Annotated in this window: 35 protein-coding genes and 1 tRNA gene; 20 read left to right on the forward strand and 16 right to left on the reverse strand. The window is 70.4% G+C overall.

What is annotated here, in order from left to right; all coding sequences use genetic code 11:
- Nucleotides 1-184: 184 nt before the first annotated feature.
- The 5 genes from ACYU7G_RS08400 to dhaK all read right to left on the reverse strand — a co-directional run bounded on the left by ACYU7G_RS08400 (nucleotide 185) and on the right by dhaK (nucleotide 9,182).
- On the reverse strand, nucleotides 185-4,084 hold the full coding sequence (locus ACYU7G_RS08400; protein WP_461106704.1) for a metallophosphoesterase: 3,900 nt from the start codon (nucleotides 4,082-4,084) through the stop codon (nucleotides 185-187).
- Between the two features lie 126 nt (nucleotides 4,085-4,210).
- Nucleotides 4,211-5,113 (reverse strand): patatin-like phospholipase family protein, encoded by a 903-nt coding sequence (locus ACYU7G_RS08405; RefSeq protein ID WP_461106706.1) that lies wholly within the window; start codon nucleotides 5,111-5,113, stop codon nucleotides 4,211-4,213.
- Nucleotides 5,094-7,541: a phosphoenolpyruvate--protein phosphotransferase gene (ptsP, locus tag ACYU7G_RS08410; RefSeq protein ID WP_461106708.1), complete on the reverse strand. Its 2,448-nt coding sequence runs from the start codon at nucleotides 7,539-7,541 to the stop codon at nucleotides 5,094-5,096. Before ptsP ends, ACYU7G_RS08405 begins: the two co-directional genes overlap by 20 nt.
- Before the next feature lies 1 nt (nucleotide 7,542).
- The gene (dhaL, locus tag ACYU7G_RS08415; RefSeq protein ID WP_461107275.1) at nucleotides 7,543-8,184 is read right to left on the reverse strand and encodes a dihydroxyacetone kinase subunit DhaL; all 642 of its coding nucleotides are present in this window, start codon (nucleotides 8,182-8,184) and stop codon (nucleotides 7,543-7,545) included.
- A gap of 2 nt (nucleotides 8,185-8,186) precedes the next feature.
- A complete protein-coding gene (gene dhaK / locus ACYU7G_RS08420; RefSeq protein ID WP_461106710.1) occupies nucleotides 8,187-9,182 on the reverse strand; it encodes a dihydroxyacetone kinase subunit DhaK in 996 nt (331 codons plus the stop codon).
- Nucleotides 9,183-9,438: 256 nt separating this feature from the next.
- Between dhaK and ACYU7G_RS08425 the strand changes: the two genes are divergently transcribed.
- The 6 genes from ACYU7G_RS08425 (at nucleotide 9,439) to ACYU7G_RS08450 (ending at nucleotide 31,499) form a co-directional block, all read left to right on the forward strand.
- Nucleotides 9,439-10,722, forward strand: coding sequence for an adenylosuccinate synthase (locus ACYU7G_RS08425; RefSeq protein ID WP_461106712.1), 1,284 nt, complete (start codon nucleotides 9,439-9,441; stop codon nucleotides 10,720-10,722).
- 4 nt (nucleotides 10,723-10,726) lie between these two features.
- Complete coding sequence (locus ACYU7G_RS08430) at nucleotides 10,727-10,954, forward strand: hypothetical protein (RefSeq protein WP_461106714.1); 228 nt, start codon at nucleotides 10,727-10,729, stop codon at nucleotides 10,952-10,954.
- A 281-nt stretch (nucleotides 10,955-11,235) separates the two neighbouring features.
- Nucleotides 11,236-16,665: an immunoglobulin-like domain-containing protein gene (locus ACYU7G_RS08435; protein WP_461106715.1), complete on the forward strand. Its 5,430-nt coding sequence runs from the start codon at nucleotides 11,236-11,238 to the stop codon at nucleotides 16,663-16,665.
- A 97-nt stretch (nucleotides 16,666-16,762) separates the two neighbouring features.
- The gene (locus ACYU7G_RS08440) at nucleotides 16,763-21,097 is read left to right on the forward strand and encodes a beta-L-arabinofuranosidase domain-containing protein (protein ID WP_461106717.1); all 4,335 of its coding nucleotides are present in this window, start codon (nucleotides 16,763-16,765) and stop codon (nucleotides 21,095-21,097) included.
- A gap of 20 nt (nucleotides 21,098-21,117) precedes the next feature.
- The gene (locus ACYU7G_RS08445; RefSeq protein ID WP_461106719.1) at nucleotides 21,118-24,519 is read left to right on the forward strand and encodes a family 43 glycosylhydrolase; all 3,402 of its coding nucleotides are present in this window, start codon (nucleotides 21,118-21,120) and stop codon (nucleotides 24,517-24,519) included.
- A gap of 11 nt (nucleotides 24,520-24,530) precedes the next feature.
- Nucleotides 24,531-31,499 carry a family 43 glycosylhydrolase gene (locus ACYU7G_RS08450; protein WP_461106721.1) on the forward strand — a complete coding sequence of 2,323 codons (6,969 nt, stop codon included), beginning with the start codon at nucleotides 24,531-24,533 and terminating at the stop codon, nucleotides 31,497-31,499.
- Between the two features lie 89 nt (nucleotides 31,500-31,588).
- Here ACYU7G_RS08450 and ACYU7G_RS08455 read toward each other — a convergent pair whose 3' ends face one another.
- Nucleotides 31,589-32,572, reverse strand: coding sequence for a ribokinase (locus ACYU7G_RS08455; protein WP_461106723.1), 984 nt, complete (start codon nucleotides 32,570-32,572; stop codon nucleotides 31,589-31,591).
- 319 nt (nucleotides 32,573-32,891) lie between these two features.
- Here ACYU7G_RS08455 and ACYU7G_RS08460 point away from each other — a divergent pair, with 319 nt between their 5' ends.
- The 5 genes from ACYU7G_RS08460 to ACYU7G_RS08480 are packed head-to-tail and all read left to right on the forward strand — an operon-like array spanning nucleotide 32,892 to nucleotide 37,994.
- Nucleotides 32,892-33,344 (forward strand): DUF2871 domain-containing protein, encoded by a 453-nt coding sequence (locus ACYU7G_RS08460; RefSeq protein WP_461106725.1) that lies wholly within the window; start codon nucleotides 32,892-32,894, stop codon nucleotides 33,342-33,344.
- On the forward strand, nucleotides 33,341-35,395 hold the full coding sequence (locus ACYU7G_RS08465) for an MMPL family transporter (RefSeq protein ID WP_461106727.1): 2,055 nt from the start codon (nucleotides 33,341-33,343) through the stop codon (nucleotides 35,393-35,395). The genes ACYU7G_RS08460 and ACYU7G_RS08465 overlap by 4 nt, the downstream gene beginning before the upstream one ends.
- A 10-nt stretch (nucleotides 35,396-35,405) precedes the next feature.
- A complete protein-coding gene (locus tag ACYU7G_RS08470) occupies nucleotides 35,406-36,587 on the forward strand; it encodes a sensor histidine kinase (RefSeq protein WP_461106729.1) in 1,182 nt (393 codons plus the stop codon).
- Nucleotides 36,584-37,204: a response regulator gene (locus ACYU7G_RS08475; RefSeq protein ID WP_461106731.1), complete on the forward strand. Its 621-nt coding sequence runs from the start codon at nucleotides 36,584-36,586 to the stop codon at nucleotides 37,202-37,204. Before ACYU7G_RS08470 ends, ACYU7G_RS08475 begins: the two co-directional genes overlap by 4 nt.
- A 52-nt stretch (nucleotides 37,205-37,256) precedes the next feature.
- Entirely contained in the window at nucleotides 37,257-37,994 is a 738-nt protein-coding gene (locus ACYU7G_RS08480) for an SDR family oxidoreductase (RefSeq protein WP_461106733.1), read from the forward strand.
- Nucleotides 37,995-38,128: 134 nt separating this feature from the next.
- Here ACYU7G_RS08480 and ACYU7G_RS08485 read toward each other — a convergent pair whose 3' ends face one another.
- Both ACYU7G_RS08485 and ACYU7G_RS08490 read right to left on the reverse strand, forming a co-directional pair.
- Entirely contained in the window at nucleotides 38,129-38,617 is a 489-nt protein-coding gene (locus tag ACYU7G_RS08485; RefSeq protein WP_461106735.1) for a flavin reductase family protein, read from the reverse strand.
- Between the two features lie 29 nt (nucleotides 38,618-38,646).
- A complete protein-coding gene (locus ACYU7G_RS08490) occupies nucleotides 38,647-40,095 on the reverse strand; it encodes a uracil-xanthine permease family protein (protein WP_461106737.1) in 1,449 nt (482 codons plus the stop codon).
- Nucleotides 40,096-40,194: 99 nt separating this feature from the next.
- Between ACYU7G_RS08490 and ACYU7G_RS08495 the strand changes: the two genes are divergently transcribed.
- The 3 genes from ACYU7G_RS08495 to ACYU7G_RS08505 are packed head-to-tail and all read left to right on the forward strand — an operon-like array spanning nucleotide 40,195 to nucleotide 42,989.
- The gene (locus ACYU7G_RS08495) at nucleotides 40,195-41,310 is read left to right on the forward strand and encodes an FAD-dependent oxidoreductase (RefSeq protein WP_461106739.1); all 1,116 of its coding nucleotides are present in this window, start codon (nucleotides 40,195-40,197) and stop codon (nucleotides 41,308-41,310) included.
- A 36-nt stretch (nucleotides 41,311-41,346) separates the two neighbouring features.
- Nucleotides 41,347-42,117, forward strand: coding sequence for a hypothetical protein (locus ACYU7G_RS08500; protein ID WP_461106741.1), 771 nt, complete (start codon nucleotides 41,347-41,349; stop codon nucleotides 42,115-42,117).
- Nucleotides 42,114-42,989 (forward strand): hypothetical protein, encoded by an 876-nt coding sequence (locus tag ACYU7G_RS08505; RefSeq protein WP_461106743.1) that lies wholly within the window; start codon nucleotides 42,114-42,116, stop codon nucleotides 42,987-42,989. The genes ACYU7G_RS08500 and ACYU7G_RS08505 overlap by 4 nt, the downstream gene beginning before the upstream one ends.
- 13 nt (nucleotides 42,990-43,002) lie before the next feature.
- Here the strand turns inward: ACYU7G_RS08505 and ACYU7G_RS08510 are convergent, their stop codons facing one another.
- The 3 genes from ACYU7G_RS08510 to ACYU7G_RS08520 form a co-directional block, all read right to left on the reverse strand.
- Entirely contained in the window at nucleotides 43,003-43,542 is a 540-nt protein-coding gene (locus ACYU7G_RS08510; protein WP_461106745.1) for a hypothetical protein, read from the reverse strand.
- Between the two features lie 81 nt (nucleotides 43,543-43,623).
- The gene (locus tag ACYU7G_RS08515) at nucleotides 43,624-47,421 is read right to left on the reverse strand and encodes a glycosyl hydrolase family 95 catalytic domain-containing protein (RefSeq protein WP_461106747.1); all 3,798 of its coding nucleotides are present in this window, start codon (nucleotides 47,419-47,421) and stop codon (nucleotides 43,624-43,626) included.
- 173 nt (nucleotides 47,422-47,594) lie between these two features.
- A complete protein-coding gene (locus ACYU7G_RS08520) occupies nucleotides 47,595-49,157 on the reverse strand; it encodes a dolichyl-phosphate-mannose--protein mannosyltransferase (RefSeq protein WP_461107277.1) in 1,563 nt (520 codons plus the stop codon).
- A gap of 63 nt (nucleotides 49,158-49,220) precedes the next feature.
- Here ACYU7G_RS08520 and rsmI point away from each other — a divergent pair, with 63 nt between their 5' ends.
- The 5 genes from rsmI to ACYU7G_RS08545 are packed head-to-tail and all read left to right on the forward strand — an operon-like array spanning nucleotide 49,221 to nucleotide 53,230.
- Complete coding sequence (gene rsmI / locus ACYU7G_RS08525; RefSeq protein WP_461106749.1) at nucleotides 49,221-50,087, forward strand: 16S rRNA (cytidine(1402)-2'-O)-methyltransferase; 867 nt, start codon at nucleotides 49,221-49,223, stop codon at nucleotides 50,085-50,087.
- Nucleotides 50,084-50,956 (forward strand): TatD family hydrolase, encoded by an 873-nt coding sequence (locus ACYU7G_RS08530; protein WP_461106751.1) that lies wholly within the window; start codon nucleotides 50,084-50,086, stop codon nucleotides 50,954-50,956. The genes rsmI and ACYU7G_RS08530 overlap by 4 nt, the downstream gene beginning before the upstream one ends.
- The gene (gene rsmA, locus ACYU7G_RS08535) at nucleotides 50,949-51,815 is read left to right on the forward strand and encodes a 16S rRNA (adenine(1518)-N(6)/adenine(1519)-N(6))-dimethyltransferase RsmA (protein WP_461106753.1); all 867 of its coding nucleotides are present in this window, start codon (nucleotides 50,949-50,951) and stop codon (nucleotides 51,813-51,815) included. The genes ACYU7G_RS08530 and rsmA overlap by 8 nt, the downstream gene beginning before the upstream one ends.
- A gap of 10 nt (nucleotides 51,816-51,825) precedes the next feature.
- Nucleotides 51,826-52,728 (forward strand): 4-(cytidine 5'-diphospho)-2-C-methyl-D-erythritol kinase, encoded by a 903-nt coding sequence (locus ACYU7G_RS08540; protein WP_461106755.1) that lies wholly within the window; start codon nucleotides 51,826-51,828, stop codon nucleotides 52,726-52,728.
- Between the two features lies 1 nt (nucleotide 52,729).
- Nucleotides 52,730-53,230: a MarR family winged helix-turn-helix transcriptional regulator gene (locus ACYU7G_RS08545; RefSeq protein WP_461106757.1), complete on the forward strand. Its 501-nt coding sequence runs from the start codon at nucleotides 52,730-52,732 to the stop codon at nucleotides 53,228-53,230.
- Here the strand turns inward: ACYU7G_RS08545 and ACYU7G_RS08550 are convergent.
- From ACYU7G_RS08550 to ACYU7G_RS08565, 4 genes are all read right to left on the reverse strand, one after another.
- Nucleotides 53,192-53,845, reverse strand: a complete 654-nt coding sequence (locus ACYU7G_RS08550) for a TetR/AcrR family transcriptional regulator (RefSeq protein ID WP_461107279.1) — start codon at nucleotides 53,843-53,845, stop codon at nucleotides 53,192-53,194. The two genes, ACYU7G_RS08545 and ACYU7G_RS08550, sit on opposite strands and share 39 nt — an antisense overlap.
- 75 nt (nucleotides 53,846-53,920) lie before the next feature.
- Entirely contained in the window at nucleotides 53,921-55,174 is a 1,254-nt protein-coding gene (locus tag ACYU7G_RS08555) for a hypothetical protein (RefSeq protein WP_461106759.1), read from the reverse strand.
- A 26-nt stretch (nucleotides 55,175-55,200) separates the two neighbouring features.
- Nucleotides 55,201-55,764, reverse strand: a complete 564-nt coding sequence (locus ACYU7G_RS08560; RefSeq protein WP_461106761.1) for a DNA-3-methyladenine glycosylase I — start codon at nucleotides 55,762-55,764, stop codon at nucleotides 55,201-55,203.
- Nucleotides 55,765-56,053: 289 nt separating this feature from the next.
- Complete coding sequence (locus ACYU7G_RS08565; protein WP_461106763.1) at nucleotides 56,054-56,986, reverse strand: DUF559 domain-containing protein; 933 nt, start codon at nucleotides 56,984-56,986, stop codon at nucleotides 56,054-56,056.
- A gap of 279 nt (nucleotides 56,987-57,265) precedes the next feature.
- Here ACYU7G_RS08565 and ACYU7G_RS08570 point away from each other — a divergent pair.
- Nucleotides 57,266-57,344 (forward strand) — tRNA-Gln (locus tag ACYU7G_RS08570).
- Nucleotides 57,345-57,413: 69 nt separating this feature from the next.
- On the opposite strand, the gene ACYU7G_RS08575 is transcribed toward ACYU7G_RS08570, so the two are convergent.
- Nucleotides 57,414-57,611: a DNA-binding protein gene (locus ACYU7G_RS08575; RefSeq protein ID WP_461106765.1), complete on the reverse strand. Its 198-nt coding sequence runs from the start codon at nucleotides 57,609-57,611 to the stop codon at nucleotides 57,414-57,416.
- Nucleotides 57,612-57,671: the final 60 nt, after the last annotated feature.

Raw genomic sequence — 57,671 nt, forward strand, 5'->3', positions numbered from 1 at the left:
TGACCACAGTCCGCACGAAAGCGATTTCGAGGCTCTGGAGAGCCTGAACACGGCGTGTCGCGGAGCCCTGTCACACCCGTGGTGATGGCCTACGCCATCAGCTACCGCTGAGCCCCGGACGCCAACGGCGGGACCCGCCACCGAACCTGCTCGGTGACCGGCCCCGCCGCATGCGGTGGGTTCGTCAGCGGAAGCGGACGATGTTGTTCAGCACCCATTCCTTGGCCTGGCGGTAGCTCCAGGCGCCGTCGGCGCCCTGGGTGGCCTTCACCACGTCCGCCTGCGCCCAGGAGCGGCAGCCGCCCCGGCCGGTCTCGGCGGTGTCGCACTCGGTGCGCCACTGCCTGCCGTCGGCAGCCGTCCACTCGCCCGGGTTCGCGAGGGGGTTGGTGCCCCAGGCGGCGCGGGTCATGTGCGGCAGGTAGGTCAGGTTGTTGAAGACCCAGCCGTTGCTGGAGCTGAAGGCCCCATTGGCGTAGACGGTGCTGGTGGCCCAGATGTCGGTGGTGCACCGGATGGTCTGGGAGTACGGCTCGCACTCGGTGTACCACCAGCGCCCGTTCACGTTGTGGAAGCCCGGCGTGGAGTACACGTCGGTCACCGCTGGGGTGGTCGGCGCCTTCGTCGGCTCCTCGGAAGGCTCGGTGCCGGGATCCTCCGAGGGGTCGGGTGTCGGCTCCGGGGAGGGCTCCGGGTCGGCCGGTTCCCCGGCGCCGAAGATGCCTGCCGGTGCCGGGACGAGCCCGGAGACCAGGTGGCCGCCGGTGCGGGTCTCGGCCTCGACGTACCAGCCCTGCAGCTGCTCGAGGTCCACCGTCGTGACCAGGCGCTCGCCCGCGGCCGCCGTCGCGGTGCCGAGCACCTCGTCGGTGGGCACGAGCACCATCATGGCGTCGGTCTGGATGGAGGTGGTGCGCGAGTTCAGCTCGATGGGGATGACCATGTCGTCCTCGGTGCCGTCGTAGCGCTGCTCCAGGTCGTACTCCGTCGCGTTGAAGTTGTCGAGGAACGGGGAGTAGGTGTCCACGATCAGCTCAGAGCGGTCCACGTCGAACTGCAGCAGGCGCAGGAAACTGGCGCCGAAGCGTAGCGTGTCCTCGGGGGAGTAGCCGCCGATCTCGCTCAGGCCCAGTTCCTCGACGCCGATCTCGTAGAACTGGTAGTCGGCCAGCAGTTCGACGACGTGGTTGCCGTCCTGGGTGACATTGGTCAGGATGTTGGTGCCCACGCCGTGGTGGTGGCCGCTCAGCGTCAGGAACACGTTCGGGTTCTTCGCGACGATGTTGCGGAACTGGTAGAGGCCACCCGCGTTCGAGTAGGGGGCGTTTCTGCCGTCCGGCTCCGAACTGGTGGTCAGGTACGCGTGCGAGAGCAGGATGGCGTTGCGCTCGGGGTAGCGGCCGAGCACCTCGTCCGCCCACTCCGCGTCGGCCTTGTCCACGCCGTAGGACAGGTGGACGGCGATGAAGTCCAGGCCGCCGGCGCTGAACAGGTCGTAGTGGTTCTGGTTGTCGGTCTCGGTGAAGCTGCCGCCGTAGCTGGCGTTCTCCCAGCCCTCGGACAGCTCCCGGTACTTCTCGGGGCCGAAGTACTCGTTGTACAGCTCGTGGTTGGCGCCGGTCCAGTTGTCGTGGTTGCCGGCCAGGACGCCGTGCGGGATGCCGGCGTCCTCGAGGATCTTCTGGGCGCGCGCGGCCGCTGCCCACTCGGCGTGGGCGTTGGCCTCGTCCTTGGAGGAGTTGGTCCAGTTCTCGATGATGTCGCCGGTGTGGGCGGCGTAGGCGATCTTGCGCTCCTCGGCGTTGTCGACGATCCACTGGGTGGCGTCGGTGTAGGCCTTCTCCCAGACGGCGCGCTCCTCGGCCGTCTCCTGTTCCACGGCACCCTCGGACAGGTACTGGGTGTCCGTGTGGTGGGCGATGGCGAAGTCGTAGTCGGCCGGGTCCGCAAACGCGTCGTCGACGGGCTTCGGGATGTCGTCGGCGAACGGGTCACTGCCCGCCACCAGGGCATGGACGACGTTGCCGTCGACGTGAGCGGTGCCGATCGGGGAGGACAGCACGGTGGCGGCGTCGGAGGCGCCGCGGCTGGAGGCCACCTCGTCCCACTGCGAGGACTCGGAGTTCCACAGGTGCAGCGTCGCGGTGCGCTGCGGGTCCACGAAGCCGCGCCACTGGGCGCGGGCGTCGGCGGTGGAGACGTCGGTGACGTCGACGTCGAAGCGCTGGTAGCTCACCCCGGACCCGGCCGGGCTGGTGAGCAACTCGTCGTCGTCGGCCAGCAGCCCCTCGACGGGGATCTCCTCGCCCTCGAAGTCCAGGGCGGCGGGCACGGATGCACCCTCACCCTGGCGGGCAGCGGTGGGCAGGGCCGCGTCGGCCCGGTAGAACGTGCCCACGACGGAGCCGTCGACGAGCTCCACACCCGCGGAGAGTTCGATGCCGCCGTCGACGGGACGGGCCTGCGGGTCGGTGATGCCGGAGGGGATCTCCGAGGAGCTGAACTCGATGGTGGTGGTGCCGGTGTTGCCGATGGCGTCGGTGGCGGTGATCGCGAGCTCGTGGTGGCCCAGGCGCAGTTCCGGCCCGACGAGGGAGCCGTTGGAGACCGGGGCGCCGTCGATGGTGATGGCGATCTCGGTGACGCCGTGGGCGTCGGTGGCGGAGACCTCCAGGACGGTGGCCTCGGCCAGGTGCTGCCCGGCCACGATGGAGCTGGTGACCTCGGGGGCCGTGTTGTCGACGTCGAAGCTGCGCACCGAGACCGCTCCGGCAGCCGTGGTGGCGGAGAGCTGGTGGGTGCCGTCGGACAGGGCGGTGGTGTCCAGCTGCGCCTTCAGGCCGGTGGCCTCACCCGCGACCTCGAAGACCATGTTGGCCTCGAGCACCTTGGAGGTGTTGCTGCCGCAGTTGCCGTCTCCGATGTTGTACCGGGCCTCGGCCTCGACGGCGACGGCGGGGACGCCGTCGACGAGCAGGCTCGGGTCCGTGAGGACGAAGTCGTCGCGGTTGGTACCGCAGGAGGTCTCCCGGACGCCGGCGACCACGTCGACGGTGTTGGTCCCCGGGACCAGCAGGGCGACGGGGATGGGGAGGTCGTAGGTTTCGGAGACGATGGTGTCCTCGAGCACGATCGTGGTGCCGTTGACCACCACGTAGTTGCCGTAGGAGGTGTCGGCGGAGTTGGAGCCGATGGTGAAGCGGAGGGCGGCCTCGGCGGCCCCGAGGCCCGGGTACGAGTCCAGCACGGTGCCGTCGAGGGCGAGTTCCGTCACGGGGTCGGCGCCGCGGGGAGCCGCGGCCACCTCGATGGACCCGGACAGGACCTGGCCGTCGGCGACGTTGATGTCCGCGCCGTCGGCGGGGTCGTTGTTCACGAGAACGGTCTGGGTGGTGGTGCCCCCGGAGGCCGACGTGGCGGCCAGGGTGTGCTCGCCGTTGGCGAGGGTGGTGGTGTCCAGTTCGGCGGTGAGGCCGGCGGTGGCCGCCGGGTCGTCGCCCAGCTCGAACGGGATCTGGAACTCGCTCATCTTCACCGCGCCGCAGGAGCCGTCGCCGACGGAGTAGGCGAAGGCCTCGTCGTCCATCGTGACCGGGCCGCCGGTGACGACGGCGATGTCGGAGACCACGTAGTCGTCGTAGTGGGTGCCGCAGCCGCCCGCGTACTGGCCGACCCGCCAGTCCAGGAGGTTCTCCCCGGCGTTGAGCCACTCGGCCGGGAACTCGAGGACCACGCGCTCGGAGACGAAGTGCCGCTCCACGAGGTGGACTGGGTTGTCGTTGATCAGCACGTAGGAGGCGAAGTTCGGGTCGATGGAGTTGCCGCCGACGTCGAACTGCAGTTCCGCGGTTCCCAGGGCGGTGGTGGTCTCGAGGGCCTCGCCGTCGACGGAGAGTGCGGTGACGGAGTCGCCACGCTGGCCGGGGAGGGCCGTGACGCTCTGGGTGCCCGAGACCCAGGTGCCGTCGGTGGGAGTGATGGTGGGGGAGACCGGTTCCGCGGCCGCCGGCGTGGCGGCGATCAGCGAGCCGGTCAGTGCGAGCGTCGCGAACAGCGCGCCCGTACGTCTGGTGGTGGATGACACCTGCGAACTCCTTGGGGAGGTGGGATGAACAGATTCATCCGATCCGATCCGGAGTTGCCGCGGCAAGCTGGTGAGCAGGTGTTAACCGAGAGTTAAACTCCTAGTCACGAGCCAGTTGCCGGCCGGTCATCCAACGTTGGGGAGCCCCGCGAAGTCCCTGATCGCGGGCAGCTCGCGGCGCCCCTGGGCCAGGCCCCGTTCGTACATCGCGTGCAGCTTGCCGAGGTTGCGCTCGCCGTTGCCGATGGGCATCTCGTCGGGGAACACGAGGTGGGCCCGGCCCTGCCGCTCCAGCTCGTGGAGCTCGTCGAGGGTGCGGTTGTAGTTGCGCGGCCGGTCGATCAGGCCGCGCGCCACTGCCGGGAACCGGCGCAGGAGCGTGCGCATCGTCCGTTCGGAGCGCACCGAGGACTTGCGGTAGCCCCGTTGCCGGGTGAGCACCACCACGAAGCGTTCGTGGCCGGCCTCCTTGGCGGCGTCGAGGGCGAACCCGCCGGTCGGCCCGAGGGCGCCGTCGCAGTACGGCACGCCGTCGATCTCCGTCCACGGCATCAGCAGCGGCATCGTCGACGACGCCCGGACGCGCTTCATCAGCGCCTGCCGCGTTGCCAGCTCGTCGCGGCCCCAGTAGACCATCTCGCCGTCGGTGCACCGGATGGCGCCGATGGCGCAGTCGGCCGGGTTGGCGGCGAAGGTGTCGAAGTCGTAGGGGAGCGCCTCCTCCGGGCCGGAGGTCTGCTCGTAGATCCACTCCGCGTGGAACATGCCCTTGCCCCGCACCCAGGTGCCGAGACCGCCGAAGTTGGGCTCGCCGGCGAAGTCCGTGAAGGAGTGGCGGGCGCGGTGCTGGTCCCGGGCGAGGTAGTTGGCGGTGCAGCTGGACCCGGCCGAGATGCCGCCCACCCAGCCGAAGTGGATGCCGGCCTCCAGCAGCGCGTTGAGCACGCCGGAGGAGTAACTGGCCCGCATGCCGCCACCCTCGAAGACGAGGGCGACGTCGTCGACGTTGCTACGCAGCAGCGCGCCCACCCCCGAGGATCTCGGAGACGGCCAGCCGTGCCGCGTCGGCGGTTGCTGCGGCACAGGCGGCCTCCGCGGCGCTGCGGCACTGGGCCAGGGTGGTGGCCGCCAGCAGTTCGCCCACCGGCTGCAGGGCGCGCGGCCCCATGGACAGGCTGGTGATCCCCAGCCCCACCAGGACGGCGGCCAGCTGCGGGTCCGAGGCGGCCTCGCCGCAGACGCCGGCGGACTTGCCGGACGTGGTCGCCGCGCGTCCCACCTCCCGCAGCAGCCGCAGCACGCCGGGCTGCCAGGGGTCCTGCAACGCCCCGAGCGAGGTGGCCTGCCGGTCGGCGGCCAGCGTGTACTGGGTGAGGTCGTTGGTGCCCACGCTGACGAAGTCGACGTGCCCCAGGAGGTCCGCCGTCTGCAGCGCGGCCGACGGCGTCTCCACCATCACGCCCACCTTGCCGACGCCCGCCGCGCGCGCGAGCCGGGCGAACTCGGCAGCCTCGTCGACGGTGGCGATCATCGGCGCCATCACCCAAACCTCAGCCTCCGAGCCCTCGGAGGCGGTCACGATGGCCGAGAGCTGCCGCGCGAGCACGTCGGGGTTGTCCACGACGGTGCGGTAGCCACGGATGCCCAGGGCCGGGTTGGGTTCGCCGGGGATGGTCAGGAACGGCATCGGCTTGTCGCTGCCGGCGTCCAGGGTGCGGATGACCACCCGTCGCCCCGGGAACGCGTCGAACACGGCACGGTACTGCTCCACCTGCTCCTGCTCCGAAGGCTCGTCGGCCCGGTCCAGGAAGGCGAACTCGGTGCGGAACAGCCCGATGCCCTCGGCGGCGGCCGCAGCGGCCCCGCGGGCGTCCTTGCCGGAGCCCACGTTGGCCAGCAGGGGCACCGCGACCCCGTCGGAGGTGCGGCCGGGAGCGGCCAGCGGGACCAGTTCCGCGGGTGCGGTGCGGGCGCCGAGGAACTGCTCGTCGGCGGGGGCGCGCAGCACCTCGCCGGTGCTGCCGTCCACCAGGACGCGGGTGTCGTCGGGGATCTCCAGCGCGTCGGTCAGGCCGGCCACCGCCGGGATGCCCATGCTGCGGGCCAGGATGGCGGTGTGTGACGTGGGCCCGCCCTCGACGGTGACGATGCCCAGGCAGGTTGCCGGGTTGAGCGACGACGTGTCCGAGGGGGCCAGGTCCCGCGCGAGCAGGATGAACGGGTGACCCGGGTCGGGTACGCCCGGCATCGGCACGTCGAGGAGGTGGGAGACCACGCGGTCCCGGATGTCGCCGACGTCGGTGGCCCGCTCGGCCAGCAGCCCGCCGGCGGCGCGCATGGTTGCGGCCACCTCGTCGGCTGCGCGCCAGAAGGCGTTGGGGGCGGCGAGCCGCTGTTCCTCCACCAGTTTGCGAGCGGCCGCGAGCAGCGTGGCGTCCTCGGCCAGGCCAGCGGTTGCGGCCAGGATCTCGGCGGCCTCGTCCTCCGCGGCCGCCGCGCGTTCGCGGTACTGCGCCACGATGTGGGCCGTTGCCTCCGCCAGACGAGTGGTCTCGGCGTCCACCCGGTCCGCGGCCACGGTCTCGACGGCCGGCTCGCCGGTGAGGGCGGGCAGCATCCTGCGGCTCGGTCCCACCACCCGGCCCGGGCTGACCCCGATCGGGGCGCGGGGACCCGCGGGGGCGGTTGCGGTGGCCGTCGGCTGCGGGGCGGCGCCGTCCGGGCCGGGTTCGCCGAAACCGTCGCGGACCATCCCGAGCAGCGCTGCCACGGCCTCGGCGGCCTGCGGTCCGCGGGCCTCCACCCGCAGGGTCTCGCCGAACTTGGCGGCGAGGGTCGCCAGCGCGAGGGGGCTGCGGGCGGCCACGGTGCCGCGCTCGTGGACCACCCGCACCTCGGCGTCGAAGCCGGCGGCGGTGGTGGCGAACAGCGAGGCGGGCCTGGCGTGCAGTCCCATCGCGTTGGGGAGGGCGGCCTCGTCGGCGGCGGCCGCGCCCCAGTCCTCCCCCTCGGGCTGGGCGGGGGTGGGTGTCTGTTCGGGCTCGTCGGTTCCGGGGAGGGCCTGGAGTTTCGGGCCGAGGGCGGCGGCCGCCTCCCTGGCCACCTCGTCGAGGCCCGCGCCGCCGGCGGCCAGCACGGCCGCCGCGAGCAGTCCCTCCACGAACGGCGCGGGCACGATCCGCACGTCGGCGGCCTCTTCGTCCAGGAACTCGAGCGCCATCTCGGCGCTCATGACCGCGGAGCCGAGGTCCACGAGCACCACCACACCGGCGCCGGCGGAGGCCTCCTGCACGGCGGCCATCACCTCCATGGCGTCGGTGCCCAGCCCGCCGTCCGGCATGCCGGCGGCGATCCGGATGGGCGGCTGCTCGCCGTGGACCATCTGGAGGGCCAGTTCGACGGCGGCTTCCGCCAGCCGTCGCGAGTGGGAGACGACGACGAGGCCGACCAATGCCATGTCAGACCTTGTCCACCGACGCGGCCAGCGCCTCGAACAGGTAGGCGGTGGACGTGGCCCCCGGGTCCTGGTGGCCCACGGAACGCTCCCCGAGGTAGCTGGCGCGGCCCTTGCGGGCGAGCATCTCGATGGTGGCCTCGCGGCCCTGCCGGGCGGCCTCGGCCGCCGCGGCGGTGCCTGCGGCGAGCGACTCGCCCTCGGCGAAGGCCTTCTCCATGGCCTCCACCGCGGGGACCATGGCGTCCACCATGGTCTTGTCGCCCAGTTCCGCCTTGCCGCGCGCGAGCACCCCGTCGAGCCCGGCGCGCAGCGCCGCGGCGAGCTGCTCCGGGGTCAGCTGGTCGGCGGCACCGGTGGAGGTGCCGAACTTCATGAAGAACGTCCCGTACAGCGGCCCGCTCGCGCCACCGACGCTGCTGACGAGCGTCATGCCGGCCTTCTTGAAGAGGGCGCCCACGCCGTCGGCGCCGTCGGCGTCCACGAGGTTGAGCACCGAGGTCATGCCGCGCGCCATGTTGGCGCCGTGGTCGGCGTCGCCGATCGCCGAGTCGAGCTCGGTCAGGTAGGACTTGTTCTGGTTCACCAGGGTGCCGAACTCGTGCAACCAGGCGACCAACTGCTTGAAGGAGACGTTGTCTGTCATGCTCACAGTCCCCAACGTAGCCCTGCCGTCTTCACCGGCGCATCCCAGAGTCCGAGAATCTCCTCGTCGGCCTTCAGCAACGTCACCGAGCAGCCGGCCATGTCGAGGCTGGTGATGTAGTTGCCCACCAGGTTGCGGGCGATGGTGACGCCGGCCTCGTCGAGGAGGGCCTTGACCTCGCCGTACATCAGGTACAGCTCGATCAGCGGGGTGGCGCCCATGCCGTTGACCATCACGATCACGTCGCTGCCGGCGTAGTCGAGGTCGTGCAGGATCGGGTCCACGAGCTGCTTGGCGATCTCACGCGCGGAGGCGATCTTCTCGCGGTGGCGGCCCGGCTCGCCGTGGATGCCGATGCCGATCTCCATCTCGTCCTCCGGCAGGTCGAAGGTGGGCTTGCCGGCAGCGGGCACGGTGCAACTGGTCAGGGCCATGCCCATCGAACGGCCGCCCTCGTTGACCTTGTTCGCGACGGCGACGACGGCGTCCAGGTCCCGGCCCTCCTCGGCGGCCGCCCCGACGATCTTCTCCAGCAGCACGGTCAGGCCGACGCCGCGCCTCCCGGCCGTGTAGAGCGAGTCCTGAACGGCCACGTCGTCGGCCACCACCACCGTCGCCACCTTGACGCCCTCGTCGGCGGCGATCTCCGCGGCCATCTCGAAGTTCATGACGTCGCCGGTGTAGTTCTTCACGATGTGCAGCACGCCCGCGCCGGCGTCGACGGCGGTGGTGGCGGCCTGCATCTGGTCCGGGGTGGGGGAGGTGAACATCTGCCCGGCGCAGGCGGCGTCGAGCATCCCGAGGCCGACGAACCCGCCGTGCAGGGGTTCGTGCCCGGAACCGCCGCCGGAGACGAGGGCCACCTTGCCCTGCTCCTTGGGCGTGGCCCTCAGGATTACGCGGTTCTGGTGGTCCACGCGCACGTTCTCGTCGGAAGCCTCGATTCCCTTGAGCGCGTCGGTGATGACGTCGTCGACCTCGTTGATGAGCTTCTTCACGGTCTTTCCTCCTGCTTCGTTGCTGGGGTTTTCCGCAAGGCGGATGGGGGCGTCCGGGCGCCCTTGCCCCTGAGCTTCGCCGGGCCCGGGTGTGGAATCAATGGTGCTGACCTTTGGTGCACCACCCCCTTCGAGGGTGCGCAAGAACGTGCAGGGGGTGCGGGACTCGTCGGATCGCAGGGGGAATCGGTATTGTGTGGTCGTAAGGCCCCAGCAAGCTTTGCGGGGCTTCATCCATTTCTTGGAGGTGGCGTAGATGCCGAGCGTTGTGGTGGTCGGAGCCCAGTGGGGGGACGAGGGCAAGGGCAAGGCGACCGATCAGCTTGGTGATCGCGTCGACCTCTGCGTTCGCTACTCGGGCGGGAACAATGCCGGTCACACCCTCGTCGTCGGGGGCGAGAAGTTCGTGCTGCACCTGCTGCCCTCGGGCATCCTGAACCCCAACACCACCACGGTGATCGGCAACGGCGTCGTGGTGGACCTCGACGTGCTGGCCGAGGAGATGGAGGTGCTGACCTCGCGCGGCGTGGACGTGCCGCACCCCTTCGTCAGCTCCAACGCCCACATCATCACCGAGTACCACAAGATCCTGGACAAGGTCACCGAGCGCTTCCTCGGGAAGAAGAAGATCGGCACCACCGGCCGCGGCGTCGGGCCCGCGTACTCGGACAAGGTGAACCGGATGGGCATCCGGATCCAGGACATCTTCGACGAGCCCATCCTGCGCCAGAAGGTGGAGGCCTCGCTGGACCAGAAGAACCAGCTGCTGGTGAAGGTCTACAACCGGCGCGAGATCGCGGCCGACGAGATCGTCGAGAGCCTGCTCAAGCACGCCGAGAAGATCCGCCCCTACGTGATCGACAGCGCCCGCTTCATCAACGACGCCCTCGACGAGGGCAAGGTGGTCCTGTTCGAGGGCGCCCAGGCCCACTTCCTCGACGTGGACCACGGCACCTACCCCTACGTGACCTCCTCCAACCCCATCGCCGCGGGTGCCTGCACCGGCGCGGGCGTCGGGCCCACCCGGCTGGACCGCGCCATCGGCATCGCCAAGGCCTACACCACCCGCGTGGGCGAGGGACCGTTCCCCACGGAACTGTTCGACGAGGACGGCGAGAAGCTGCGCCAGATCGGCGGCGAGTTCGGAGCCACCACCGGCCGTCCCCGTCGCTGCGGCTGGTTCGACGCGGTGCTGGTGGAGCAGGCCGCAAAGGTCAACGCCTTCACCGACATCTTCCTCACCAAGCTGGACATCCTCTCCGGCTGGGAGAAGATCCCCGTCTGCGTCGCCTACGAGGTGGACGGCGTCCGGCACGACCACATGCCGATGACCCAGACCGACTTCCACCACGCGCAGCCGGTGTACGAGTACCTCGACGGCTGGAGCGAGGACATCTCCGGGTGCCGTTCCTTCGACGAGCTGCCACCCACCTGCCAGGCCTACGTGAAGCGGCTGGAGGAGCTCATCGGCTGCCGGATCTCCGGGATCGGCGTCGGCCCCGGTCGCGAGGAGTCGATCGCGATCCACGAGCTGATCTGACGCCGTGCCCAAGCGCGGCATCTGGCGGGCGGTGGTCATCTACATCGTCGTGTTCATGACGGCGACGCTCGCCATCGCCCTGTTCCAGGAGGACCTGGGCTGGGGCTGGTGGTGGGTGGTGCCGATCGGCTTCATCTTCGTCGCCGCCGTCATCGGCTTCCGGTTGCTGGTGCAGTACTCCCACGAGGCGGCCGAGCGGGCAGACCGGGAGGCGGAGGCAGCCGAGGAGTGAGCTCGGGCCCGGCGTGGTCGGGGACCGGGGTGACCAGCGTCGTCGACACGCCGTGGGGCGGTCCCGCCCGTACACGGAAACCGATTGCTCGGCGGTCCTCGTCACCACCCGGCCCGGTGCTGAACGCGCCACCACGCGGAGAACCCGGTTGTCGTCCCAGATTTCGTAAACCTATTGCCACCACGGCATGTTCCCGGTAACATCCTTGAACATCGCCCCGGACACCGCACGGTCCGGCGCCGAACCAGGTCATTAGTTTCAACGACGAAAGTGGCTAGCCCATGCCTGCTCGCACTTCTGCACAACCGCCCGCCGGCCGCCTCGCCCGAACCGCCTCGGTGGCGGCGGTCGGGGCCGCGCTCGTGCTCGGGATGACCACCGTCCCCTCCTGGGCCGACGGCGAGGACCCGGCCGCCGACGTGGCCGCCGTCACGGTGCACAACGCCGACGACGTGCGCGGCAACGTGCACCTCCCCGAACTCGGCGCCTCCGGCTCCACCCTCGAGTGGACCAGTTCCGCCCCCGCCGTGGTCACCGCCACCGGCGAGGTCACCCGCCCACCGGCCGGCAGCGAGCCCGTCGACGTCGAACTCACCGTCGAGGCCAGCGCCGCCGGAGCCACCTCCGCGCAGGCCACCATCACCCTCGAGGTGCAGCCGCTGCCCGCCGAGGAGCCCCTGGTCGGCTACGTGTTCCCCTACTTCAAGGGCGAGACCTCGGCCGACGGTGAGAAGGTCTACCTGGCCGCCAGCACCGGCAACTCGCCGAAGTCCTGGACCGTCCTCAACGACGACCGGCCCGTGCTCACCTCGACGCTGGGGGAGCAGGGGCTGCGGGACCCGTTCATCATGCGCAGCCCGGAGGGTGACCGGTTCTACCTGCTGGCCACCGACCTCAACATGTACGCCAACTACAACGGCTTCGACTTCGGCTCCGCGCAGGAGCGCGGCAGCCACTCCCTGATGATCTGGGAGTCCACGGACCTGGTGAACTGGTCCGACCAGCGGATGGTGGAGGTCTCCTCCGAGTTCGCCGGCAACACCTGGGCGCCCGAGGCCTACTACGACGCCACCCGCGGCGAGTACATCGTCTACTGGGCCTCCGCCCTCTACGACACCGCCGAGGTGGCGGGGCGTGACATCGCCACCAGCTACCAGCGCATGATGTACGCCACCACAAGGGATTTCGTCCACTTCAGTGACCCGCAGGTCTGGGTGGACGAGCCCAAGGGAGCCGGCAGGGGCATGATCGACGCCACCATCGCCGAGGAGGACGGGGTCTACCACCGCATCATCAAGGACGAGGGCTACATGGCGATGCGCCAGGACACCTCCGCTGACCTGCGCTCCACCTCCTGGACCACCGTCAAGGAGAAGGTCGGCGTCGGCCAGCCCAACCCCTGGGGCGGCACCTTCACCCACGGCGAGGGCCCCTCGGTGTTCCCGGCCAACGACCAGCCCGGCCACTGGTACCTCCTGCAGGACCAGCCGTCCTACCACGGCGGCCAGGGCTACATGCTCTTCGAGACCGACGACCTCCCCAGCGCGGAGTGGACCGCGGCGCTCGACGCGGACCTGCCGCCCGCCCGCCACGGCGGCATCATCGGCGTGACCGCCACCGAGCTGCGCGCCCTCTACGAGACCTACCAGCCCGACGCCATGCTCACCTCGTCCGAGGCCGTGCAGCTCACCGTCCAGGTGGGCGACACCCTGCAACTGCCCGCCACCGTCGCGGCCACCAGCCTGGACGGCAGCACCGCCGACGTCGCGGTCGAGTGGGACGCGGTGGACCCGGCCCTGTTGGAGACGGTCGGCAGCTTCACCGTCGAGGGTGCCTTCGACGCGGCCGGTGACGTCACCGCCCGCGCCGAGGTCACCGTCACCACCGACGAGGTCCCGGTCACATCCCTGGTGCTCGAGCCCGAGGCCGTCGACGTCCTGGTCGGAGGATCCGCCCGTCTGAGCGCCACCGTCGCGCCGCTGAACGCCACCGGCCGCGCCGTCACCTGGACCAGCTCCGACGACGCCGTGGCCACCGTGGCCGCCAACGGCACCGTGACGGGCGTCGCGCCCGGCACCGCCACCGTCACCGGCACCACCGCGGACGGCCGCGGCACCGACACCGTGGCGGTCACCGTGGTGGCCGACGGCGGCCCCACCATTCCCGACGACGCCTGGGTGGACTCATTCGACGCCGCCGAACTCGGCGACGAGTGGGAGGTCCACAACCCGGTGCCGGCGAACCTCAGCCTCACCGAGAACCCGGGCTCCCTGACCGTGGACACCCTCCCCGGGGACCTGTGGCAGACCGCCAACGACCACGAGAACATCCTGATGGTGGACGCCCCCGAGGGTGACTTCACGGCCTACACCAAACTGGACCAGGCCGTCGGCGCGGACCACAACGGCGCCGGGCTGGTGGCCTGGCAGGACGAGGACAACTACGTGCGCACCGGCGTGGCCCACGTCAGCTGGGCCGAGGGTGGCCCGGTGGTGATCGAGGACGCCCTCGAACGCAACGCCGGCTACAGCTCCACCTTCACGCCCCGCCCGGGCTCCACGACGGAGTGGCTGCGCCTGCAGCGCACGGGTGACCAGGTGAGCCTCGGGTACTGGGACGGCCTCGACTGGGTCAACACCAGCACCCTCACCGTCGACTTCCCGCTCACCCAGGTAGGTGTGTGGGCGCTGGCGGCCGGCTCCGCGCCGTCGCACCGGGTCACCTTCGAGTGGTTCGCGCTCGCCGGGCCGGAGCCCGTGGAGCAGACCCCCGCCGAGGCAGCCGCAGCGGCCCTGGAGATCCACAACCTCGACGACGTGCGCGGCAACCTGACCCTGCCCACCGGCGTGGCCGGGACCGACGCGAGCGTCACCTGGACCAGCTCCGCACCCGACGTGATCACCCCCACCGGCGAGGTCACCCGCCCCGCCACTGGCGAGGAGTCTGCGGCCGTGAAGCTGACGGCCACCGTCACCGTCGGGGAGGAGACCATCACCCGTGAGTTCGACGCAACCGTCCCGGCCCTGCCGGAGTCCGAGCCGCTGGAGGGCTACCTGTTCTCCTACTTCGTGGGCGAGGGCTACGCCGACGGCGAGCAGGTCTACTTCGGCCTCAGCCGCGGCAACGACGCGCTGCACTACCGCAACCTGAACGACAACGAGCCCGTCCTCACCTCCGAGCTGGGGGAGCAGGGCCTGCGGGACCCGTTCATCATCCGCTCGCCCGAGGGCGACAAGTTCTACCAGATCGCCACGGACCTCAAGATCCACGGCAACGGCGACTGGGACGCCGCGCAGCGCAGCGGCTCCCGCTCGATCATGGTCTGGGAGTCCACGGACCTGGTGAACTGGACCGACCAGCGACTGGTGGAGGTCTCGCCCCCGGAGGCCGGCAACACCTGGGCCCCCGAGGCGTTCTACGACGAGACCATCGGCGCCTACGTGGTGTTCTGGGCCTCGAAGCTGTACGCCACGGACAACCCGGAGCACACCGGTGACTCCTACAACCGGATGATGTACACCACCACCCGGGACTTCCACACGTTCACCGAGCCGCAGGTCTGGATCGACCCGGGCTACTCCGTGATCGACTCCACCGTCGTCAAGCACGACGACACCTACTACCGCTTCACCAAGGACGAGCGGAACAACGGCGCCTGCGCCAAGTTCATCCTCGGCGAGAAGTCCGACGAACTGCGCTCGCTGGACTACGAGTTCATCGACGAGTGCATCGGCTCCGGCGACATCTCCCGCGGCGAGGGACCCACCATCTTCAAGGACAACCAGGCCGAGAAGTGGTACATGTTCATCGACGAGTTCGGCGGCCGCGGCTACGTGCCGTTCGAGACCACCGACCTCGACGGCGACCGCACCGCCTGGAGCGTGCCCGCCGCGTACGAGATGCCCGACCGTCCCCGCCACGGCACCGTGCTGCCCGTCACCCGCGCCGAGTACCTGCGGCTGCTCGAGGCCTACCAGCCCGACGCCCTGGTCACCGCCGCCGAAGCGATCAACCTGACCGTGCAGGTGGGCACCGTGCCGACGCTGCCCGCCACGGTCCCCGTGACCCTCGGCGACGGCAGCAGCGGCACCGCCGAGGTGACCTGGCCCGAGCTCGACCCGGCCGACTTCGCGGCCACCGGCACCGTCCGCGTGGAGGGCACCTTCGCCGACGCCGTCGACGGCGTGCTCGCCGTGGCCGAGGTCACCGTCCAGACCGATCCGGTGCTCGTCACCGGGCTCGTGGTGACACCGGACACGGTGGCGCTGCGGCAGGGCTCGGCCCGCCAGGTCTCCGTGGAGGTGCTCCCCGTCACGGCCAGCGACAAGGCGCTCGAGTGGTCCTCCTCCGACGAGGAGGTCGCCACCGTCGACGCCACCGGCCGCATCACGGCCCGCGGCCTCGGCGCCACCGCCGTCACCGTTACGGCCACCGGTTCCGCGGACGGCGGGGTAACCGCCACCGTGCGGGTCACCGTCACCGAGGACGTCACCGAGGACCTGGTCCTGCACTACGAGTTCGAGGACCTCGGCTCCGAAACCCTGGCCGACGTCTCCGGCAACGGCAACGACGGCGAACTGGCCGGTTCCCCGGCGCAGGCCGACGGCGTGAACGAGCACGCGCTGGCGCTCGACGGCGGCGACGACCACGTGGTGCTGCCCGAGGGCCTGCTCACCGACGGCGACCTCACCGTCGCCGCCTGGGTGAAGTGGGAAGCGGTGGGGGACCAGAACCCCTGGCTGTGGACCCTCGGCGCGGACCGCGACCGCTACCTGTTCCAGGCCCCGCGGCACTGGAGCGGCGGCTCCACGGCCGGCATCACCGTCGACACCTGGAGCGGCGAGCAGCGGGCCGGCGGCGCCCAGCTCACCGACGAGTGGACCCACGTGGCGGTGACGCTGGCCGACGGCACCCTCGCGTACTGGATCGACGGCGAACTCGCCGGCGAGGTGGAGACCACCCTGGTGCCCTCGGACCTCGACGATCCGGCCGACCAGCTGTCGGGCTACATCGGCCGCTCGATGTACGCCGAGGACCCGTACCTGCGCGGGGCTGTGGACGACTTCCGGGTCTACGCCCGCGGCCTCAGCGCCGAGGAGGTCCAGATGCTCGCCGGGACGGTCGAGGTCCCCGAGCCCGAGCCGAGCGAGGAGCCTTCCGAGGAGCCCTCGGAGGAGCCGTCCGAGGAACCCTCGGAGGAGCCGAGCGAGGAGCCGTCCGAGGAGCCCTCGGAGGAGCCGAGCGAGGCACCCTCGAAGGAGCCCAGCACGCCGGCGCCCACGAAGCCGGGACCGGTGGACGTCTACACCACCCCGGGCTTCCACAACTCCGGTGGCAGGTGGTGGCACACCACCTGCGAGCCCTACTCGCAGACGCTGCGCTGCCGCACGGAGATCTGGGCCACCCACGTCAACCGGGGTGTGGACGGCTACGTCTCCCAGACGGGTTGGCAGTTCAACAACCTCACCTACCTGCCCCGGATGACCCGGGCGCAGTGGGCGGGCAACCCGCTCGCGCAGACCGGTGAGTTCACCAGCCAGGGCCGGCAGTGGCGCACCGAGTGCGACACGGCCACCACCGGCAGGGGCGGCTGCCGCTCCTACATCTGGGCGGACTACATCGGGTCCAGCCAGCAGCCCTCGGGTGCCTGGGTGCACGAACCCACCCAGGGCTGGGTCTTCAACAACATGGTCCGCTTCAAGCAACCCTGATTCCCCCCCACCCCCCGAGCCGGGGGCCCGACGACGGGCCCCGGCACCCCCACAACCCAATGTGTGAACGCTCACATCCACCAGGAGCTATTCGACGATGAACAAGCATCCGATCCGTTGCCTCACCGCATCCCTGGCCGCAGTGCTCGCGGTCCAGTGCATGGCGCTCACGCCCCCGACCCCGGCCGCCGCCGCGCCCCCCTCCATCGAGGACCAGAAGGTGCTGGGCCTGGCCTTCGACGGCAACCTCCTGGACTCGGGCCCGGCCGGCCACGACACGTCACTGCGCAGCGGCACCGAGACCTACGTCACCGGCATCTCAGGGCAGGCCCTGGTCCTCGACGGCGCCACCGTGGTGGACCTCGGCACTGCCGAGGCGCTGCAGCCCAGCGACCTCACGTTGTCGTTCTGGTACCGCCCGGACACGGACATGGGCACCGGCGAGCAGGTCTTCACGTGGAGCAAGACGCAGTACAACTCCGACGGCTGGTACCTGACCTCGGAGAACGCAGACACCCCGCTGGCGCTGTCGATCGGGCCCGCCTCGGGCCAGCCCTACAAGGTGGCGGTGGGGGCTGACCGGGCCGAGTTCTTCCCCGTCGGCGAGTGGACGCACGTGGTGGTCACCTACGACGGCGAGTCCAAGGACGTCACGTTCTACCGCAACGGGATCCGGCAGGCCGCCACCGTCCGCAACGGCATCGGCGGCGACGCCACCGGCGTGCTCGGCGCGGACGCCACCACCGCCAAGACCATCGGCTTCAACGGCCCGGTGTACAACGGCGCCCACCTGCGCGGCAGCCTGGACGACTGGTTCCTCTACGACGCCGTCGCCGACCCTGCCGACGTGGTGGTCCTGCACCAGCAGCACGCCCCGGACTTCGACCCGGCGGCAGTGGCCACCTCGGACCTCGCGCAACTGACGGTGCCGGCTGAGGTACGCGCCTCGTTCAACCTGCCGGTCCACGGGGCCGGTGGCTCGGAGATCAGCTGGCTGTCCGACTCGCCGTACCTGCAGGTCAGCGACGGCGTCGCCACCGTGACGCGCCCCACCGACGCCCCGGCCACGGCCGTGCTGACGGCCACGGCCAGCTACGCGGACAGCGCGCCGGTGACCCGTACCTTCGAGGTCACCATCCCCGTCGGCGGCGACGTCGGCGTCCCGTTCCTCGCACTTCCCGGCCTGGCGCAGGTGGACATCACCGACCCCTACCTCGCCAACGCCCACGACAAGACTGTCGACTACCTGCTGAGCCTGGACGCCGAGAAGTTCCTCTACTCCTTCTACCGGCAGGCCGGGCTGGAGCCGACCACCGAAGAGGGCTACGGCGGCTGGGAGCGGGAGAGCGGGACCCGGTTCCAGGGCCACTTCTTCGGCCACTACGTCACGGCCCTGGCGCAGGCCTGGTCCAGCGAGGACGACCCGCAGCGGCGCGAGCTGCTGCTGGCCGAACTGACCGAGGCCGTCGACGGCCTCGCCCTGGTGCAGGACGCCTACGCGGAACTGGACCCGGCCAACGCCGGCTACGTCTCGCCGTTCCCCGTGACCCTCCTGCCCGGCGGCGGGGACGGGCTGCTGGTGCCGTTCTACAACCTGCACAAGGTGCTCGCCGGCCTCCTGGACGTGCACGAGTACGGCCCCGCCGAACTGGGGGAGAGCGCACTGGAGGTGGCTGCCGGGTTCGGCTCCTTCGTCAAGAACTACGGCGACAGGCAGTCGGACCCCAACAGCCTGCTGCGCATCGAGTACGGCGGGATGAACGAGGCCCTCTACGAGCTGTTCGAACTGACCCGGGACCCGGACCACCTGCGGGCGGCGGAGTACTTCGACGAGGTGGAACTGTTCCGCGCACTGGCGGAGGGCCGCGACGTGCTCGCCGGGCTGCACGCCAACACCACCATCCCGAAGCTCGTGGGAGCGATGACCCGCTACCGCATCTTCACCGAGGACGCGGACCTGTACGCGACGCTGGACGCGGCCGAGCAGGCCGACCTGGAGATGTACCGGATGGCGGCCGAGAACTTCTGGCAGATCGTCGTGGACGACCACACCTACGCCAACGGCGGCAACAGCTACTCCGAGCACTTCCACGGCCCCGACACGCTGTTCGAGTACGGCACCAGCGGAGTCACCGGCGGCTACGGGGAGAACTCCACCTCCGAGGGCTGCAACGAGTACAACATGCTCAAGCTGACCAACCTGCTGTTCCGGGCGCACCCGGACGTGAAGTACACCGACTTCTACGAGACCACCTTCATCAACGCGGTGGTCTCCACCCAGAACCCGGACACGGGCATGGTCACCTACTTCCAGCCCATGACTGCGGGCTACGCCAAGGTCTTCGGCCACCCGCTGGGCGAGTTCTGGTGCGACCACGGCACCGGCATCGAGAAGTTCACGATGCTGTCGGCCGGGTTCTACTCCACCGACGACGAGTCGGTGTGGGTGAACCAGTTCCACTCCTCGGTGTTCACCTCCCCCGAGCACTCCCTGGTGCTCACCCAGACCGGCGACGTCCCGGTCACGGACACGGTCAGCCTCACCGTCGCGGGCACCGGCGACGGGGATCCGGACGGCACGGTGCTGCGCCTGCGCAAGCCCGCCTGGCTGGCGGCCGAACCCACGCTCACCGTCAACGGTGCGACGGTGGACCAGGCCGCGCTCGCCGACGCGACCCCGCAGGTGGCCGGCTACGTCTCCTTCCCCGTGTCCGCGGGCGACGAGATCACGTGGCGCCTGCCCGCGGAGGTCACCGTCGACGACGAGACCGAGAACCCGAACTGGGTGGCGTTCAAGTATGGTCCCGTCCTGCTCGCGGCCGAACTGAGCCGCGAGAACGTCGAAGCAGACTACGTCGCCGGCGTGCTGGTGCGGATGAGCCAGGCAGACAAGTCCCTCAGCGGCGACGTCGTCGTCGAGGACGCGGAGGCGTGGAAGGCTGACATCGCCGAGAACCTGGTGCGGATCCCGTCCGAGGAGTCCGGCCACGAGGGGCTGAGGTTCCAGCTGCGCAACGTGGACCCGGGCGCGGCCGAGCTCGTGTTCGAGCCGTACTACAGCCTGTACGAGGCCCGCTACGCGCTCTACATGACACTCATCACGCCGGACTCGGCCGAGGCGCAGGACAAGATACTGCGTGAGAAGGAGCAGTTGCGGGAGGCCGAGACCACGATCGACTCGCTGACCTCGTTCGACAACAACAACAGCGAGGCTGACAAGAACTACCGCGCCAGCGCCAACTCCACGGTGGGCTCCTTCGGTGGGTACTCCTTCCGGCACGCGCCGCCCGAACCGGACTCGTGGTTCAGCTACCAGTTGGCGGTGGACCCGCAGGCCGAGCACAACCACCTGTGCGTGCGGCTCTACGGCGCCGGGCAGGACATCGGCCGCACCTGGGACGTGCTCCTCGACGGCCAACAGTTCAAGCGGGAGCAGGTCACCGACCACGGCGGCTTCTACCTCCAGTGCGACGAACTCCCCGCCGACGTGGTGGCCGCCGCCACCCCGAAGCTCGACGCCGGCGGCAACCCCGTGCTGGGCGACGACGGCGAGCCCGTGCGGGTGGTGGAGGTGCGCTTCGAGGGCACCGGCAGCAGCTGGGTGGGCGGAATCTTCGGAATCTGGACCCGCCCGCAGGCCGACTACGACACCAACTCCGCGCTCAGCGAGCTCGCGGCAGAACCCGGAACCATCACCGGCGACGGCACCGACCTCACGCTCACCGTCCCCGCCGGCACCGATTCGGTCGAGCTGGACCTGGCCCCGGCCGTGCCCAGCGGACTGGTGGAGGTGGACGGCATCCTCGTCGACGACACCCTCCCGCGTGCGGTGGCAGTCGCCGACGGCACCGTGATCAACCTCGAGGCGTTCGCCCAGGACCACACCACCTCCACCACCTACACGATCACGGTGGTGGAACAGGAAGACGAGCCCACGCCGGAGCCGACGCCCACGCCCACCGCCACCGCCACACCGACGGCGACTCCGACGGCGACGGCCACGCCCACGCGGCAGCCCAGCCCGACGCCCACGCCGTCGCCCACGCCGTCGCCCACCGCGACGGTGACCGTCACCGCCCCGTCGGACCCGGCCGACGTCTACTCCAGCCCCGGCTTCCACAATGTGAACGGCCGCTGGTGGCACACGCAGTGCGAGCCGTACTCCCAGACCATTCGGTGCCGCACCGAGATCTGGACCAGCGCCGCTGGCCGTTCGGGGTGGGCGTTCAACAACCTCACCTACCTGCCGCACCTGACCCGGGCGCAGTGGGGGAGCAACCCGCTGGCCAACCCCGGGGAATTCACCAGCGACTCCAGGCGGTGGCGCACCGAGTGCGACACCCCCGCCACCGGCCGGAACGGCTGCCGCTCGTTCATCTGGGGTGAGGGCACCGGCTGGGTCTTCAACAACATCGTCCGATTCAAGATCTGAAACTCACTGAGGAGAACCCGATGTCGAAACCGATCAATCGAAAGCTCGTGGCGCTGGCCTCGGCCGTGTGCCTGGTGCCGAGCCTGCTCACCGTCGGCAGCCAGGCGCACGCCGACCCCGTCGACCCGCTGACCTCGTACCTGTTCGTGAACTTCACCGGCCTCGAGGGCAGCCCGGACATGGAGCAGATCTACTTCTCCACCAGCCAGGACGGCCACTTCTGGACCGACCTGAACGAGCGCGAACCGATCCTGACCTCCGACGTCGGCGAGACCGGCGTGCGGGACCCCTACATCGTGCGCAAGCGCGACGACTCCGGCTTCTTCCTGATCGCCACGGACCTGAGCATCTACCACCGCGGCGGCTGGGGCAACACCGACGCCACCGCCGACGGCAGCGACAGCATCGTCGTCTGGGAGTCCGAGGACCTCGTCGACTGGGGTGAGCCGCGCCTGGTGGACATCGCCCCCGAGGGCGCGGGCATGGTCTGGGCGCCCGAGGCCATCTGGGACGATGAGGCCGACGCGTGGATGGTCTACTGGACCTCCAAGACCCCGGGCGGCACCGGCGACCACCTGAAGATCTACTACGCCCACACCACCGACTTCCAGACCTTCACCGAGGCGCAGCTCTACATCGACCGCGGCGCCGGCAGCACCATCATCGACACCGACATCATCAAGGTCGACGACACCTACTACCGCGCCTCCGGCGACGGCCAGCTCACCATCGAGAAGAGCGAGAACGGGCTGCACGGGGACTGGGAGAAGATCTCGGACCTGCAGGGCCTGGGCTTCGGCCTCACCGGCGCCGACGTCGAGGGCCCGCAGTTCTTCAAGTACAACGACGACGACGCACCCCGCGACGACGACGGCAACCCGATCGACCAGTGGGCGCTGTTGGTGGACCAGTACGGCGCCGGCGCCGGCTACTACCCGCTGGTCACCACCGACATCGGCGACACCCGGCCCATCACGGACCCGGACTCCAGCTGGTCCCGCATCCCCGCCACGGACTACGACTTCGGCATGAAGAAGCGCCACGGCTCCATCATCGCCATCACCGACGCCGAGTACGAGGCACTCATGGCCGCCTACGGGCCGCCCGAGCCGCCCGCGCCGCAGCAGGAGCCGATCCTGCACTACGACCTGACCGCCTTCGACGGCGAACAGACCGTCACCGACGCCTCCGGCAACGGCAACGACGGCGAGTTCCACGGCACCTTCACCACCGAGGACGACGCCCTCACCTTCAGCGGCGACGACTGGATCACGCTGCCCGACGGCCTGATGACCGATCTCGACGAGATCACCGTCGCAGCCCGTGTCAAGACCCGCACCACCGGCAACCACTTCATCTGGGGCCTCGGTTCCACCCGCACCTCCGACAACATCGGCTGGGGCTACCTGTTCCAGAACTCCAACTACCGCAGCTCCATCACCCCCTCCAACTGGACCGAGGAGACCACGGCCAGCGCCGCGCCGCTGCCGCAGGACACCTGGACCGACATCGCCGTCACCATCGAACGGCAGGCCAACGGCACCTACGACCTGACCACCTGGGCCGACGGCGTCGCCAAGGCCACCGTCCGCACCGCCACCCTGCCGCGCGACATCGACACCCCCGCCGAGGGCACCGTCGCCGCCAACTACATCGGCAAGTCGCTCTACACGGCCGACCAGCTGTTCAAGGGCGCCATCTCCGACTTCCGGATCTACAACCGCGCCCTGTCCGCCGGCGAACTGGCCGCGGCGGGATCCATCATCGACGTCGAACTCGACTCCCTGAAGGTGCCCGCCATCATCGACGGCGGCGCCGGCACCGTCGTGCTGCCCGTGCAGCCCGGCACCGACCTGACCGCGCTCGACCCCACCTGGGTGACCGCCGAGGGCGACGTCGTCACCCCCGCCGGCCCGCTGGACTACAGCGAGCCCGTGACCCTGACCGTCACCAGCACCGGCGGCGCCGAACGGCAGTGGACCGTCACCGCCGTCGAGATGGGCTCCCCGGTGCTGCCGGGCCTGTACGCGGACCCGAACATCGCCGAGTTCGACGGCACCTTCTACATCTACGCCACCAGCGACGGCTACCCGGGCTGGGGCGGCCAGGAGTTCTACGTCTGGAAGTCGGAGAACCTCAAGGACTGGACCCGGTCCGAGGAACCGTTCCTGACCCTCGACGGCGCCGAGGGCAACGTGCCCTGGGCAACCGGCAACGCGTGGGCGCCCACCATCATCGAACGCGACGGCAAGTACTACTTCTACTTCTCTGGCCACAACCCCTCGGTGAACCGCAAGACCATTGGCGTCGCCGTCGCGGACCACCCGGAAGGACCGTTCACGGCCCAGCCGGAAGCGATGATCCTCAACAACGAGTCGGTCACCTCGGGGCAGGCCATTGACCCGGCCGCCTTCCATGACCCGGAGAGCGGCAAGTACTACCTGTACTGGGGCAACGGCCGCCCGGTGATGGCGGAACTTGCCGACGACATGGTCTCCCTCAAGCCCGGCACCATCTCCCTGATGAGCGGCCTGAGCAACTACCGGGAGGGCACCTTCGTGGTGTACCGCGACGGGGTCTACCACCTGACCTACTCCATCGACGACACCGGCTCCCCGAACTACCGGGTGGGCTACGCCACCGCACCCTCGGCCGAAGGTCCGTGGACCAGCCACGGTGTGATCCTGGAGAAGGACCCCTCGCTGGGCATCCTCGGCACCGGGCACAACTCGGTGATCCAGGTGCCGGGCACCGACGAGTGGTACATCGTCTACCACCGTTTCGCGATCCCCGGCGGCAACGGCAACAACCGGGAGACCACCATCGACCGGCTGTACTTCGGCGAGGACGGCCTGATCGAGGAGGTGGTTCCCACCCTGACCAGCATCGAGGGGCTGGAGCCCGGCACGGAACCGTCGGAGGAGCCCACCGAGGAACCCAGTGAGGAACCGTCGGAGGAGCCGAGTGAGGAGCCCAGCGAGGAACCCTCGGCGGAGCCCAGCGAGGAACCGTCCCCGCAGCCCCGGCCGACAGTCACGGTCACCGTCACCCCGGAACCGGTGGTCACCTGGCCACACGTGCCGAGCGGGCAGGACCTGTACGCCACGCCGGGCCTCCACGAGTCCGCCGGCCGCCGCTGGTACACGGCTTGCGAGCCGTACTCCCAGACCATCCGGTGCCGCACCGAGATCTGGTCGGGCTCCGGCTGGGTGTTCAACAACCTGACCTATCTCCCGACGATGACCCGGGCCCAGTGGTCCGCCAACCCGTTGGGCGTGACCGGCGAATGGACGGCTGCTGACGGCCGCCAGTGGCGCACCGAGTGCGACACCACGGTCTCCGGTCGCAACGGCTGCCGCTCCTACACCCGCGCCGCCAGCGGTGCCTGGACCTTCAACAACATCGTCCGCTTCAAGATCTGAGGAACCAGACAATGACAACAAGCCGCACCAGATCGACAATCGCGCTCGCGGGGGTGGCAGCCCTCCTGGCATCGGGAACGGTGCTGGGCACTGCCCCCGCAGTGGCGGAGGAACCCACCGACGGACTCCTCGCCTCCTACGCCTTCACCGCCCGCCCCGACGACGGGGCAACTGTCGCCAACACCGCTGCCGGATCCACGTTCGGGCCGGCAGTGGTGCAGAACCCAGCCGACCAACTGTGGACCGACAACGCCCTCACCTTCGTCGGGGGCGCCAAGGACAGTTCGGGGAACTGGGTCATGCTCCCCGACGACCTGCTCTCGGGGCAGGAGTCGGCCACCATCCAGATGGAGGTGAAGGTGGATGCGAGCATGCTGAGCAACTTTCACTTCCTGTACAACATCGGTGCGGACGGCAACACCCAGCAGTACCTCTTCGCCTCCGCGCGCCAGAACGTGCGCTCCGCCATCACCACCGGTTCCAACGGTGCAGAGCGCAACGCGGCCGCATCGTTCGGGCTCGACGCGGACCGCTGGTACTCGTTGGCCACCGTCGTCGACGGCGAGGCCGGGACCATCCAGACCTGGCTCGACGGTGTGCTGGTGGGGGAGGGTGACACCGCAGGACTGACGCCCGCGAGCATCGCGGACCAGTCGCTCAACACCATCGGCAGGGCCCCGTGGCCGGACCCGCTGCTGAAGGGGGCCGTGGCAACCTTCCGGGTCTACGACCGCGCGCTGGGGGCCGACGAACTGGCCACCATCTCGGACGACGACGCCGCACTCCACCCGGAGGCGTTCACCGACGCCGCGGCGCAGGTGCTAACCGGTCTGCGGCCCATCACCGCGGACACTCCGCGGCTGACGCTGCCCAGCCCCCAGGGCGAGGTGGCCTGGACCTCTACGATGGAGCAGGTGCAGATTGCCGAGGATGGCATCACCGCCACCGTCACCCAGCCCGCAGCCGGGGAGGCAGATGTGACAGGAACGCTCACCGCCACCGCCTCGGTGCGCGGCCAGCAGGCCACCCGGGAGATCCCGATCACCATCAAGGCCGAGGCGGCCGACGCCGACGAGTACGGCTACCTGTTCGTCCACTTCGTGGAGGACGCCGACGGCTACGCCGAGCGCATCTACCTCGATGTCTCGAACGGCAACAACCCCATGTCCTGGACCCGCCTCAACGGTGGCGAGCCCATCCTCACCAGCGACGTCGGAACCACCGGGGTCCGGGATCCGGTGCTGGTCCGCAACCCCGAGACCGGCACCTACTACATCGTCGGCACGGACCTGCGCGTCTGGATCGAACCCGGTTCCGACTGCCCGGCCGGCGTGCCGGAGGGCTACTGCCCCTGGTACCAGTACACCCACCACAGCCGGAACCTGGTGGTGTGGGAGTCGCAGGACCTGGTGACCTGGAGCGAGCCGAGGCTCATCGAGGTGGCGCCGCCAACCGCCGGCCGCGCCTGGGCGCCCGAGGCCACGTGGGACGAGGCCCTGGGAGCCTTCGTCCTGTACTGGTCCTCCAACATCTTCGACGAGGCCGACCCCGAGCACGCGGGGGCGGGCTCCAGCGAGACGCTCTACGGCACCACCACGGACTTCACCCAGTCCGACTGGGACACCCGCAACCCCGACGGCGCATCGCAGCTCTACGTCGCCGAGCCCGGAACCGACACCATCGACATGACCGTCAAGCAGTTCCGCAACACCGCCGGTGAATTGGTCACCTACCGCGCGTTCAAGGAGAACGGCGGCCGTGGCCTGGTGTTCCAGAGCACGACGGAGCCGCAGTGGTGGGAGGTCGCCAACTCCGACTCCTGGACCACGCACCAGACCCAGATCGGTCAGGCAGAGTACGGCCAGGTGGAGGGGCCGCTCCTGTTCCAGGAGAACGGCGAGGACCGCTGGTTCCTCTACGCGGACCAGTACGGCGGGTCGTCGCAGGGCTACCGGCCGTTCGTCACCACCGACATCGGTGTGACCGACTGGACTGCGCTGCCCCAGAACCAGCTCCAGGGCATGCTGCCCGAGACCAAGCACGGCGGCGTGCTCAACCTCACCAAGGCCGAGTACGACGTGGTCCGCGCGGCCGACGTCGTCGCCGTCGACGAGGTCAACGTCACCACCGCACCGGGTGTCCAGCCGGAACTGCCGGACAGCGTCACCGTCCACACCTCCGACGGTGCCTCTCGCGCCGAGGCCGTGACCTGGGACGCGATCCCCGATGCGGACCTGGAGGCACCCGGCGTGACCGAGGTCAGCGGCGCGCTCTCGCAGGCCAACCTCTCCGACAACACGGATGCTCCGGTGCGCGCCAACGCACTGGTCACCGTGGCAGGCAGCCCCCTCGAGCAGGCCACCGCAGGCCTGTTCCTGCCGGGCTTCCTGGCCGCCGACGCCGAACTGCCCAGCAGCTTCGCCGGGGCCGACGTGATCTGGGACGGTGCCCCCGTCGCACCGGCCACAGGCATCTCGGAGCCCGTGGAACTGACGGCCACCCTCACCCTCGACGGCGCCTCCACCACCAAGGAGTTCAGCGTCAGGGTGCTCGCCGAGGACTCGCCGCAGGCAGCCGGTTACACCCGCAGCCCTGCGGGCCCGGTGACCTCGGCGCTGCACCTGGCGCTGCTCGAGGACGGCACCACGGAGACGCTCAACCTCGGTGAGGGCGTGCTGTTCGCCGAGGCCGATTTCGACGTCGCGGACACCCTGCGGGGCGAGACCCGCACCCTCCTGGATCCCCACCTGTTCCGGCTCGCCGACGGTGGCTTCGGGGTGGTGGCCGTGCGCGGCGACGCGGACGGCAGGCGGATCGAAGGACAGAGCCTGCTGGTCTTCGAGTCCCCGGACCTGATCTCCTGGAGCGAGAAGACGCTTGCGGTCCAGACCTCCGGCACCGTGACCAACCCGGCCGCGGCGCTCGATGCCGCCACCGGCAGCTACCGCATCTGGTGGACCGACGCCGCGGGCGCGGACTTCCGCGCCGAGTCGGCAGACTTCACCTCCCTCAGCCGGCCGGTGCCGGCGGACCGGGAGGCCGAACTCGCCGAACCCGCGCTGCAACTCGGTATCTCCGGGTCCGTGCCGGGCAACGCTGTCACGGTGACCGCTGACGAGGCCGAAGTGCTGCGTGACCGGTTCACGCGCGTGGTCAACACCACCGTCGACGACGGTCCCACCATCGAGCTGGCACTCGGGGCCGACGTTCCGGGTGCGGCGGATCTGGGAGGCGTGCTGGCGCACTACTCCGACGGCTCCTCCGCCCCCAAGCGCGTGAGCTGGGACGCCGAGGACCTCGCGGCAGTGGACACCGCCGTCGACGCCACGTACACAGTCTCGGGCACCATCGACGTCACCGACTTCCAGTTCCCGCTCGTGGCCGGCGCTTCGGCGGATCCGACGGTGTTCGTCCACGAGGGCTCGTACTACTGGATCGCCACCAACGAGGCCGGCGGCCAGCGCGGCCTGGACATCCGCAAGGCAGACACCGTCGCCGGTCTGCGCAACGCCACACCCGTGCGCATCGTGGAGGACGGCGGCCACCTGGCCTGGGCCCCCGAGGTGCACGAGGTGGGCGGTCAGCTGTACCTGTTCTATGCCCGCGGTCGCACCAACGTGTGGAACACCGTGCAAGCGGTGGTGAAACCGCTGCGTGTCGGAGGCGATCCGGCCAACCCCGCCGACTGGGAGGACTACCGGCTGGTCACCCTCCCGAACGGGGACCCGCTGGTGGACCCGGCAACCGGCGCCATCACGCTGGACATGACCTACATCCACGATGGTGACAACCACTACGTGATGTGGTCCGAATCGGCGCGGACCAGTCCGGCGGCTGGCGCCTACCTGAGCATCGCCAGCATCGACCCGTCGGACCCGTCCGTCCTGACCAGTGACCCTGTCCAGATCCGCCGCCCCCTCTACGGTTGGGACCGGCAGACCACCCCAGTGGTGGAGGGCCCGTTCGCGCTGTACAAGGACGGCCGCATCGTCGTCACCATCTCCGGCTCGGGCGTCGACAACACCTACGTCGTTGGATCACTGACCGCCGATGCCGGCTCCGACCTGCTGGACCCGGCCTCCTGGACGGGCAGCAACGCCCCGTTGCTGACCAGCGCCTCGGTGACCGGCCAGTACGGGCCGGGCCACAACTCCTACTTCACGTCCCTCGACGGGGACCTGATGACAGCCATCCATGCCAAGCCGAACGGCGGGGCGCGGCAGTCCGGGGTGCGGCTCGTGCAGTGGCGGGCCGACGGCATCACGCCGGTCCTTGACTTGGTCGCGGAGCGCGAGGTGCTGCCGGCCAACCGTTGGACCAGCGCCACCATCGTCGTGGGCGACGGTGGGGAACCGGTGGCCGAGGTGGCTGACTTGGCTATCCCCGCCGCCATCACCGGTGACCTGCCCGCCACGGCCGGTTCCGAGGACATCACCTGGGCGGCCTCGCCGGAGGGGTGGATCAGCGCCGACGGCGAGGTCACCCTCCCCGACGACGCCCCGGTGGACGTTCGCGTCACCGCCACCGTCGGCACGACGGTGGTGGAGGCGGCTGCGCGCATCCTCCCGAGTGGGGGACAACTCCTCAGCTACCCGCTGGAGGGCGGCAACGTCTTCCTGGGTGAGGATCTCCTGACCTCCCCGGACAGCCGACGCTCGGACGCGCTGCACGTCGCACTCGACGACGGCGCCGGCGGCTGGACGCCCCTCAACAACGGCAAGGCCATCGGCTACGCCACCTGGGAGGGCGACCAGAAGCAGGCCTCGGGCGCGGACTGGCAGCTGGGCTCGCCCACTTTCTTCCGCCACCACGACGGGAGCCTCGGGGTGGTGGCCTCGGCCAACAACAACCGCCCGGTCATCTACGTGTTCGACCTGGACGAGAACCTCTTCGTCACCGGAGAACGCAAGGTCCCGGTGGCCCTGGCTGCCGATGCGCGGGTGGGGAACCCCCGGATCGTGGCCGACGCCGCCACCGGCGACTACAAGGTGTACTGGAGCGACGAGGGTGGGACGGGCGATGCCCAAGTCACCGTGCTCGCCGATCTCAGCGGTAACTCCCGCCCGGTGACGTCGCCCTCCAGCGTCACACCCACCCCCTGGGAGGGTGCGACCCCGGACGGCGCACTGGCTGCGGAGGCGTCGGTCACCACCATCACCCCGGCCGAACGCGACGCGTTCCAAGCCACCTACGGGGCACTGGTCAACACCGGTGTCCGGGCGCCGTCGGTCACCGTCGCGGCCGGCGAAGCGGTGGATCTGCCCGCAACCGTCACGCTCGAGTACGGAGACGGCTCCACCAAGGACCTGGCTGTCGAGTGGTCGCAGGCCGAACTCGATGCCGCCCGGGCAGCCGGACCCGGCACCCACGAGGTGACCGGCACCGTGCTGCAGGACGACTACGCCTACCCGTTCATCGAGGAGCGTGCAGACCCGCACATCTTCTTCAACCCCGATGACGGCCACTACTACGCCACCGGGTCCTACTACGAGGACCACGACGGTGCGCTGCTGGACGAGCGCACCAGCTACGGCGCCGTCGGACTGCGGCGGGCCACCACCATCGAGGGTCTGGCCGATGCTCCCGAGCACCTGCTGCGCACCTCCGAGGTGGGGGATCGCTGGGGTGGCTTCTTCTGGGCGCCCGAGGTCCACAGAATCAACGGCACCTGGTACATGGTGGTTGGCGCGCACGACTACGGCTCCTCCGGGCGCCCGGCCGGCGCCGCCTACACCTGGACCAGCGCCACCATCCTGATCCCGTTCCTCGGCACCACCCAGGACATCGTCGACGGGAAGATGCTGGATCCCACCTACTGGGGCGACGACGACGCCATCCGCCCGCTGCAGGGTGCACCCTCGTTCGACGTCAACTACTTCCTTGATGAGTCGTCGGGGCAGGGCTACTGGATCATGCCCCGCTCGGCCGGCCTCGAGGTGGTGGAGGCGGTCACCGCCGACGGTGAGTTCCCGGCACTGGCGGGTACGCCGTCGCGGATCAAGGACCTGCAGTGGCCCTTCGAGTACGGCGTCTGGGACGGCAGCATCACCGCGGCCAACCCGGAGGGCAACGACCAGGGGATCATCGAGGGCCCGTACACGTTCACCCACGGCGACTTCCACTACCTGATCTACTCAGGCGCCACGGTGGACAAGTACTACAACCTCGCCGTGATGCGCGCCGAGGTGGGCAGCGACCTCAAGGACCGGGACAGCTGGACCGTCCAGCCGTTCTCGGCGTTCAATGCCTACGACACCTACGAGGGCTCCATCGGTGGGGCACCGCACGTCGGTGGTGGCCACAACTCGGTGGTGGTGGACGAGCACGGCAACCTGGTGCTGGTCTACCACGCCCGGCCGTACCCGGATCCGCACGCCGGGCAGCCCGGTGCCGGTGGCCTGTTCGACCCGGACCGGCACACGTCGGTCAAGGCCATCAATGTCCGTGCCAACGGGCAGCTGGTGCTGGACCTGACCCCCGCGCAGGAACTTGCCGACGAGTTCCGCACGGTCACCGCACTGGTGACCATCACAGGCGGCACGGGGCCCACGGTGGAGCCGTCGGAGGAGCCGACGTCAGGGCCGGGTGAGCCGTCGCCGGCGCCGACGGTCACGGTGACGGCCGACCCGCCGCAGGGCGACGTCTACTCCATCCCGGGATTCCACAGTGTGAACGGGCGGTGGTGGCACACCACCTGCGAGCCGTACTCGCAGACCATCCGCTGCCGTACGGAGATCTGGGCCAGCACGAACGGTGTCCAGGGTTGGGTGTTCAACAACCTCACCTACCTGCCGTTCATGACGCGCGCGCAGTGGGCGTCGAACCCACTGGGCGTGACGGGTGAGTGGACCGCGGCCGACGGCCGTCGCTGGCGCACCGAGTGCGACACGGCTGCCACCGGCCGCAACGGCTGCCGCTCCTACACCTGGGCGACCGGCAGCGGCTGGGTGTTCAACAACCTGGTCCGCTTCCGGATCTGACCCCGGCCCCGTTGGTCGAGTAGGGCGCCCTGCTTCGTGGGTCGAGTAGGGCGCCCTGCGCCCGTGTCGAGACCCTCGGGCCCCGAAGCTCAGCCCCGGGCTGCGATCTCGGCGGCCACCGTCGAGGCGTCGGGGTACGAGGCCTGGGCGCCCTCCTTCTGGACCACGAGGGCGCCCACCACGTTGGCGTACTCGGCGGCGGTGAACAGGTCCTCGCCGGCGACGAGCCGGGTGACGACGGCTGCAACGAACGCGTCGCCGGCGCCGGTGGTGTCCACCACGGGCACGGGGAAGCCGGTCACGTGCCGGAAGTCCCCGCCGCTGATGCCGACGGCGGCGCCGTCGCCCCCGAGGGTCAGGACCACGGAGCGCGAGCCCAGCTCCAGCAGGCCCCGCACCAGGGTCTCCGGCGTGTGTGCGGGTGCCTCGGACTCGGTTCCCAGCAGGAACTCGGCCTCGGACTCGTTGACCACCAGCGGGTCGGCGCGTTGGACCAGCTCGGCCGGCAACTCCTGGGCCGGGGCGGCGTTCAGCACGAACCGGGCCCCGTGGCGCTCGGCCAGTTCGCTGGCGTGCACCACCGTCGCCAGCGGGATCTCCAACTGGCAGACCACCGCGCCCACGGTGGCGGCCCCGGGCTGCCAGGCGGCGTCGACGTCGTCGGGGGAGACGTGCTGGTTGCTGGAGGGGGACACGATGATGGAGTTCTCGCCGTCGGGGGTGAGCAGGATCAGCGCCACCGACGAAGGTGAGTCGCCGGTGCGCAGCAGCGAGACGTCCACACCGGCGTCGACCAGGGCCTGCCGCAACCGGGGGCCGTGGTCGTCGTCGCCGACGCGGCCGACGAAGCGGACGTCGGCCCCCAGCCGGGCCGCGGCCGCGGCCTGGTTGGCGCCCTTGCCGCCGGGCGTGGTCCAGATGGGGGACCCGAGGATGGTCTCCCCGCCGACGGGGATGTGGTCCAGCCGCGTGTAGAGGTCCATGTTGGCCGAGCCCACCACCAGCACACCGCCTGCCGCGGGGGTCTCGCTGGTGGCGCCGGTGTTGATGGTGCCCTGGTGCGTCTCGGTCACAGTTCCTCCAGGATTCGGGGTCGTCGACGCCCACGATATCGGTCCCCGCACTGGCGCCAGCGCAACACTGTTGCGGAAGGCGTTGCAGTCGGCGCACAACGCAACAGTGTTGCGCACGGGACAGTTGACCCCGGTGCAAGTGTGTTGCGGAAGGCGCTGTGGTCGACGCCCAGCGCAACAGTGTTGCGCGCGGGACAGCATCAACCGATCGGTTGAGGCCGGATCCAACCGCTACGACGATGTCCGGGCGGTCCCTGCCCGGTGCAATGGATGGTGTCCGCCACCGTACGAGTGGCCGAGCCACGAGGAGACCACCCAAATGCTGCGACGAACCTTCTGGGCAAGTGCCGCCTACTCCGGCCTTGGACTGGCCGGGGGCCTGTTCTACCGGGAGCTCACCCGCACCCATCCCGGAGCCGACTCCAGCCAGCTGGGGCTGGTCCACACCCACTTCCTGATGCTGGGCATGTTCACGGGGCTGGTGGTGATTGCGCTGGAGAAGCTCTTCCGGCTCTCCGAGTCCCGCTTCAGCAAGGCCTTCGAGATCACCTGTCACCTGGGCGTGCTCATCACCGCGACGATGATGCTGGTCCGCGGCACGCTCACCACGCTGGGGGCCGAGTTCAACTCCAAGATGCTGGCCGGCATCTCCGGCACCGGCCACATGCTGCTGACGGCCGCGTTCATCCTGCTGTTCGTCGTCCTCGGCCGGGCCGTCCTGGCACGCGAGTCCACTGAGCCCGCACTGGCCGCCGAGCTCCCCACCGCATGAAGCACCACAGGGGGCGCGGCGTCCTGGGGTTCCTGACCCGCAAGGGCGCCTGGCTGGCGCTGGTGGCGAGCATCCTCGTCGTCGTGGCCGGGATGGGTGGCCTGCGGGGCGAGTTCCCCGAGGTGGCCAGCCAGTCGGCACCGGCGGCCTCCGAGTCCCGCCGGGCCGCCGAGCTGGCGGCGCAGTTCCCGGGACACGACCTGGCTCCCGTGATCCTGCTGGCGCACCGCTCGGCAGGCCTCACCGACGCCGACCTCGAGTTCCTGCAGGGCGCCACCGAGCGCGTCGCCGCCGAGGCCGGCACCGAAGCCGGCCGGCTCACCCCCTCCGACGACGGCCAAGCCGCCATCACCACCGTGATGACCGAGGCCGAGCTGCCGTCGGCCGAGCTCGCCGACGCCATCACCGAGCTCCGGGAGGCGGCGCGGGCCGAGCCGGCGCCGTCGGGCCTGGAGTTCTACCTGACCGGCGGCCCCGCCTATGGCGCGGACATCGTCAAGGCCTTCGACGGCGCGGACGTGACCCTGCTGCTGGTCACCATCGCCATCGTCGCGGTCCTGCTGCTGCTCACCTACCGCTCGCCCGTCCTGTGGCTCGTGCCGCTGGCCGTGGTGGCCGTCGCGGACCAGCTGGCAAACCTGGCCTCCACCCGGATCGCAGGCACCCTGGGGCTGCAGTTCGACGTCGGAATCGTCAGCGTCCTGGTGTTCGGGGCCGGCACCAACTACGCGCTGCTGATGGTCTCCCGCTACCGCGAGGAGCTGCGGCACGAGGCCGACCACAGGGTGGCGCTCAGCCGGGCCTGGCGGGGCAGCATGCCTGCCATCCTCGCCAGCAACCTGACCGTGGTGGCGGCCGTGCTCACCCTCCTGCTGGCCACCCAGCCTGGCAGCCACGGACTCGCGCTGACGTCCGCCGCCGGCCTCCTGATCGCACTGGCCTTCGTCACGTTCACGCTGCCGGCCGCGCTCTCGCTGTGCGGCAGGCGGGTGTTCTGGCCGTTCGTTCCCAGGCCCGGTGCCGCCGAGGACCACGTCACCCGCGGCCCCTGGTACGCCGTCGCCCGGGCGGTCACCCGCCGCCCGGCAGCCGTCCTGGCGGGCTCCGTGCTGGTGCTGGCGGTGCTGGCCTCCGGCCTGCTCGGGACCAGGGTGGGCCTGGCCCAGACCGAGCGCTTCCAGACCCAGTCCGAGTCCGGGACCGGGCTCGAGGTGCTGGCCCGCCACTTCCCTGCGGGTGAGACTGCTCCGCTGCGGCTGGTGGTCCCGGAGTCCGAGGCGCAGGCCGTCGTCGAAGCGGCAGGCGTTCTGCCCAGGGTGCTGCGGGCCAACCCCTCTGGTGATCCCGAGCAGGGGCTGCAGCTCGTCAGCGTCGCCATCGACGCAGAACCCGGGACGCGACAGGCCCACGACGGCGTCACGGCAGTCCGCGAGGCCGTGCACGCCGTCTCGTCCGAGACCCTCGTCGGCGGTTCCATGGCCGAGGACGTCGACGCCGCGGCAGCCGCCCGCGCGGACCTGTTCACCGTCGCGCCGTTGGTGCTGTTGGTGGCCTTCGTGGTCCTCGTGTTCCTGGTCCGGGCGTTCGTCGCGCCGCTGGTGCTGCTGGTCATCAACACCCTCAGCGCGTTGGCGGCCATCGGCGCCGGCACCTGGCTGGGAACCGCCCTGTTCGGGTTCCCGGCACTGGACCTGATGGTGCCGCTGCTCGGATTCCTGTTCCTGGTGGCGCTCGGGATCGACTACACCATCTTCCTGGTGCACCGGGCACGGCAGGAGGCGCTTGCCCACGGTACCGTCGAGGGGATGGTGCGGGCGGTCAGCTCCACCGGCGTGGTGATCACCAGTGCCGGGGTGGTGCTGGCGGCCGTGTTCGCCGCACTCGGAGTGCTGCCGCTGGTCACCCTGGCGCAACTGGGCCTGATCGTGGGCCTCGGGGTGCTGCTGGACACGCTGCTGGTGCGCACGGTGGTGGTGCCCGCCGCGTTCGCGCTGCTGGGGGACCGGCTCTGGTGGCCGGGTCGCGGGCCTGCAGGACGCCGGCGCGTCTAGTGTGGGTGCGGTGAGGAACTCGGAGGCGGAGGACGGTGCGGCGCTGCGCAGCCTGCGCCTGGGGCAACACGCACTGTTCGCCCTCCTGCTTGCCGTCGCCGTGGTTCGACTCGTCTCGGAGTCCCGCCTGCCCCTCCACGGTGCGGTGGCGGTGGCCGTCACCGTCGTCTGGTACGTCCTCGGGGTCCGCTTCGCGCGGCCGTCGCGCAGACTCCACGGAGCCGTCTGGTTGAGTGTACTGATAGCCCTCTGGCTAGGGCTGACGCTGGTCTCGGTGGAGTTCTCCTGGCTCGCGTTCCCGCTGTTCCTGCTGGTCATGAACGCCCTGCCGCTGACGTGGGCGCTGCTCTCGGTGACCCTGATGGCCTCGGTGGTGGTGCTCGCCCAGGTCTGGGCGCCCGGCGGCAACCCGGTGGCCGAAATCATCGGTCCGGTGGTGGGGGCCGTGGTGGCTGTCGGGATCGGGCTGGGCTACCAGCAGATCCTGGCCGAGTCCCGGGAGCGGGGCCGCCTGGTGGCCGAGCTCCAGGCCGTGCAGCACGATCTGGCGATCGCCCAGCGCGAGGCGGGCGCGGTGGCCGAACGGTCCCGGCTGGCGCGCGACATCCACGACACCTTGGCCCAGGGCTTCTCATCCATCCTCCTGCTGGCGAGGGCCGGAGGCTCCCGCGCGGCCGACGAGGAGACCGGCCTGCTGTTCACCCAGATCGGCCAGACCGCCGCCGAGAACCTGGCGGAGGCCCGCGCGGTGGTTGGTGCCCTCACCCCCGACGCCCTGGGGGAGGCCCCGCTGCCCGAGGTGCTCGGCCGGTTGCTGGAGCGGCTCAGTGAGCAGACCGGCATCAGCACCGACCTGCGGGTGGAGGGCCAGCCCGTGGCGGTGCCCACCGCCGTGGAGGTGGCGCTGCTGCGGCTGGCCCAGGGCGCGCTGGCCAACGTCCGCACCCACTCCCGTGCCACCCGCGTGGCGGTCACGGTGACCCACACCGGCTCGGACCTGTTGCTCGACGTCGTCGACGACGGCGTCGGGTTCGACCCCGCCAGCATCGGCAACCGCCCCGGCCGCTCCGGCTTCGGCCTCCGGTCCATGACCGAGCGCCTGCGCGAGATCGGCGGCACCGTCACGGTGGAGTCCGCTCCCGGCGAGGGGACCGCGGTGGCCGCAGCCGTCCCGCTCGGGGGCCCGCGATGAGCGTCAGCATCGTGATCGTCGACGACCACCCCGTCGTCCGCGCCGGGCTCCGAGCCCTGCTCGAGGCCACCGAGGGCGCACATGTCCTGGGCGAGGCCGACGGCGTGGACCGGGCCGTCGAGGTGGTCACCCGGCTGCGCCCGCAGGTGGTCCTGATGGACCTCCAGCTGGGTGATGGCGACGGCGTCGAGGCCACCCGACGGATCCTGGCGCTGGATCCGCAGATGCGGATCCTCATCCTGACCACCTATGACACCGACGCGGACATCCTGCGCGCCATCGAGGCCGGGGCCAGCGGCTACCTGCTCAAGGACGCGGAACCGGCCCGGCTCGTCGAGGCCGTGCAACAGGCCGCATCCGGCCAGAGCGTACTGGCGCCGATGGTGGCGGAGCGGCTCGTCTCCCGGTTGCAGCGCCCCGTGGTGGAACTCACACAGCGGGAGCTGGAGGTGCTGGGCCTGGCAGCCGACGGCCTGGGCAACCGGGCCATCGCCCGGGAACTGTTCGTCTCCGAGGCCACCGTGAAGACCCACCTGGTCCATGTGTACAGCAAGCTGGGTGTGGACAACCGGACGGCGGCAGTGGCCAGGGCGCGCGAAGCTGGACTCATTCGCTGAGACCCACAGGTCGCAGTAGGTTGGCCTCGAGCCCGGAAGACGGAGGAACCCGATGACTGACCGACCCCTCGCAGTGGTGACCGGCGCCACGGGCGCCATGGGACGCTGCACAGTGACAGACCTGGTCGCCACCCACGACGTCGTGGCGCTCGGCCGCAACCCGGAGGTGCTGGCCGAACTCGACGCCATGCCCGGGGTCACCGGCCATGCGCTGGACCTCAGCGACCATGCCGGGCTGGCCGCCGTCGTCGAACCCCTGGGGCGGATCGACGCACTGGTCCACGTGGCCGCCGTCTCCGTGCGGTTCACCGTCGAGACCGCCACCGCCGACGACTGGCGCGAACACTTCGAGGCCAACGTCATCGCCCCGGCCGAGCTCACCCGGCTGGCGCTGCCGCGGCTGCGCGAGTCCGGGGGAACCGTCATCTTCATCGGCTCGGGTGCCAGCCGCGTCCCCGCGCCCGGGCACGCCGTCTACACCGCCTCCAAGCACGCCCTGCTGGGCCTGGCCAACACGCTGCGCATCGACGAGGCCAACACCGGTGTGCGGGTCAGCACCATCGCGCCCGGCCCCACCAACAGCGGCATGATGCGGGCGATGCAGGCCCAGGCCGGCGAGGGCTACGACGAGGACCACTACCTGAAGCCGGAATCGATTTCGCAGGCCGTGCGCTACGTCATCGACGCCCCCGCCGACGCGCAGATCACCGACGTCTCCGTGCGTCCACGCATCGAGCTGCACCTGCGCAAGGACGAGCAGGCCGACTGCAAGCCCCGCCGTTCCGCCTGACGGCGGAACTCAACAAGTGGTTCAGTGCCCGTTAACTGGGCCAGAACCACTTGTCGAATCGTTTCAGGGGCTTGGTACGTTTCAACCCTGGATTGTTGGCCCGTAGAAGGTCCAAGAATCCAGAGTTGAACGGTTCAGTCCAGTTCGACGGCGCGGTCGGCCGAGCCGAACTGGCGCCGGTAGTAGGTCAGGCCGCCGCGGTCCGAGGACTCGGCGGTGGTGGCGGTGGCCAGCAGCACGGTGTGGTCCCCGCCCGGTTCCAGCACCACGTGCTCGCAGCGCAGCCACGCCGCCGCGCCGTCGAGCCGCGGCAGGCCGTGGTCCTCGCTCCAGGCCACACCCTCGAACCGGTCGGGCAGGCCCGGGGTGGCGAACCGGATGGCGGTGGGGGCCTGGTCCTCGGCCAGGACGTTGACCAGCAGCCGCCCGGTCTCGCGGATCCGCCCCACCAGGGAACCACGGTTGTCCAGCGCCAGCAGGACCATCGGCGGGTGCACGGAGAGCGAGGCGAACGCGGAGACGGTGGTGCCGTGGGGGACCCCGTCCTGCATCGTTGTGACGATGGTGACGGGCGCCGACACGCGGCTCATCGCCTCCCGGAACGAGGCAGCGAGTTCATCCATGCCACCAAGCTATCCGGTCCGGCAAGGGATCAGCGACGTGGCTGCTCCCCGGTGTCCTCGTCGGAGGTGTAGATCCCGGGGGCGTCGTAGAACATGCTGGCGCCGTCGGCGGACTCCCGCAGCTCGCGCGGGGCGATCGCCCGGGCCACGTGGTAGAGCACCACGGTGACGATGGTGCCCAGCGCGATGCCGCCGAGGCTGAAGTTCTCCCCGATGGGCAGCTGCACGTCGCCCACGCCGATGATGATGCCGGCGGCGGCGGGAACGAGGTTGACGGGGTTCCCGAAGTCCACCTTGTTCTCCTTCCAGATCTTCGCGCCCAGCAGGCCGATCATGCCGTAGAGGACGACGGTGATGCCGCCCAGCACCGCGCCCGGGGTGGCGGAGATGACGGCCCCGAACTTGGGGGAGAACCCGAAGCCGATCGCGACGACGGCGGCCACCACGTAGGCGGCCGTCGAGTAGACGCGGGTGGCGGCCATGACGCCGATGTTCTCCGCGTAGGTGGTGGTGGGGCCCGCGCCCACGACAGTGGCGATCATCGAGCCCGCGCCGTCGGCGGCGATGGCCCGGCCCATCACGGGGTCCAGGTCCTCACCGGTCATCTCGGCGACGGCCTTCACGTGGCCGGTGTTCTCGGCGATCAGGGCGATCACCACGGGCAGCGCGATGATGATGGCGGCCACGTTGAAGCTGGGCAGGTGGAAGCCCACGACGTTGTCGGTGGCGCCCAGGGTCCAGTTGGCGAGGTCGGTCATCGGCGGCAGGCCGAACCAGTCGGCGGTGGCGACGCCGCTCCAGTCCACCCGCAGGGCCTCGGTCACGGTGCCGTCCTCGGCGACGGTGGTGCGCGGCCCGAACAGCAGGTCGAAGACCCAGCCCAGCAGGTAGCCGATGACCAGGGAGAGGAAGATCGCGATCCGTCCCAGGAAGCCGCGCAGCCCGACGCTGAGGCCGATCACCACGAGCATCACGATGAACGCGAGCCACGGGTCCTGCGGCCAGTAGACGCCGGCGACGACGGGTGCGAGGTTGAAGCCGATCAGCATCACCACGGCACCGGTGACCACCGGCGGCAGGGCGCGGTGGATCACGCGCGCACCGGCGAAGTGGATGATCAGGCCCACCATGAACAGCGTCAGTCCGACCACGAACAGCGCACCGGTCAGGTCCGCCGGGTTCCCGCCGATGCCATAGACGGCGGTGGCGACGCCCACGAAGGAGGCGCTGGAGCCCAGGTAGCTGGGGACCCGGTTGTTGACGGCGAACAGGAACACCAGTGTCGCGATGCCGCTCATCATGACGGCCAACTGTGGGTTGAGGCCCATCAGGAGCGGGAACACGAACGTGGCGCCGAACATCGCCACCACGTGCTGTGCGCCGAGCCCGATGGTGCGGCCCCAGCCGAGCCGCTCGTCGGGCATCACCACCGCTCCCGGGAGCAGTTCACCCTTGTTGTGCAGCTTCCATCCGAGCATCTCCCGGCCCCTTCCGTCCGGCGGAATGCTAGCGGGTCCAGTGCCCTGTTTCGGAACTTCCTCCACGGAACTTCCGCAACGTGACACTAGGCTGGATGCATGGTGCACGACGTGGTTGTGATCGGGGCGAGTGTCGCGGGCCTGACGGCTGCCCGGCGGCTGGCCGCTGACGGCTTCGACGTCGTGGTGCTGGACCCGAACCCGGAGGGGGTCTCTGCCGCCATCGGTCACGGGGTGGCGGCCTGCGCCCACAGCAGCACCGTCACCACCATGTCTGCCGCCTATGGCGACGAGGCCGCCCGTGAACACGTGCGACGCAACCTGGCCGGCATGGAGGAGGTCCGCAGGGTGCTCGCCACCGGCGACGTCGCCCACCGGGTGGTGCCGCTGCACGACCACTCCCTCGGCGTGGCGCTGGACCGGGAACTGCTGCCCACCCTGGACCTGCTGACATCGGCCGGCGCCGAGGCGCGGCTGCTGGGGCGCGACGAGACACGACGCGCCGGGGCCGGGATCGTCTCCGAGGCGCTCCTCGTGGACCCGGCCGCCTACGGTGCCGCCCTGGCGGAGCAGGCGGCGCACGCCGGCGCGGACCTGCGCCACGACATGACCGTCACCCACCTCGTGCGCCGCGACGGCGTGACCGCCGTCGCCGCCCGACCCAACCTGGCGTGGGCGCGGGAGGTGCACTCGATGCTCGCCGTGGCCGTGATCGACACGCTCGGCGTCAGCCCGTGGGGCCGGATGGCCGGCAACGGCGCCGCCCAGTACGTGCCGAGGGTGCGGTTCCGCGTCGACGACGTCCCGGACGTGGTCACCCTCACCGCCGGCCCCCCGGTGTGGTTGGTGCGCCCCGACGGCGACGAGGCCGTGGCCTACGGCCCCAAGTGCCCGTCGGTCGGTGTCGCCGACGCCGTGGCCGAGCTCGAGCGCTGGGTCACCGGCCGGCTCGGCGGCACGGACCTGCGCAGCGGCAGGCTGGCGATCGACCCGAGCGACCACGGCCGGCCCGCCGTCGGGGCCTCACCCATCCCCGGCGGGTTCTACGCCCGCGGCAACGGCCGCGGCGAACTGATGAACGGCACCGCCAGCGGCACCTACCTGGCCGCGCTGCTGCTGGGGTTGGAGAGCTCGCACCACAACAACGCCCTGCCGTTCTCCTCGCGCCTGCGTGCCTCCGCGCGGGGGCTGCGGCAGCGGCTGATCGGCCGCTGAGCCGGTGCGAACCGGGTGCGTGGGACAATCGTCGGCGTGAGTGGAAGCATGGACATCTGGGGAACGGACGACGCGGACGACGCCGTCGCCCCCGCCCCCGACTTCGTGGACCGGGAAGACGACGAGGCCGAGGAGGACCTGCTGGCCCCCGTCCTCCACGACGACGGTGAGGCCTTCGTCGAGGACGAGACCGAGGACGACGGCGGCATCTCCGACGCGGAGGGCATCGTCAGGGTGTGGGTGGAGGACTCGCGCCTGGTGAAGGTGAGGGTCTCGCCCACCTGGTACACGAAGCTGGAGCGACGCAGGGGCGCCACCCTGGGCAGGGTCCTGACCGTGGTGCTGCAGATGGCGCACGTCGGGGTGGCCGCGCCCGGGACGGCGACGCAGCCACCGGAGCTCGAACTGACCCAGGAGTTCAAGCGCTCCCTGCCCGAACTGAGCGAGGGCTCGCTCGCCCGGATGGCGGAACTCCACGCCGAACTGGGGGAACGCTTCGCCGCCGCGAAGCGGGAACGGGCGGCGAGGGGGGCGGCGCCCGCGGGGGAGACCGTCGGGCGCGTGAAGGGGGTCACGGTGCGCCTCGACGCGCGCGGCAACGCCACTGCCGTGGACTTCGACGAGACCTGGCTGGACACCGCCCAGGCCGGACAGATCGGCAACGCGGTGCTGCGCGCGGCGAAGGACGCCTACGCCCGGTACCGGCCACCGAACGACGACGATGACCTGACGCCCGTGATGGCCCGCGAGTACGAGTACATGCGTCAGGTGATGTACGCGATCATGACCCCGAAGGAGCGACGATGATGAAGAAGTCAGCGCACTACGAGGAGGCCGAGGCCGCACTGGATGCGGTCGGGACGGCGCTGGAGGCCGCCATCACGAAGGACCGGGGCGAGGCCGACCGGTGGTGGGGCGCCGAGTTCTGGGACTGGCTGACCAACAGCGAGTACCAGCAGCAGAAGCAGGACTTCGAGAACCAGGTCAACACCCTGGTCTCGCGGGCCCGCGACGCGCTCACGCAGAGCCGGGCCGTCCTGACCGGGAGGTTCGGCATCCACAGGGACGTTCCGAGCCAGCTGCGCAATGACGCCAAGCAGTGGCGGGAGCGGGCCAATGACGTGGCCACCATCCGCGGCGACATCGAGCCGATCATGACCATCGAGGGCTGGGAGGGCACTGCCGCTGACGACTACGCCCGTGCGGCCGAGGTCCAGCACGCCGCCGTCGATGAACTGCACGGGGTGATGGTCTCCGCGGGCAACGGCGCGGCCAAGGGAGCGGTGCTGAACCTGGCGCTGTTCGCCATCGCCCACAACGCCATCAAGGAACTTCACGGCCTGGCCGACATGGACCTGCCCGGCGGCAACGGCTACTTCTATCTCCGCACCGCCCGCTGGGGCGACTACTTGGTGCAGCTGCCGGACGTCCTGCGCAGGATCGCCAGGCTGGAGAACGTGCAGGAGGCACTTGCCGAGCTGCGCGACCAGCTGGGGGAGGCCATCACCATGGCCCAACTGCTGGAAGCGGGCCAGTGGCCCACCGGCATCGACGCCGCCGGCACCGAACCCGCCAACACGAGCTCGGCCGTGTCCGGGAACCCGTACAACGACACCAACTTCGACGTCCCGGACTCCAACACCCCCGGCGTCTGCACGTCGGGGGCCCATCGGGGCTGACCGGCCCGGACGGTCACTGCCAGGCGGCCAGCAGTTCGTCGCCGGCAGCGGCCAGGCCCTCGGCGTCGAGGTCGTCGGTCAGGAGCTGCACGGTGCCGTCCCAGGCGTTCGCGGTGCACGAGAACCAGCCGTCGTGTTCGGGGTCGGCCCCGCACAGCCACTGCCCGATGTTGACCGAGTTCGGAATGCTCTCCTGCACTTCTTCCTTGGTGCTGTAGACCCACACGGTGGCGGTGAGCTGGGCCCCGGTGCCGGCCTGCTCGTAGTAGGCCACCTCCACCTGGCTGCCCTCGCCGTCGGCGGTCCAGTCGCCGAAGGCACCCGGCAGCGGCGGAGCCGGCTCGCCCGTCAGCGGGTCGAACGGTTCGTCGGTCTCCGGTGCCGCGCTGGTCTCGTCGGTGGTGGGCTCCGTGGTCTCGGCGGGGGTCGTCGCGGCAGTCGTGTCCGGCTCGGTCGGGTCCTGGGTGGGGCCCTCCTCGCCCGTGCAGCCGGTCAGCGCCAGCAGGGCTGCGACCCAGACTGCTGCGGTGCGGGCGAGGTTGCGGAACTGCATGCGGGAACTCCCTGGGTCGGAAAACTGCGCGGGACGCGCTGCCCCCAATGGTAACGAGCCGGGGACCGGGCCCCGCCGGGCTCACCTCCTGAACGTGACCTTGTTGTTGAACACCCAGTCCCAGCGCTGCTGGAACTGCCAGCCCGACGGCGTGCTGCTCTGGTCCACCACCTGGGTCCAGATGTAGCTGCGGCAGCCGCCGCGGCCGGTGGTGGCCGTGTCGCACTCGGTGCGCCAGCGGCGGTCGTCCGAGGTGAAGGTGCCGGAGAACCCGAGCGGGTTCTCCGCCCAGGCCGCGCGCGGCAGCAGGGGCAGGTAGGACAGGTTGTTGAAGTGCCAGCCCGTCTCCCGGACGTAGTTGCCGCCGCTCTGGTGCACTTGGGTGGACCAGATGTCGGTCCGGCACCTGAAGGTCTGCGAGTACGGCTCGCACTCGGTGAACCACTTGCGCCCGTTGTGCTCGTGGTAGCCGGGGGTGGAGTAGACGTCGACCGGCTTCGTGGTGGGTGCCGTGGTGGGGGTGCTGGTGGGCCCTGCCGTGGGTTCACCCGTCGGGGCCGGGGACGGCCCGTCGCTCGGCCCGGACGTCGGTTCGGACGGCTCGGCGGTGGGCTCCTCGCTGGGGTCGGGGCTCGGGTGCGGCAGCGGCACGTCGGGCAGTTCCCCGGGAGCCGGCACCGGTGCACCGGCGGGCTGGAGCTCCGCGGCGTTGGTGAAGTCGCCGCCGGAGTCGCTGTAGCCGTCGGTGGAGACCAGCTTCACGTAGCGCGCGTTGACGGGCTCGTCGAGGACGACGGTGCTGGCCGCGGAGGTGTCCAGCTGCCACTGGCCCTGCGCGACGGTGGTCCACTGCGCGTCGACGGGCTCGGGGTAGGCCAGGTCTCCGGAGAGTTGTGCAGCGGTGGGCGGCACGAAGGTGCCCGCGGTGGCGACGGCGATCTCGTAGTCGGAGACCTGCCCGTTGCGGGGGTTCGCGTCGAGTTGGCGGGGCACGTAGGTGAACTGCCCGAACTCCCGCTCCTGCCCGAGATCGATGACGACGTAGTGCGGGAACTCGGTGACGGCCCCGGACCACTGCGAGTGCCAGAAGGTGCCGGGGTTGCCGTCCACCGCAGCCGAGACCAGGCCGTTGGGCGGGCCCTCGCCGGTGCGTTCCTGGGTGTTCCAGGCCGCCACGGACAGCTCGGAGGCGGGGATGGCGGACGGGTCGACGAGGTTCACGGCCGCGGTGGCGGCCAGTCGTCGGCCGTCGTGGACCAGGGCGGCCTCGACGGTTCCGCCGGTCCCGGTGTTGGGTGCCCGCACGGTGAAGTCCAGGACGCTGTCGCCCTCGGCCACCCACTGCGTGCTGGGGGAGACCTGCCAGCCCTCGGGGACGGCCACCTCCAACTTGCTGCCGGCGGGTGCGCCCGCGACGGCGATGCTGAACCCCGCGTCGGAGGCGTATTCCATCGACGCCGGGGCCTCCACCCAGGCCAGGGAGAGCTGCGGCCGGAGGGTGTAGCTGCCGCCGGCCTCAGCGGTGAAGGTGACCACGCCGTCGGTCACCGTGGCGGGCACGCTCGCGCCCGACGCGTCGGTCACGGTGGCCCCGGCCGCGGACATGGCGGTGGCGACGTCGACCTCGCCGGCGTTGCCCGTGGCCAGCCGGATCTCGGTGGCGTTGCCGGAGGCCCAGGTGGCGCCGACGGTGACGTCGTTCCACGCCTTGATGCCGTCGAAGGACCCCTCTGCCGCCCACGCCGAGGGCAGGGCGGGCAGCACCACTACCGTGTCCCCGTCGTTCTGGACCAGCATCTCGTTGACGCCCGAGGTGCCGCCGAAGTTGCCGTCGATCTGGAACGGAGGGTGCGCGTCCCACAGGTTTGGGTAGGTGGAGTTGCGGATCAGGTTGCGCAGCATCAGGTGGGAGTGGTCGCCGTCCAGCAGGTGGGCCCAGAAGTTGACCTTCCACGCCATGGACCAGCCGGTGCCGCCGTCGCCGCGGTCCTCGAGGCTGGCCTCGGCGGCGGCCGCCAGTTCCGGGGTCCCGGATGGTGAGATGGCGCGGCCGGGGAACAGCGCGTAGAGGTGCGAGACGTGGCGGTGCCCCTGCTCGCCGGTCACGCCGTCGGTCTTCCACTCCTTGAGCAGGCCGTCGTCGCCGACGTGCAGCCCGTCGTCGGTGGTGGCGAGCACCTCTGCGATCTCGGTGACCTCGGCCTCCAGGCCCAGCACCTCGGCGGCCTCGAGTGCGGTGCCCAGCATCTCGGTGGCCACCTGCTGGCTCATGGCCGCACCGGCGGTGAAGGGGCCGTGCTCGGGGGAGTAGGACGGGTTGGCCACCAGGCTGCCGTCGCGGGGGTCCTCGACGAGGTAGTTGGCCCAGAAGTCGGCGGCGCCCTTCAGCACGGGCCAGGCCTCGTCGCGCAGGAACTCGACGTCGCGGTCGTAGAGGTAACTCCACCAGTAGGCCTGTGCCAGCCAAGCGTTGGCCTCCGGGAACCAGAAGGCGGTGGACCAGTCGAACAGGCCCGTGAACCCGTACGGCGTGGTCTCGTTCATCACCATCCAGCCGTCCTCCATCCCGAACACGTTCTCGGCGGAGTCGCGGCCGGCGTCGGCGAGGTTGGCGACGTAGTCCAGGTAGGGGCCGGTGGTCTCGGCCAGGTTGGACGAGAGCGCGGGCCAGTAGTTCATCTGCAGGTTGATGTTGACGTGGTAGTCGGCAGACCACGGCGGGTTGTTGCGCTCGTTCCACACCCCCTGCAGGTTGGCGGGCAGCGAGCCCTCCCGCGAGGAGCTGATCAGCAGGTAGCGGCCGTACTGGTAGTAGAGGGTCTCCAGGCTGCGGTCACGGGCGCTGCTGCCGTTGTAGGCGGCCCGGGCGGCGTCGGTGTGCACGTCGATCGGGGCACCGTCGAGGTCCAGCTGGACGCGGTCGAACAGTTCCTTGTAGTCGCTCTGGTGCGTCTCGAGCAGGGAGTCGAAGCCCGCGTAGACGGCGGCGTCGACGGTGGCGGTCACCTCGGTTGCCGGGTCCTCGCCCGAACGGTAGTCGGGGTAGGACAGCGCATAGTCGGTGCCGCCGGACCAGATCACGGTCACCTCGTCGGCGTCGGTGACGACGATGTTGCTGCCGTCCACGCTGGTGGTGCCGCCGGTGGCCTCGACATCGGCCTGGGCGTTGTAGCGCAGGCCGTTGTCCGGTGCGCTGCCCTCGAGCGTGATGCGGTTGCCCTCGACGGTGACGGTGCCGCCCGAGAGGGCCTGCTGCTGGGCGGAGAGTCCGCCCTGCAACTTGCGATCGTAGGTGGTGGTGAAGCTCACGCTGCCGGGCTGGTCGGCCGTGACGCGCATCACGATGACGTTGTCCGGGTGGGAGGCGAAGAATTCGCGGGTGTAGGTGACGTCACCGGCGGTGTAGGTCACCTTGGCCACGGAGTCGTCCAGGTCCAGGGAGCGCTCGTAGTCGGAGATCTCGGTGGAGTCGTGCTCGTGGGCGAACTGCAGGCGGCCGAAGGACTGGTAGGAGCCGTAGCCCAGCTTCGGCTGGCCCAGCAGGCCGGCCACCTCCCCGGCGGACATGGTGCCCTCGGCATTGATCTGCTCGCGCACCTGCTGGAGGTTGGCGTGGCGCTGCTCCACCTGGTCCTCGGGGTAGTTGCCGTAGCGGTAGCCCTCGACGCCGGGGCCACCGGTCCACAGGGTCTTCTCGTTCAGGAACAGCTCGTCGTCGGCCACCTGGCCGAAGATCGATGCTCCCAGCGCGCCGTTGCCGATCGGCAGCGACTCCTCCTGCCAGCGGTTCAGCGGCGCGGGGGCACCGTAGGTCAGGACCAGCGGATCCTGCTGCGTGGTCGGATCCGCCGCCGCGGGCGGGGCCAGGGTCGGTACCACCGTCCCGGCCATTGTCAGCGCTGCCACAAGTCCCGAGAGCAGTACGGTTCGGATTTGCACAGGAGATCACCCATCGTCGTCGACACGCCGGCCAACACTGGCCGACCACCCCATCGAAGTCGTCCGATGTCCGGGCTGTCAACGGGCTTGACCCGACTGAGCGGTCCGGTTGATCAGATCCAGGTGCCGAACCACATCCGGGCCAGCCACGCCGGCCTGGTCATCAGGTCCGCCGTCAGGACCGGGTAGATGAAGGCGAAGTTGGCCACGACGAGTCCGAGGGCGACGCCGACGTACATGGCGCGCATCCTGCGGTGCGGGCCCCTCGCCGGGCCCAGGAACTTGCCCATCACCATCGCCAGGCCCGTGGCGTAGAACGGGATGATCATGATGGCGTAGAAGAAGAACAGGGGACGCTCGGCGTACTGGAACCAGGGCAGCCACACCGATGCGATGGCCAGCACGGGCACGGCGAAGCGCCAGTCGCGGCGGCCGAGCCAGAACCACAGCGCAGCCACCAGGGCGAGGGCGGCCATCCACCACAGCAGCGGGGTGCCCATGGCGGAGATGACGCGCAGGCAGGTGGTGCCCACGGCCTCGCAGCCCTGCTCGCCGGGCTCGATCCCGTTCTCGGCATAGATGCCGATGGGGCGGGCCATCACCAACCAACCGGCGGGGTGGCCCTCGTAGGTGTGGGTGGCCTCCTTCATCCCGTCGCCGGTGTGGAAGTTGTAGGCGGCCACGTGGTACTGCCACAGCGAGCCGAGCGCGGTGCCGAAGCGCTGCACCACCGGGTCGTCGGGGTTGTTGGCGCCCCAGTCGCGGTAGTAGCCCCCCGTCGTTCCCAGCCAGCGGTACCAGGACGCCAGGTAGACGGGCACCGCCACGACGACGAGGTGCACGAACGCCGCCGGTGCGTCGGCGAGGATGGACCAGAAGTACTTCCGGGACCCGCCACCGCCGGCGAGCCGACGTGCGCCCAGGTCCCACACCACCGTGACGATGCCGAACACCGCGATCATGTAGATGGTGTTCCACTTCACGGCGCAGGAGGCGCCGAACATGATGCCGGCCACGATCCGCCAGGGTCGCCACAACATTATGGGGCCGAACTTCCCGCCCAGGTCCGGCAGGTCACGTTTGCGCAGCCAGCGGGCGAGTCTGTGTCTGAACCAGTCCCGGTCCGCCAGCAGGGCGGCGACGCCGGCGACGGCCAGTGTGGCCTGGAAGATGTCCAGGAGGGCGATGCGGCTCATCACGAACGCGAGGCCGTCGAAGGTGACCAGGATGCCTGCGATGGCGCCCACCAGCGTGGAGCGGGACAGGCGGCGCGCCATCCGGATCACCAGCAGCACCATCAGGGCGCCGAAGACGGCGGCGCCGAAGCGCCAGCCGAACGCCCCCCAGTGCAGCGGTTCGGCGAACCAGCCGATGAGCAGCTTGCCCAGCGGCGGGTGCACCACGAACGACGGGTCGTCGAGAATCCCGCTGAAGTCGCCGTCGGCGAACTGCTGGTTGGTCACGTCATTGGGTTCTGCCCAGTCGCGTTCGTACCCGCCGTGCTGGATGGCCAGGGCGTCCTTGGCGTAGTAGGTCTCGTCGAACATGATGGTGCGCGGGAAACCGAGGCCGACGAGTCGGAGCCCGAAGGCGAGGGCTGTGATCCCCAGGGTGACGAGCCACGCCACCCGTCGATCCTTCAATCGCCCGTCCTCGAGCGCCTCCACCGTTGTCAGCACGATGAGCATTCTAGGGGGGAGTCGGCCGAAGCGGTCGTCGTCCGCATCTAGGCTGATCGCATGACCGACACAGCCCCCGGTGCCCTAGTACTGGCCGCGACGCCCATCGGCTCGCACCGCGACGCCAGCCAGAGCCTGCGCGAACTGCTCGCCTCGGCGGACCTGATCGCCGCCGAGGACACCCGTCGGTTCGTCACTCTGCTGCGCCGGATCGGGGTGGAGGCGCCGGGGCGGGTGGTGTCCTACTTCGAGGGCAACGAGGCCACGCGCACCGAGGAACTGGTGGCGGCCGTCGAGGCCGGGCAGCGGGTGGCGCTGGTCACCGACGCGGGCATGCCGTCGGTGAGTGATCCGGGGTTCCGGGCGGTGACCGCCTGCATCGAGAAGGGGCTGCGCGTGACGGCGGTGCCGGGGCCGTCCGCGGCGCTGACCGCGCTTGCCGTCTCCGGGCTGCCGACTGACCGGTTCTGCTTCGAGGGTTTCCTGCCCCGCAAGGACGGGCAGCGCCGCACCCGGCTGGAGTCCCTCGTCACCGAGGAACGCACCATGATCTTCTTCGAGGCGCCGCACCGGCTGCAGGAGTTCCTCGCCGGCGCCGCCGAGGTGTTGGGGCAGGAGCGGGCTGCCGTGGTGTGCCGCGAGCTCACCAAACCCTACGAGGAGGTGGTGCGCGGGACGCTCGCCGAGTTGCGGGACTGGGCCGCCTACGGGGTGCGCGGGGAGGTGACCGTGGTGGTGGCCGGTGCGCCCGAACGGGTCACCTCCGCCGCCGACGCGCTGGCGCTGGTGGCCGAGCGGGTGGTAGAAGGTGAGAAACTGTCCGCGGCGGTGCGCTCCGTGGCCGAAGCCACGGGCACCAACCGCAAGGAGCTCTACGAGGCCGCGCTGGCGGCACGGCCACCGAAGCCGGGGAGGGAAACCAAGTGAGCGTGCTGGATGAGTTGGGCCTGCCGCCGCTGCCCGAACCGCTGCCGCGGCCCGTGGTGGACAACCACACCCACGCCGACACCACCACCGAGTACTCCGGCCTGACCGACTCCGACTCGCTCGCGCTGGCCGCCGAGGTGGGGGTCACCCGCATCGTGCAGGTGGGTTGCGACGTCGCCTCGTCGCGCTACGCCGTCGAGCTCGCCACCCGGGAACCGTCGGTGGTGGCCGCCGTCGCCCTGCACCCCAACGACGCCGCCCGCACCTCCACCGCCGGTGGCCGGGCGGCGCTGGCCGCGGAGTTCGAGATGCTGCGGCAGCTGGCGTCGGTCAAGGGCGTGCGCGCCATCGGCGAGACCGGCCTGGACCACTACCGGACCCGGGATGCCGAGGGCAGGGCCGCGCAGGAGGAATCCTTCCGCTGGCACATCGCCCTCGCCAAGGAGCTCGACCTCACCCTCGTCATCCATGACCGCGACGCCCACGCCGAGATCCTGCGCGTCCTCGACGACGTCGGCGCCCCGTCGCGGGTGGTGATGCACTGCTTCTCCGGCGACGCCGCGTTCGCGGAGGAGTGCGTCGCCCGCGGGTTCTGGCTCAGCTACCCGGGCGTGGTCACCTTCGGCAGCGCCGACAGCCTTCGTGAGGCTGCCCGCGCCACGCCCCTGAGCCGGGTGCTGGTGGAGACCGACGCCCCCTTCCTGACCCCGAAGCCGCAGCGGGGCAAGTACAACGCCCCCTACCTGCTCCCGCACACGGTGCGGTTCCTCGCGGACCTGCTGGACGTGGAACTCGAGGCGTTCTGCAACACCGTGCTGACCAACACCTTCGCCGCGTTCGGCGGCCCCTGGGGAGGACCCGATGCCTGAGACCGGACTGCTGGACCCCAACTCCGTGCGGCGCATCGCCGCGGACCTGGACCTGCGCCCCACCAAGCAGCGCGGCCAGAACTTCGTGATCGACCCCAACACGGTGCGTCGCATCGTCTCCCTGTCCGGGATCGGCGCCGACGACGTCGTCCTCGAGATCGGGCCGGGGCTCGGGTCCCTGACCCTCGGGCTGCTGGAGGAGGCCCGGGCCGTCACCGTCGTGGAGATCGAGGAGCGCCTCGCCGAGCGGCTGCCGCAGACCGCCGCCGAGCGGCTGGGCGACGACGCGGCCGCGCGCCTGCACGTGGTCACCTCCGATGCGCTGCTGGTGCAGGAGTTGCCCGGCGACGCGCCCACCGCGGTGGTGGCCAACCTGCCCTACAACGTGTCGGTGCCGGTCATCCTGCACCTGCTGGAGCGGTTCGAGCAGTGGCGCACGGGCCTGGTGATGGTGCAGTTGGAGGTGGCAGAGCGGCTGGTGGCGCCGCCCGGCTCCAAGACCTATGGCGTGCCCAGCGCCAAGCTGGCCTGGTACGCGTCGGCCACCCGGGTGGGGACCGTGCCGCCGAAGGTGTTCTGGCCGGTGCCCAACGTGGACTCTGGGCTGGTCAAGATCGTGCGGCGCGACCCGCCCGAGACCGACGCCACCCCGGAACAGGTGTTCGCGGTCATCGACGCCGCGTTCGCGCAGCGCCGCAAGATGCTGCGCGCGGCACTGGCCGCCCGGGTGGGCGGGGTCGCTTCGGAGGCCATCGAGGCCGCGGGCATCGACCCGCAGGTCAGGGGCGAGGTCCTCGACGTGCAGCAGTTCGCCCGGATCGCGTCCGAGCTCGCAGCGCGTGGCGCGTGGGTGCGATAGGTTTCTAGCCGTGACAACGGCCGTGCGGGTCCGGGTGCCCGCCAAGGTGAACCTGGCCCTCCGCGTCGGCGCGACCGACCCCGAGGGCTACCACGAGTTGGGGACCGTGTTCCAAGCGTTGTCGCTCTACGACGAGGTGACCGCGGAGGCTGCCGGGCCGGGCCACTACGAGCTCGCGTTCCGGGGCGAGGGGGCGGCCTTCCTGCCCACTGACGAGACCAACCTGGCCATGCGCGCCGCCAGACTGCTGGCCCGGACCCACGACGTCGCCGACGCCGGGGCCCGGTTGCTGGTGCGCAAGCGGATCCCGGTCGCCGGCGGCATGGCGGGCGGCTCCGCCGACGCAGCTGCGGTGCTGGTGGCCTGCAACGAACTGTGGGGCGTGGGCGCGTCGCTGGCCGACCTGATGGAGCTCGGCTCACAACTCGGCGCCGACGTCCCGTTCATGCTGCTCGGCAACACCGCCCACGGCACCGGCAGGGGGGACCGGCTGGAACCCCTGCCCACCGCCGGCACCTACCACTGGACCCTCGCCCTGTCCCACAGCGGCCTGTCCACGCCGACGGTGTTCAAGGAGTTCGACAGGCTGGCGGAGCCGCGACCAACGGAGATCCCCCGGGAACTGACCGCAGCGCTGGCCGCCGGCGACGTCGCGGCCGTCGGTGCGGCGCTGGTCAATGACCTGGCCGAACCCGCCATCGCGCTGCTGCCCACCCTGGCCAACACGCTGGAGATCGGCCTCCAGGCCGGTGCGCTGGGGGCCGTGGTGAGCGGCTCCGGGCCGTCCTGCGCGTTCCTGTCCGACACCCCCGAGTCGGCGGCCCTCGTGGCCGAGGCGCTGGGCGTGTTCAGCGGGGTGCGGGCCGTTCGCAGCGCCAGCGGGCCCGTGGCCGGCGCCGAGGTGGTGGACTGACATGGCATCGAAGGGCCATGACGAGGTCGACGAGGTGGTCGCCGCCTGGCGGCGCGAACGGCCTGACCTGGCGGTCGACCCGATGGAGGTGTGGTCGCGCATCCACCGTCTCTCAGAGGTGCTGGCCCAGCACCGGAAGCGCTCCTTCGCGGGGCAGGGGCTGGAGAACTGGGAGTTCGACGTGCTGGCGGCGCTGCGGAAGGCCGGGGAGCCGTACCGGCTCTCGCCCGGCCAGCTGCTGCGGGAGACCCACGTCACCTCCGGGACCATGACCAACCGCATCGACAGGCTCCGCAAGCGCGGCCTGGTCACCCGGGAGCCCGACCCGAGCGACGGCCGCGGCGCCGTCGTCGCCCTGACGGAGCAGGGGCGTGAACTGGTGGACTCCGCGCTCACGGCGCTGCTGGACCTCGAGTCCTCGCTGCTGGAGGGGTGGACCCCGGAGGAGTCGGGTGCGCTGGCCTCAGCCCTGCGCCGGCTCCTCGGCGGCGCCCTGGGATGATGACCGCTGGGCCTTTATCTCCGTGACGAGCCTCGGCTCCGGCTTGAGGTGGGCCATGCCGTTCCAGGCCAGGTTGATCAGGTGCCGGGCCACCACCAGGCGTTCCGGTTCCCGGTTCTCCAGCCACTGCTGGCCGGTCTGTGCCACCAGCCCGACGAGGGCCTGGGCGTAGAGTCCGGCGAACTTGGGGTCGTGGCCCAGACGGGCGAACTCCACCTCGAGCAGGTCCTCCACCTGCACCGCGATGTCGCTGAGGATGGACGCGAAGGAGCCGGTGGGGTTGCCCATCTGGGAGTCCCGGCTGAGGATGCGGAACCCGTCGGGGCAGCTGTCGATGTAGTCCAGCAGGGCCAGCGCGCCCAGCTCCAGGAGCTCGCGAGCGCCTGCGCCGGGGGTGGTCAGGGCCGAGCGGATGGACTCGTGGAGGGTGCGGACCTCGCGGTCGACGACGACGGCGTAGGCGCCCTCCTTGCCCCCGAAGTGTTCGTAGACCACGGGCTTGCTGACGCCCGCGCGGGCCGCGATCTCCTCGACCGAGGTCCCCTCGAAGCCGCGCTGGGCGAACAGTTCGCGGGCGATCTCCAGCAGCTGCTCCCGTCGCTGCGCCGAAGTCATCCGGACGCGGGTCCGGCGGGCTCGCGAGGGCGTTTGGTTCGACACGTACGCCATTGTCTCATGCGCCGCCATGGCTCACTTGGGCCAGCGCGCCAGCAGTGCCTCGTTCTGGGCGCGGGTCTCCTCACGCTTGAAGAACCAGCCGGAGAGGTGGAACAGCAGCAGCACGCCGCCGACGGTGCACAGTGCGGGGTACACGGCGGTCCAGTCGGTGAAGGGGTAGACGTCGGTCACCAGGGAGCCGGTCACGCCGAACGCGAGGCAGGCGATGCCCAACGTGTGGAGGTGGCCGGTGAGTGCCTGCATGGGCGACTCCTCCAGCAGCAGGCGGCGCAGCAGGAACCACGGGGGCGCCTCGGAGTCCCTGTCCGCGGCGATCGCCACGACGGCCCCGCGCAGCCGTAGCGTGACCCAGCCCTCCATCGCCGCGGCGGACACCAGGACCACGAGTCCCGCCAGGAGCAGGACCACGGCCACCACCAGACTGACGTCGATGAAGCCCTCCAGCCCGGGCCCGAAGAAGCGCTTGTCGCAGTTGCGACACGGCTTGCGCAGCAGCGTCAGGGCGACGATGACCACCGCGCAGGCCGTCAGCAGCGCGCCGGCGATGCCCATGGCCCGCCACGCCGCCCGGTCCAGCCGGTCCAGGCGCCGCAGGATCGGGGGAGCGTGCTCCAGGCCCTCACGGGATGCAGCCTGCTTGCCCTTCTGGCCGGGCCCCGGCTCCTGCGGGTGCAGGGTCGGCTTCTCGTTCTCCCACAACGCTGCCGCGCTACTGGGCTTGGGACGGAGCAGGGCACGGATGCCCAGCACGCCGGCGACGGCAATCACCGCCGACACCCCCAACGCCCAGAAACCGAACTCGGTGTCCCCGTCCGCCAGGGTCATGAAGCTTGCGATCACCCCGACCGGCCCGATGACGACGGCGAACGCCGACAGGATCCAGCTGCCCACGCCGGCGGCCCCGAGCGCCGAGCGTTGCCACTCCACCGGGAGCTCCTCCTTGGTGGCGATGCCGTCGTCGACCAAGGCGTCGAGTGCATTGCGCTGCTCCCGGCGGAACACGTCGTGGACGACGGCGGCGATGACCAGGACGCCGAACACGCCACCGAGGGCCACCACGCCCATGAACTTCCGCATGAACGTGTCGATGCCGCGCGCCACGTCGCGCTCCAGCCCGAGCGCACCCTCCTCGACGGCGATCCCCACCACCAGCACCACCAGCGACAGCGCCCCGCAGACCGCGGCCGTCCGCAGCAGCAGCGACGTCAGGTACCGCAGCACCAGGACGTGTACGGGCATCGGGTAGGTCTTGGAGAGTTCAACCACGGCGCCAAGGGTGTCACAGCCTGCGCTCAGGGGGTGGAAACCAGCCAGCAGCCCTGCAGGTGGTCGTCCACGGCACCGATGGCCTGCCACGTTGCGTACAGGGTGACCGGGCCGACGAACCTGAACCCGAGTTTCTTGAGGGCCTTGGACAGCGCCACCGACTCCGGCGTGCTGGAGGGCACCTCGTCGTGGATGACGGGGCGTGGGCCCGGTTCGGGAGCGTGTTCGGTGACGACGTCGACGAGCCGCCTGCCGTCCTCGTGCAGCGCGACCAGCGCCTTGGCGTTGTGGACGGTGGCCTTGATCTTCAGCCGGTTGCGGATGATCCGCGCGTCCTGCATCAGTCGCTCGACGTCGGCCTCGTCGAAGGTGGCGACCGCCGCCGGGTCGAAGTCCTTGAACGCCTCCCGGAACGCGTCCCGCTTGCGCAGCACCGTGATCCAGCTCAGCCCGGACTGGAACGCCTCCAGCGCCAGCCGCTCGAACAGCTCCCGCTCGTCAGGGGAGTCCGCCACCGGCTTGCCCCACTCCTCGTCGTGGTACTTCTCGTACAGCGGGTCACCCGACCCGAAACACCTGATCCTGTCCATCCCTGCTCCTCACCTCTGTGTACTCACATGATGGTTGCGCGGGACCCCGATCCGCCACGGTCGGGTCACACCTGTGGAGAACCGCCGCCATGCGCATCGGGCGAACCCCGGGCTGGGCTCAGTGTGGTGTTCATGCTGGTGAACCCGCAGAATCACCACACTGAGCTCGACGGGGTGGAGGTGCCGGGGCGGTCCGAGGTCGGGTCAGCAGTTCCCCGAGTGGCCTCAGCGTGGTGAATGTGATGGCGCACCCGCAGAAGCACCACACTGAGCGCCGCACCGCCGAGGCTCAGCCAGCGAGCTGCCTGCACCGTCCACACCGGTGCCCGCCCTGCAGCCCGCCCCGCCGCGCGAGCAGTTCCCGGATCTGGAGGGCGACGGCGCATGGTCGCGTCAGGATGTCGTGCCACCCGAAGCGCAGTGTGAGGATGCCCCGGATGGCCAGGCGGTTGTCCCGATCCATGTCGCGGAACGGCTCCTCCTCGTGTCCCAGCCGTCCGTCCAGTTCCACCACGAACCCGTGATCGGCGAAGTGGACGTCGGATCGAGTGCCGGAGATGAGGGTGACCTGCAATTGGCCCTCGGGCAGGCCGTGTCGCCGGATGACGTCGTTGTGGAACAACCACTCGAGCACGGACTGGACTCCCTGCCCCGCCTGCTCACAAACCTCTCGCATCAGCGACATGTGACGCACCCTCTTCACCTGGTCCAAGTGCGACAGGACGCGTTCGGGCGTGGTCATCGATTCCGCGACGGCTCGAGCGATGGCGTCGATGGTCTGGTTGCGGTCTGACTCGCGGGCGAGGTCCAACAGGGCCACTTCGGCAGGTGTGCGAGCCGGAGTTCCCCGGCCTGCGCGGCTGCCCCGTCGGAAGCGGACACTGAAGTTGTCGTCGCCCATCGGTGACAGTGGCTCGCAGCGCTGGTGGTAGATGGTGATCAGACCGGGTTCGTCCCGGACGAAACCGTGCAGATGCCCGGCTGCACGCCCAGTGATCGCTCCGGTTGGGCCCGCGCGCAGCTTCCCAGCGAAGCACCAACTCTCGAAGGTGGGCTCGTGGATGCAGTAGTAGCCGTGGCCCATCCTGGTCCAACCCGCGATCCAGCGACGGCGCGCGCCCGTCGGGGCCTTGAGCTCGTCGAGTTGCCCGCTGGTCAGGACGCCGGCCTGCGAACGAGCACGCTGCAGGATCCGCTGGCTGGGTTCCTTCTTCTCATACATGACCACACTCTGGTCGTGCCGGCGCCCGATCTGTCACGGGGCCGGCGAGACTGTGGACAGGTGCTCGCCCCACTGTGGTGATAGCGACGGTGAAGCGTCCAGATCACCACACCCAGGAGGCGCCGGCGGGTGGCGATCGCTCGTTACTCCTCAGCGTGGTGATTCTGCTGGTCAACCGTGCGAACCACCACACTGAGGCGGCCGACGGGTGCCGCGCGCCCCTCCATGCCCCGGCCGACGATCCCGGCTAAGCTTGTCGGAGGCCCCTGACGGGGCCGTTCCCCGGTTGGTCTTTCGGCAGGGCCCGCCTGACTTTGAATCAGGATTAGCGAAGTAGGTTCGACTCCTACCCGGGGAGCCGCTCTGGCTAGGGGTTTCACGAATACGCGGGTGTTTCGTGCAACATACGTGCAACAGTGATCACGCCTCAGTGACGCTCACCGCGCAGCATGGCGTCGACCTCGTTCAAGTCGACGAGCACCCTGAAGCCGTTCTGGAAGCGCGTCAGTTTGCCCTCCGCGATCCGGCGCTCCAGTGAACGTCGGGAACTCCTGCAGTACTCCATTGCCTCGGGCAGCGTGGCGTACCGAGGGCGGGGCAGTGTGGCGGTCTGTGTCCTGGTCATATTGGGTCGCTTTCTGGTGTCTCGTGTGCGGATCCTGAATTACTGGCCAGAAGGAGCCGC

This window comes from Tessaracoccus terricola, from assembly GCF_054776555.1.

What these genes read in the sequence shown, in the direction of transcription:
- ptsP (WP_461106708.1), bottom strand. Translation starts at nt 7,541, where the DNA reads ATGGCATTGGTCGGCCTCGTCGTCGTCTCCCACTCGCGACGGCTGGCG.
- ACYU7G_RS08460 (WP_461106725.1), top strand. Translation starts at nt 32,892, where the DNA reads ATGCTGCGACGAACCTTCTGGGCAAGTGCCGCCTACTCCGGCCTTGGA.
- ACYU7G_RS08445 (WP_461106719.1), top strand. Translation starts at nt 21,118, where the DNA reads ATGTCGAAACCGATCAATCGAAAGCTCGTGGCGCTGGCCTCGGCCGTG.
- ACYU7G_RS08545 (WP_461106757.1), top strand. Translation starts at nt 52,730, where the DNA reads ATGGCATCGAAGGGCCATGACGAGGTCGACGAGGTGGTCGCCGCCTGG.
- ACYU7G_RS08505 (WP_461106743.1), top strand. Translation starts at nt 42,114, where the DNA reads ATGATGAAGAAGTCAGCGCACTACGAGGAGGCCGAGGCCGCACTGGAT.
- ACYU7G_RS08510 (WP_461106745.1), bottom strand. Translation starts at nt 43,542, where the DNA reads ATGCAGTTCCGCAACCTCGCCCGCACCGCAGCAGTCTGGGTCGCAGCC.
- ACYU7G_RS08575 (WP_461106765.1), bottom strand. Translation starts at nt 57,611, where the DNA reads ATGACCAGGACACAGACCGCCACACTGCCCCGCCCTCGGTACGCCACG.
- ACYU7G_RS08550 (WP_461107279.1), bottom strand. Translation starts at nt 53,845, where the DNA reads ATGACTTCGGCGCAGCGACGGGAGCAGCTGCTGGAGATCGCCCGCGAA.
- ACYU7G_RS08465 (WP_461106727.1), top strand. Translation starts at nt 33,341, where the DNA reads ATGAAGCACCACAGGGGGCGCGGCGTCCTGGGGTTCCTGACCCGCAAG.
- ACYU7G_RS08425 (WP_461106712.1), top strand. Translation starts at nt 9,439, where the DNA reads ATGCCGAGCGTTGTGGTGGTCGGAGCCCAGTGGGGGGACGAGGGCAAG.
- ACYU7G_RS08450 (WP_461106721.1), top strand. Translation starts at nt 24,531, where the DNA reads ATGACAACAAGCCGCACCAGATCGACAATCGCGCTCGCGGGGGTGGCA.
- dhaL (WP_461107275.1), bottom strand. Translation starts at nt 8,184, where the DNA reads ATGACAGACAACGTCTCCTTCAAGCAGTTGGTCGCCTGGTTGCACGAG.
- ACYU7G_RS08560 (WP_461106761.1), bottom strand. Translation starts at nt 55,764, where the DNA reads ATGGACAGGATCAGGTGTTTCGGGTCGGGTGACCCGCTGTACGAGAAG.
- ACYU7G_RS08495 (WP_461106739.1), top strand. Translation starts at nt 40,195, where the DNA reads ATGGTGCACGACGTGGTTGTGATCGGGGCGAGTGTCGCGGGCCTGACG.
- rsmA (WP_461106753.1), top strand. Translation starts at nt 50,949, where the DNA reads ATGCCTGAGACCGGACTGCTGGACCCCAACTCCGTGCGGCGCATCGCC.
- ACYU7G_RS08440 (WP_461106717.1), top strand. Translation starts at nt 16,763, where the DNA reads ATGAACAAGCATCCGATCCGTTGCCTCACCGCATCCCTGGCCGCAGTG.
- ACYU7G_RS08485 (WP_461106735.1), bottom strand. Translation starts at nt 38,617, where the DNA reads ATGGATGAACTCGCTGCCTCGTTCCGGGAGGCGATGAGCCGCGTGTCG.
- rsmI (WP_461106749.1), top strand. Translation starts at nt 49,221, where the DNA reads ATGACCGACACAGCCCCCGGTGCCCTAGTACTGGCCGCGACGCCCATC.
- ACYU7G_RS08435 (WP_461106715.1), top strand. Translation starts at nt 11,236, where the DNA reads ATGCCTGCTCGCACTTCTGCACAACCGCCCGCCGGCCGCCTCGCCCGA.
- ACYU7G_RS08565 (WP_461106763.1), bottom strand. Translation starts at nt 56,986, where the DNA reads ATGTATGAGAAGAAGGAACCCAGCCAGCGGATCCTGCAGCGTGCTCGT.
- ACYU7G_RS08490 (WP_461106737.1), bottom strand. Translation starts at nt 40,095, where the DNA reads ATGCTCGGATGGAAGCTGCACAACAAGGGTGAACTGCTCCCGGGAGCG.
- ACYU7G_RS08475 (WP_461106731.1), top strand. Translation starts at nt 36,584, where the DNA reads ATGAGCGTCAGCATCGTGATCGTCGACGACCACCCCGTCGTCCGCGCC.
- ACYU7G_RS08480 (WP_461106733.1), top strand. Translation starts at nt 37,257, where the DNA reads ATGACTGACCGACCCCTCGCAGTGGTGACCGGCGCCACGGGCGCCATG.